Below are 57,671 nucleotides of genomic sequence, written 5' to 3'. Positions count from 1 at the left end.
GGACGGCACCGTTTCGGCATCCTCCTGGTCACGCACGATGTCGACGAGGCGATCGCGCTGGCCGACCGGGTTGTGGTGCTCGAGAACGGCGCAGTCTCGGACACCGTCACCGTCGATCTGCCCCGCCCCCGCGATCGCGGAACGCCGGGCTTTTCCCGCCTTCGCACCCATCTGCTCGGAGCTCTCGGAGTTCACTGACCGTCCAATTCGGCACCTGACAAGGATCTTTCACGCATGTCGTCACACGCTCGTCCTCGTTCTCTGCGCGCACTCGGTGTGCTCGCTGCCCTGTCCTTGACGGTCGTCGGACTCACCGGCTGCGTCTCGCGTGGTAGCGATACCACCAACACCCAAGCCCCGGAACTGGTCTCGAACGACCAACTCGCCACAGTCACCCTCGATGTCGGCGACCAGAAGGGTGGCACCGAAGCCTTACTGCGCGCATCGGGTGAGCTGGACTCCGCTCCCTACGATGTTGCGTTCTCCACCTTCACTTCCGGCCCGCCTCAGGTGGAGGCGGCAACGGCCGGCCAGATCGACTTCGCGGTCACCGGCAACACGCCCCCCGTCTTCGGGGTTGCAGCCAATGCACGCATCAAGGTCGTCTCCGCCTACACCAACGATGCGAGCGGGGATCAGATTCTCGTGCCACCGGATTCGACTCTGGCGTCGTTCGCCGACCTGCGCGGTAAGAAGATCGCGGTGGGCAAGGGAAGTTCGGCGCACGGACACGTGCTGCTGCAGTTGCAGAAGGCCGGCTTGACCACCGACGACGTTCAGCTGGTGTTCCTTCAGCCTGCCGATGCGCTGACGGCATTCACCTCAGGCGAGGTCGATGCCTGGGCGATCTGGGATCCGTTCACCGCCATCGCGCAGGTGCAGAACGGCTCGAAGGCGCTGACCACTGCCGAGGGTGTGGCCAACGGTTATGGCTTCGGTATCGCGTCTCAGCAGGCTCTGGACGATCCCGCGAAGAACACTGCGCTGCAGGACTTCGTGGTTCGTCTGGCCAAGGCGTCCGCATGGGCGGACGCACACCCGGCAGAGTGGGCGTCGGCGTACTCGACGGCCGTCGGCATCGACCCGGCCGCGGGTGGATTGGCGCAGGGGCGAAGTCAGCGACCCGCAATTGCTCTGGACGACAACGTGATCGAATCCGAGCAGACGCTCTCCGATGTATTCGTCGAGAGCGGAAGCATCCCTGGCGGCAACACGTTCGCAGACTTCGTCGACACGCGTTACAACAACGCCATCGCCGCCGCGACCACCTCCACCAACTGATCACCCACCACGTCGTAGGAGTTCACTCGTGACCGCACGCATTTTCTGGTTCCTCCCCACCGCTGGCGACGGCCGCTCCATCGTCGGTGCATCTCACGCGTCGGCCAACATCGTCGAACCTGCCGGGTTCCGTCGTCCGTCGCTGCGGTACCTCACGGAGGTGGCTCAGGCCGCGGACCGCCTCGGCTACGAGGGAGTGTTGACTCCGACCGGGACCTGGTGCGAGGACGCCTGGTTGACCACCGCCGCGCTACTGCAGAGCACCCGACGGTTGAAGTTCCTTGTCGCCTTCCGTCCCGGCCTCACGCCGCCCACGTTGGCGGCGCAACAGGCAGCGACGCTGCAGCGGTTCTCGGAAGGTCGGGTGCTGTTCAACATCGTCACCGGCGGTGACGACGTCGAGCAGCGTCGTTTCGGGGATTGGATCGACCACGATCGGCGATACGCCCGCACCGACGAATTCCTCGGACTGGTGCATCGGATCTGGACGGAGACGTCGGTCGATCACGAAAGCGAATTCTTCAAGGTGGCCGATGCGCGTGTTTCGGAGGCACCGGACCCGTTGCCCGAGTTCTGGTTCGGCGGCTCGTCGGATCCCGCACTCGCCGTCGCGGCCAAGCATGTCCAGACGTATCTGACGTGGGGTGAGCCTCCTGCCGACGCCCGCGCCAAGATCGAGAAGGTGCAGGCGCTCGCGGACGCCGAGGGCCGCAAGCTCACCTATGGCATTCGCCTGCACACCATCAGCCGCGACACCTCCGAAGAGGCCTGGGCCGTCGCACAAAAGCTGCTCGACGAGCTTCCCGAGGAACAGGTGTCGGCGGCGCACGCGCTGCACTCGTCGTCGCAGTCCGAGGGACAGCGCCGGATGGCCGCATTGCACGGGGGCAGCAAGGATTCGCTCGAGATCTACCCGAACCTCTGGGCCGGAGTCGGTCTCGTTCGAGGCGGTGCCGGCACCGCGCTGGTTGGTTCGCACGAGGAAGTTGCCAACCTGATCGGGGAGTACCACGACGCCGGATTCGACGAGTTCATTCTGTCCGGCTACCCGCACCTCGAGGAGTCCTACCACTTCGCCGAAGGTGTTCGACCCATCCTCGACGCGCGAGGAATCACGGTCCCCGCACGCTAGGGCACGTGGGATCGAACCACCGGGTTTGCCGGTTATGGGAAATCTGTCCAGTAGAGCTTGTGAAAAATGGATGATAGAAGGCTACGATGGCCTCGATCGCTCGGCCGTTCACCAACCCTGAGCCACGCTGTGAGGCAACAAGTGCCCCATTTGTGAGCGCTTGGTCTCGAGGTAATGGATGTTGGCCTGCGCGGCACCCACGACGATCGGCAACCGTGCACTGACGTCGACGCCGTGGGCTTCCAGGCCACGAATCTTGTCGGGGTTGTTGGTCAACAAGCGAACCGTGGTCAGACCCAGGTCCCGCAAAATAGCAGCGGCACCACCGTACTCACGTCCGTCGGCCGGTTCGTCGAGTTCGAGGTTGGCCTGCACGGTGTCGAAGCCCTCGTCCTGCAGGCGATAGGCGGCGAGCTTCTTCAGCAAACCGATTCCGCGGCCCTCGTGACCACGCATGTACACGAGTACACCGCCGTCGGCCGCGATCCTTTCGAGTGCGGTATTCAGCTGTGGGCCGCATTCGCACCGCTGCGACAGAAACGATTCACCGGTCAGGCACTCCGAGTGCACGCGAACCATGGCGTTGTCTCGGACGTCACCCGACACCAGCGCAACGTGTTCGGCTCCGGTCTTGTGATCGAGGTAGCCGAACATCGCGAAATCGCCGTGCGGGGTCGCGAGGACTGTCTCCACCATTCGCTCGACCCGAGCGGGACCGGCCACCGGTGCCGGATCGCGAAGCTGCCGATACGCGATGAGTTCCTCGATGGTGAGCACCGGAAGCTGCATCCGCGCACCGAGATTCTCGATCTCGTGGAACTGCATCATCGAACCGTCGTCGGCAACCAGCTCGGCGATGACGCCGACAGCGGGAAGTCCGGCGAGGGCACACAGGTCGACGGCTGCTTCGGTATGACCCGGCCGCTCCAGGACGCCGCCGGGTCGCGCACGTAGGGGAAGCACGTGGCCGGGACGGATGATGTCGGTGGCGACGGAACCGGGATCGGCGAGTACCTGCAGTGTCCGGGCGCGATCCGCAGCGCTGATACCGGTGGTGATACCCACAGCTGCATCGACGGTGACGGTGTACGCGGTCCTCTTCGGATCCTGATTGTTCGACACCATCGGCGGTAGTTCGAGAGCGTCCGCCCTGGCGTCGCTCATCGGAGCGCACAGCAGCCCCGAGGTGTTGCGGACCGTCCATGCCGTCCATGCGGGAGTGATCCGGTCGGCCGCCATGATGACGTCGCCCTCGTTCTCCCGATCGGCGGAATCGGTGACGAACACCGGCTTTCCGGCGCGGAGCGCTTCGAGCGCATTTTCGACGGCGCTCATCAGAGATCAACCGCCAACCGACGAAACTTACTGCCATGAAACACGATCGGGGCAACACCGTCCTTGACCTCGAGTTCGTTGATGCGCAGCAGGACGATGTCGTGATCACCGGCCGTGACCTGTTCGGTGACACTGGCATCCAGCCACATGCTCGCACCGTCGATGAAGAGCGCTCCGTCGTCGGTGGTGGTGGTCGTCAATCCTTCGAATCGGTTGCCCGTCTTCGCGGCGAGTGTGCGAGCCGCGACGTCGTGCAGTTCGCCGAGCACACTGATGCCGATTCGTGAGGCTGCAGCGAATTTCGGCCACGTGGTCGAGGTGTCCTGAACGCAGAAGGCGACGAGGGGCGGGTCGATCGACACTGCAACGAAACTGCTTGCGGCCATTCCGATCTTGACTCCGTCGATCTCGGCGCAGACGGCGACGACCCCACTGGGGAACTGTCCGAACGCGTTTCGCAGCACGGACTGGTCGAGGCTGGTGGTGCTCAGGGTCATGATGCATCCGTTCGTGTTCGAGCCGCGGCGAGTATGGTCTCGCCCCAGCGGGTGACGTAGTCGGCGATCCGAGTATCGGTGGTGTACGTCGACTCGATGAGGTACAGGCCAGGGGCCGGGGCGACCGCCCCGAGTTCGACGAGAACGTGCTTGAGAAACAGATCCGGTGCCATTGCGTGCGCCGGACCACCGCCGAGCATGAGCGGTACGGCGACGACATTCTTCAGTCCGGTATCGCCGGCGAATTGATCGAGGAACAACTTCAAGACGCCGGTGTAGGTGGCCTTGAACGTCGGGCTTGCGAAGACGACGAAATCGGACGACGCAACGGTCTCGACTGCGGCCTGCACGGCCGAGTCGCCCCAGCCGAGCAGTCCGGCACCGAGCGTGATCACGTCGATCGTCTCACCGGGCTCACCGGTCAGTGCGGTGGCGAGGACTCGCGCGGCGTCGAGTGTCCGCGACTCCGGCTTCGGATTGCCCGCTACAACAGTAATTTTCATTCGTTGGCGCTTTCTACGAGGCGATGGCACCAGCCAACACGAGGAGCGTGACGGCCGTGAGACTCGAACGTTGCGCGGCCATTGCGCTGGTTCCGGCGGATGCGTCAGGGGTTCTGAACTGGGGCACTATCGAATTTCTGGTGATACAACGCCGGTTCAGAAGGCGGCGAGGTTCTCGCGGAACGTGGTTCGGGAGTAGCCGTCGCGAATTGCTCCACGCCGACGCAGCGCGGGTGCGAGTCCGTCGGCGATCTCGGAGATCACTTTGCGGGTGACGGGGGAGGCGATGAGGAACCCGTCGCCGCCGACGAACTCCATTGCCTCGTCCATCTTCTGCGCGACGGTCTCGGTCGTTCCGACGAGTTCCATCGACTCGACCGTCGGATAGTTGGCGATGATCTCGCGCAGCGTCTTACCCGATTTGGCCATGTCCTCGAGGGTGCTCTTGTGGCCGTTGTATCTGGTCAGGTCGGGAACCGGGGCGTCGATGTCGAATTGCGAGAAGTCGGTGCTGCTGAGATACGACATTGCGGCCAGGACACCGTCGATGTTGTTCTTCTGCACCTCACGCATCCGGTCGCGCTTGACGATGGCTTCCTCGTCGGTGTCGGCCATGATGGGACTGACGAGGAAGAGCACCTTCACGTCGTCGGGCTTGCGGCCGTAGTCGACCAGCCGCCGGCTGATGTCCTCGCGGTATTCCTTCATCGCGTCCAGTCCGCGAACATTGGCGATGATGGTGTCTGCGTGTTTGGCCCCGAACGCGCGCCCGGCGGGGGAGCCGCCGGCCTGACAGATGACCGGCCGACCCTGGGGACCGCGGGGAATGTTCAACGGTCCACGGGACGCGTAGTACTTGCCCTCGAAGTCGATCTTGTGGATCTTCTCGTGATCCGCGAAAACACCTGACGCCGGGTCTAGAACCAGCGCGTCCTCGTCCCACGAATCCCACAGTTGCGATACGACGTCGACCCATTCGTCGGCCATCTCGTAGCGAAGGTCGTGTTCGATCTGTTTGGGCAGTCCGTAGTTCTGTGCGGCACCGTCGGCGCTTGCGGTGACGAGGTTGATTCCGACCCGGCCCTCGGTGACGTGATCGAGCGTGGACATCAGGCGGGCAGCAAGGAACGGCGGATAGAAAGTGGTTGCGACAGTGGCGATTATGCCGATTCGCTCGGTGGCGTCGGCCATCAGTGGAACGAGTGGCATGGGATCGAAACGCACGGTGGTTCCGCGACGAACCGAGCTCTCGAACGTTCCGCGATACACGTCGGACAGCACCGAGGAATCCTCGAGCATGATGTAGTCGAATCCGGCGCGCTCCAGGCTTTTTGCCGCGTCGACGAACAGATCGGGGCGGCCGATGTCCGACGCGACGTTTCCGGACCACGGTTGGTTCCAGCCGTAGACACCGAATCCTGTGGTGAAGAACCAGCCGAGATGCATCATACTGCAACGCCTTTCGTCGGCGATGACGTCGAATGCCGATGTGGCCGAGGTACGTCGGTGCGAGCGCGTTCGTACATGTCACTCCTGTCGTGATGGTGGGCAATGCAGCGATTGCAGATAGGTGAAGCCTGCTGCAACTGCATTACCGAACATGGCGCAGGAGTAAATGAGCTATTACGCCGCAGACAAGGCCTGCTGGAGCGCCTGTAGAGCCGGATAACGCCGCCCACGTCGGCAGCGGTAGCTGATCGAGACCTACGTCACTGTGGCGTTTAGCCCCATTCCATGCCCTTTGAGCTGCATGTTTGCTCGGCGTAATACTTCAGTTACGCCGAGGGTCGCTTTCAGTAACGCGTCGCGAGAAAGCTGTGCAGTCAAGCAGCAGATCTGCTGGAGACAACCGCCTGGAGGATCTTGATGAGTGGCAATTCGCGCACAGCGTACGCCGAGATCGACGTCGAACAGCTGGGCAAGACTTTCGTTCGCTCGGGATCCGGCACACCGGCTGTCGACGACATCAGCATGAAAATCACGTCGAGCTCGGCCGTCGGCATCGTCGGTGAGTCCGGCTCCGGGAAATCGACGTTGGTACGGATGATGTGCGGCCTGTTGTCGCCGACTACAGGTTCGGTGTCGTACAACGGCACCGAACTGAACGGGGTGTTGTCCTCACGGGCAGGGCGACGCGATTTCAGATCCAAGGTGCAATACGTCGCGCAGGACACGACGTCGTCGTTCGATCCGCGTCGAACGTTGCGTGACGCCGTGCGGTTGCCCGCCATGCGTCTGCTGGGGATGAATGCCAAGACCGCCGATGCCCGCGTGGACGAGACGCTCGCGTCGCTCGAGCTGGACCCGGCGATGGCCGATCGGTTCCCCACCGAGGTGTCGGGCGGACAACGGCAACGCTTCTCGATCGCACGAGCTCTCGTCGTCGAACCTCGCATTCTGTTGTGCGACGAAGTGGTGTCCGCCTTGGACGTCTCCGTTCAAGGAGCAATTCTGAACATGCTGCGGCAGTACTGCATCGACTCGGACTGCGGCCTGGTGTTCGTTTCCCACGGGTTGCCGGCCACCGCATTTATCGCGAGTGAACTCGTTGTCATGAGAAACGGTGTGATCGTGGAACAGGGCACAACAGACGATGTGGTCGAACGGCCCCAGGATCCCTATACCGTCGAACTGCTCGACGCGTATCGCGGGGACGAACAGGTCGAGCAACTCGCCGTGGCGGCTGCGCGATGACGGGCTTTCTCGGACGTAACCGGTGGTGGATAGGCCGGATCGCCGTCCTGCCAGTGCACCTGCTGGTGTTCGCTGTTGCGGCCTTCTTCCTGGTGCGAGCCATCCCGGGCGATCCTGCACGTGAGGTTGTCGGTCCCGAGGCCACCGAGGCGGACTATCTGGCGACGAAAGCGGAACTCGGTCTGGACGGAAGTTTGTGGTCGCAGTTGATGACCTATCTGGGAAATCTTCTCCACTTCGATCTGGGCAACGCGATCATGACCGGCAGACCGGTCACGACCGACATCGCAGACCGGCTGCCCGGCACGGTGGAACTGGCGGGAATTGCCTTCACCGTTCTCATCACCGTGACGCTCGCCCTGTCAGCGGTGGTGGTCGCCAAGCCCCGGTCGGTCGCGGCGCGAGTGGTGCGTTGGTACGGCCAAGCTGCCGGTGCGGTCCCCGAATTCGTCGTCGGTGTGGTCGGGATCTTCCTGTTCTACGCCACCCTGCAGGTGGTGCCGGCACCCTCGGGCCGGATCAGGGCAGGGCTCACCGAACCCGAGCCGATCACGTCCTTCCCTCTGCTCGACGCCCTTCTTCGCGGTGACTCCGTCGTCGTGTCCTCGATGTTCTCGCATCTGCTTCTTCCCATCGGAGTACTCGTCGTGTCGGTGACGCCGATTCTGCTCAAGCAGCTGCTGACTGCACTCGATTCCAGCCTGACCGCGCAGCCGACACTGTTCAAGGTCGCCACCGGATCGGCACGAAAGTACATCTACGCCAGCGCATATCGCCGCGCGCTGCCTCCCACCGTCGCATTGTTCGGCCTGGTGTTCGGGTCGCTGCTCGGCGGCGCGGTCATCCTCGAGACCCTCTTCGGCCTCGGCGGAATGGGGCGGTACGCAGTGGAGGCAGTGGCTGCGACGGATCTCATTGCGCTGCAGGGCTTTCTGCTCGTGGTCGCGGCGATCTCACTGCTCGTCTTCCTGTGCGTCGACCTGATCAACATGTTGCTCGATCCCCGGCGCAAGCCGGGTCGAGCAGGAGGTGGTTCCTGATGGTTGCCCTGATACCGAAGAAAGCCGGCACAGACTCGGCGACGCCGTCGAAGCGGCGACGCCCGGCCGCGATCGGCACGGTTGCGCTGGCGGTGCCGTTGGCGTTAATTCTGCTCGTCACGTTGATCGGCCCGTGGATCGTGCCGTTCGATCCGACCAAAGTTGTGGGCGCGCCGTCGCTCTCGCCGGATTCACAGTTCTTACTGGGAACCGATTCCAACGGTCTCGATGTCTTCTCGCGGACCATTGCCGGCGCACGAATCGACGTCACCATCGCTCTCGCAGTGACCATTGCTGCCACGATGGGAGGCATCCTGATCGGGTTGATCATCGGGATGAACGAGGCGGGCCGCGGTCTCGGCGGCTTCCTGGCCCGCGCCGCCGCTCGTTTCCTGGACCTGCTCGAAGCCGTCCCGACGGTGATTGTCGCCCTGGTGGTGGTCTCGTTCTTCGGGACGTCGTCGATCACGATGATCTTCACGTTGTCGATCATTCTCGCGCCGATTCAAGCCCGGCTCGTCCGCACCGAGGTGCTCCGAGTGCGCGGCGACGCATACCTCGACGCGGCTCGTCAGGCGGGACTGTCCGAGACACAACTGGTGTTCCGTCACGTCCTGCCCAACTCGTCGGTTCCAGCGCTGCAGAACGCATCGGTGGTGTTCGGCATGACGATCATCCTCACTGCTGCACTCGGCTTCCTCGGTGTCGGACTGCCGCCGCCCACCCCGGAATGGGGCTCGATGATCACCCGCGGCGCAGGCGACGCCGCGATCGGCAAGTTGTGGTCGGCGGGCGCACCTGCCCTCGCCCTGTGCCTGACAGTGGCCTCCGTTGCCGTCGTCGGCCGCCGACTGACCAAGGGCACTCGCCGCTCTCACTGACAGCCGTAACGGACAGCGACGTCCGCATATCTCTCTCGTCCACGACCTCCCGCGATCGAAGCCGTCGGCTCGACCGGTGATGACACCTGCATTCGTGCACTCAGCAAGGAGAACGAACCCACGTGAAAATCTCTCATCGATTGTCGGTCGGAATCCGATGGACAGTGCCGTTGCTCGTCGGCGCGCTCGCGCTCAGCGCGTGCTCGGACGGTGGCGGCAGCCAGGCCTCGGCATCGACCTCGGGCGAGATCGTCGTCGTCACCCCAGATCAGGCGTCGAATGTGGTGCGCGACTACGGCTACACCGCCGGCACCGACAATCAGGACGTCACCAACAACATGCACGCCCAGTTGATCCGTAAGCCGTACGTGGAGGAAGACGGCTCGGATGCGCTCGTGCAGGATTACTACAATTTCGAGCCGTACCTCGCGGACAGTTACGAGGTGAGCCCGGATCAGCTCGTCTACACGTTCCATCTGCGTCAGGGAGTGATGAGCGAGCACGGAAACGAGCTCGATGCCGACGACGTTCTGTGGTCTTTCGAGCGTAAGTTCGCGACCCCGGGCGGCGGTATGGCCGGCTACTTCAAGCCGATGTTGGTCGACCCGGCGACCCAGTTGAAGAAGATCGATCCGTATACGGTCAGCTTTACGGTCGAGAAGGCCGGTTACGGTCTGACCCTGCTGGCCAACCTTGCCGAGAACATCGGATCGATCTACGACAGCAACTATCTGATCGAGAATTCCACTCCCGAGGATCCGTACGCGGTCGCGTGGGGTGCGGCAGACATGATGCGCGGCAACTTCGGTTACGGCGCATACATGTTGGAGTCGGTGACGCCGGGTCAGGAAATCGTCATGCGAGCGAACCCCAACTTCGTTCTGGGTGAACCCGAGATCAAGCGCATGATTCGGCGTGTGGTGGCCGACCCGGCGACCAGAGCCAACATGGTCACGCGCGGTGACGCGGATGTGGCACTGGCGCTGCGCTCTTCGGATCAGGCGACCCTGGAGAGCAACGACGCCGTGACCGTCCCGACGACGACGTCCAATCAATACCTGCTGTTCTCGATGAATACCACCACTGCTCCGTTCGCCGATGCGCGTGTGCGTCAGGCGATGGCCTACGCGATCCCGTACGACCAGATCATGTCCGACGTGTTCTTCGGCCGGGCGTACAAGTACAACCACGTTCTCGACGACAAGGCACCGAACTGGGACGGCAGCGACCTTCCGAAGTTCGACAGCGACCCGGAACGTGCGAAGTCGCTGTTGGCCGAGGCTGGACTACCAGACGGCCTTGCCTTCACCCTCAGTGTCAACAATCAGCTCCCGGCCGCTCAGGACACCGCGATCCAGATTCAGTCGTTCGCTGCCGAAGCCGGCATCGATGTGACCATTGCGGAACTACCTGCAGCGCAACTCAATGCCGACACGCTCGACGGTAAGGTGCAGGCCAGCTTGAGTATCGGCGCATCGGTCACGATGACTCCGCCGTACTCACTCCAGTTGCTCACTCAGCCCGGTGGCGGTTCCAATGTCGCTCTCTGGAACGACCCCGAGTTCCTCGGAATGGTGCAGCAGGGTCTCGACGCAGGCGACGCCCTGAGCCCCGAGGCCGGCGTGTTCTGGAACGAGGCAGAGCTCCGCATGACCGAGCAGGCCCCGTACATCTTCATCGCCCGAGTGCGGCCGTCGGTGGCGCTGAAGGCGGGCATCGACGGCTTCGTGCAGCGCACCGACTTCCGAATCGACTACTCGAATCTGACCCTCGGCACCTAGAAATCGTTGCACCGTAGGTAGTTCGGTCGGTGGTCATATCCCGATCACCGGCCGAGCTACCGGGGCCGATGCAGCGAAACGGCGGCGAAATCAGACGGCTACCGAGAACGCGGTTCGTCGAAACATGAACACGGTGTAGTCGACCACGACGCATCGCGGACGAATTATCAGCGAGGACTTTCACATGACAGACAACAGATTTCATCTCGGTTGGTTCGGCAGCTTCGTGCCGACGACCTGGAACACCGCATTCGAGGGCAGCGACAGCGGAGACTGGCTCAACGGAGACTTCTACGTCGACTTCGCCAAGACACTCGAGCGCGCGTGCTTCGACTTCCTGCTGTTGGAAGACTCGTCGATGGTCTCGGATACCTACGGCGGAAGTTCGGAAGCGACCTTGAAGACCGGCGGTTGGGCGCCCAAGGGGGATCCGATTGCTCTGGCTCCCTTGCTCACTCGCGCGACGAGCCGATTGGGCGTCGCGCTGACGGCGTCCACGTCGTTCTACCCGCCCTACATGCTCGCTCGGTCCATTTCGTCACTCGATCACCTGTCTTCGGGGCGTATCGGCTGGAACGTGGTGACCTCGAGCGAGGATCGAGCCGCGCAGAACTTCGGAATGGACGCACTCCCGCCGCACGACGAGCGGTATGCGCGAGCAGACGAGTACGTGCAGTTGGTCGAGCAGCTCTGGGATTCGTGGGACGCGGACGCGGTGGTGATGGATCGCGAGACGTCGACGTACGTGGACCACACCAAGGTCCACACCATCGACTTCCAGGGCAAGTACTACTCCTCGCGTGGTCCGCTCAACACCATGCCGTCACCGCAGGGCCGGCCGGTCATCACGCAAGCCGGGGGCTCACCCGCAGGCCGCGACTTCGCGGCCAAACACGCCGACATGATCATGGCCCTTCCCAAAGGCGTTGCCGCGATGAAGGAGTACCGGGCCGACATCAGGCGTCGCATGGAGCTGCACGGGCGGGACCCCGACTCGGCGAAGGTGATGTACGTGGTCTCACCCATTCTCGGTGAGACACACGAGGATGCGCTGGCCCGCCAGGAGCGCAAAGCCGATGCGGTGCGCGCCAACCCGGCGGGTGTCCTCATCGGTTGGTCGGCGAGCATGGAGATCGACTTCTCGACGTTCGACCTGGACAAGCCGATGCCCGACGACGTACACACCAACGGCCACCAGTCCACGCTGGAGAACTTCCGCAACTGGGCCGATGGCCGAACACTGCGCGAGGCATGTGTCGCGTACCGAACCGAGTCGATGGAACTGGTCGGGACCCCGGATGCCGTTGCCGCGCAGATGGGTGACGCCATGGCCGAGGTCGGCGGCGACGGGTTCCTGATCTGGAGCCAGCCGCACAACCGGCGCTACATCGGCGAGATCGCCGACGGCCTCGTTCCGGCCCTGCAACGACGCGGGCTGATGCGCACCGAGTACACCGGCGAACATCTGCGCGATCACCTGCTCGAGTTCTGAGCACCCACAGCTCCCACGACTGGAGAAACGTCATGACTGCCAACAAATTTCACCTGGGATGGTTTCTCGGGGCCGGTTTCGGTGTCCAGTCCTGGAACCAACCATGGTCCGGTACCGGCGCCACCGACTGGATGATGCCCGATCAGTACGTCGACCTGGCCTCCTCGCTCGAGCGGGCCTGCTTCGACTTCCTCATCATGGAGGATTCGGTTCAGGTCTCCGATACCTACAAGGGCTCCATGGAGTACTACCTGGCGACGGCTACCGCTGCGCCCAAACATGATCCAGCGGTTCTGGCGGGCATCCTGTCCTACACCACCAAGCACCTCGGTATCGTGCCGACGCTCACCACGACGTTCTACCACCCGTACACGGTCGCCCGGTTGATGTCGACACTCGACCACATCGCTGCCGGGCGAATCGGCTGGAACATCGTCACCGGCAGCAACACTCGTGCCGCGCAGAATTACGGCTTCGACATGCCCGAGCACGATCTTCGGTACGACATGGCCGACGAGTTCGTCGAGCTCGCCTGCAAGCTCTGGGACTCCTGGGAAGACGCTGCGGTGCATGCGGACACCTCGGCAGGCGGCATCTACGCAGACCACGAGAAGGTCAATCGTATCGACTTCGAGGGCAAGTTCTTCAAGTCCCGTGGTCCGCTGAACACCATTCCGAGCCCGCAGCGTCGGCCGGTGTTCCTCCAGGCCGGGGGATCGGACAAGGGTAAGGAGTTCGCAGCCAAACACGCGGACGCGATCATCTCCAATCCTCATGGCACCGAGAAGATGCGGCGCTACCGCGAGGACATTCGCCAGGGAGCGATCGAGGCGGGTCGAAATCCCGACGACGTCAAGGTCATGTACCTCATTTCCCCGATCCTGGGGGAGACGACGGCGGAGGCCAAGGCCAAGCAGCAACGTCGGGCAGATGCGGCATCGAAGAACATCGACGGCCTGCTCGCCGGACGCTCACACCTGTCCGGCATCGATCTGAGCCAGTTCGATCTCGACGCGCCGCTGCCGGCCGATCTCGAGAGCAACGGACATCGCAGCAGTTTCGCCGAGTTCAGGGGAGACGGCACCCAGACTCTGCGGGACCGCATCACCGCCCACAGTGCTATCGACACACTGGAATTCGTCGGAACCCCCGACGACGTCGCAGACATGATGGACGGCGTCATGCAGGAGGTCGGCGGCGACGGCTTCCTGATCGCGGGCGCACCCATGAATCGCCGTTACGTCGCGGAGATCACCGACGGACTCGTACCTGCGCTCAAGCGTCGCGGACTGACCCGAACGTCGTACGAGCACACACACTTCCGCGAGAACCTTCGCGCCTTCTAGTCACACTTCGGATCTGGAAAGAGGAAGCTATGTTCCACCTTGGTTGGTTCTTGAGCTGGCAGGTCCAGTCGTGGAACCAGATGTGGTCGGGTGAGGGCGGCACCGAATGGAACCACCCCGAGCTGTACATCGACATGACGCGGTCACTCGAACGCGCCGGATTCGACTACATCATGTTCGAGGACGGCGCGTTCGTCCCCGACTCGTTCGGTGGATCCTCGAAGTGGTGGCTCGCCAACGCCCGGTCGGTACCCAAGCAGGACCCGAATTCGCTGCTGCCCATTCTGAGTCAGCACACCGAGCGTCTGGGCTTGATCGCCACGATGACCACGTCGTTCCATCCGCCATACATGGCGGCACGAACCTCGGCCACTCTGGACCATCTCAGTAACGGCCGGGCAGGCGTCAATCTGGTCACCTCGCACAATGTTCGGACGGCACAGAACTTCGGCTACGAGGAGATGTTCGAGCACGATCACCGCTACGAGATGGCCGACGAATGGATCGAACTCGTCAAGCAGTTGTGGTCGTCGTGGGAACCGGACTCGGTTCGGCTCGACCGCGAGGCGGGTGTCTTCGCCGACTTCACGAAGGTGCACAACATCGACTTCGAGGGCAAGTATCACTCCTCCCGCGGTCCACTGAACACCACACCGACTCCCCAAGGCCGACCGGTGATCTGCCAGGCCGGTGGGTCGCCTGCGGGCCGCGGGTTCGCGGCGAAACATGCCGAGACGATTCTCGCTCAGGTCGAGAGTGTCGAGGCCATGAAGGCGTACCGAGACGACGTCCGCGCTCGGATGGTCATCGAGGGGCGGGACCCCGATTCGTGCAAGATCATGTTCATCGTCAACCCGGTCCTGGGTGAAACCGACCGCGAAGCGCAGGACAAGCACGAGCGAACACTGGCCGGCTTTCGGAACGATATCGATGTCAACCTCGCGTCGATGTCGTACGCGAGTGGTATCGACTTCTCGAAGTTCGATCTCGACGCCCCGATTCCTGCAGTCGAAACCAACGCCGGTAGGGCCACGATGGCATTGATCGGTGCCAACACGGCCGGGATGACGCTTCGAGAGGCGGCCAGCTCGGACATCAGGAAGTCTGTTCCCCTGATCGGTACCGCCGACGCAGTCGCCGAACAGATGGGCGACATCGCCGCGGAGGTCGGCGGCGACGGATTCCTCATCGCCGGCAACGTGCATCGCCGCTACATCAGCGAGATCACCGACGGTCTTGCGCCCGAGCTACGCAAGCGCGGTCTGATTCGAGACGGATACGCACACACGCTGTTCCGCGACAACCTGATGGACTTCTGATCGTCACTGCAGCGACAGACGCGTCACCGGAGATACGATCGAACTCCTACCCGTGGCGCGTGCTGTCGGTCACCGGACTGGGCATGAGTATCACGTTCGTGTCGGTCTCGATGCTCCCCGTGGCGCTGCCGGACATGAGCGAGGGGTTGGGAGCTACTGCAGCGCAGACAGATTGGTTCATGCTCGCCTATCTGCTCACCACGGCAGTGTTCATTCTGGTCCTCGGCAAGGTTGCCGACCTCGTCGGAAGGCGTCCCGTCTATCTGCTGGGGCTGGCCTGCCTGACGGTCAGTGCCGCCGCCATCGCGGTCGCAGGCGACCCGACCCTGGTCATCGTCCTCCGCGTCCTGCAGGGCGTGGGCGCTGCAGCGGTGATCACCAACACCACCGCCCTGCTCGTCGAGGCGTTCGAGCCGCGAATGCTCTCGATCGGCATCGGCTGGAACATCACCATCATGTCGCTGGCGATATCTGTCGGCCCACTGCTGGGCGGTGTGCTGACCGAAACAGTCGGCTGGCGCGGAGTATTCGGTGTGGTAGTTCCCCTCGGAGTGGCCGGAACCGTGTGGGCTGCGATCACGCTGCGCCGAACGGCGCGTCCGGCACGCGGGGTGCCCTTCGATTACGCGGGCGCGGCCGGCTCGATGGTGATTCTCGGTGGACTCGTCTACGGGGTGAATCGCGGTGGCAGCGTCGGATTCGGCGACTGGGCGTCCGTGATCCCGTTGGTCGGTGTTGTTCTCGCCCTTCCTGTGTTCTGGTGGTGGGAGAAGCGCGCTGCCGATCCGATCGTGGATCCAGCGTTGCTGATCGATCGCTTTCGGGGCAGCGCATACACGGCGTCGTTCCTGGTCACCATGGCCGAAGGTGCCGTCGCAGTGACGATGTCGCTGTACCTGCAGAGCGTCGAGGGCCAGAGCCCCATCCGTGCGGGCCTGCAGATCACGGTCCTCGCGGTGGGGACCACGGTGATGTCGCCGATAGCGGGGATGCTGGCGATCCGGGTGTCGACGCGAGTGCTGACGACGGTCTCGACGCTTGGCACCGCTCTGGTTCTGACGGTGCTCGCGGTGCACATCGCCGGCCCGGCGCGCGGCGTACCCCTCGTGGTGATCCTGTTCCTCTTGGGGATCAGTGGCGGACTCTTCAAGACCGCGAACGCGTCGGCCATCAACGTGGGTGTGGCCGAGAACCGCTCGGGGATGGCCAACGGTCTTCGAGTGTCTCTCGACAACACCGCCGTCACGCTCAGTACCGCGCTGGCCCTCGTGCTGGTGGTCTCCGCACTGCCGCCTGCCTGGCGCGAGCTGGTGTATTCCGGCGGCGGACAGAGTGTGTCGCCCAGCGAGTCCGATTCCTTGGCAATGGGATTCACGGTGGCCGTGGCTGCGATGGCGGTGGCTGCTCTGGTCGCCAGCGTGCCGTCGGGGTGGCGCGGCGTGCACCCGAACGAACCTGCCGAGCTTTCTCGGCCGCACAGAAGTACCCGATCCGTATCGAGAACAAGGAGCACGGCATGACCAAATTTCATCTGGGGTGGTTCACCAACTTCTCCAACCCGCCGTGGAATTCGGCCTGGGCGGGCGACGAAGGACGCACCTGGGCCAACGGAGAATTGCACGTGGATTTCGCACGGTCACTCGAACGTGCCTGCTTCGACTACATCATGCTCGAGGATTCCTCGATGGTGTCCGACGCCTACGAGCAGTCCTCGAGGGTGGACCTCAAGTACGGCCTGTACGCACCCAAGCACGACCCGGTCACCCTCGTGCCGATGCTGACGGCCGCGACGAAGCACATCGGCGTCATCGCTACCTGCTCCACGTCCTTCTACCCACCCTGGCTGCTGGCTCGACGATTCTCGACGCTCGATCATCTGAGCAGAGGCCGCGTCGGCTGGAACGTGGTGACCTCCAGTGAGGATCGCGCGGCCCAGAACTACGGGATGGACAAACTCGCCGAGCACGACCAACGGTACGAGCGGGCAGACGAATTCGTCGACGTGGTCAAGCAGTTGTGGGCGTCGTGGGAGGACGACGCCATGGTGCTCGATCGGGACAACGGCACTTACGTCGACCACACCAAGGTGCACGTGACGGACTTTCGCGGTAAGTACCACGCGTCGCGTGGGCCGCTGAACGTTCCGCGGTCGCCGCAGGGCGAGCCGGTGATCTGTCAGGCCGGTGGATCGCCGCGTGGACGTGAGTTCGCGGCGCGCAACGCCGAGACGATTCTCAGCGCCGCGAAGGACCCGGCCGCGATGAAGGCATTCCGCGACGACATCAGGATGCGGATGGAGAAGGCCGGTCGGGATCCGGACAGCTGCAAGATCATGTTCATCACGCAGCCGGTGTTGGCCGATACCGAATCCGATGCCCGCGCCAAGGTGGAGCGGATGTCCGCCGACGTCGATTCGCGCATCGAGTCTGCGCTGGGCCACATCTCGGCGTTGACCGAGATAGATCTGTCGACGTACGAGCTGGACGAGGAGTTCCCCGAACTGTCCACCAACGGGCACCGGACGACCCTCGGCGACTTCCTGTCCTACGGAAATACGCCGCGCACAGCGGCATTGGGTTGGACCATGAAGAACGTCCACTACGTCGGCACTCCCGATTCGGTCGCGGAACAGATGGGCGAGACGATGGACTTCGTCGGTGGGGACGGGTTCCTCATCACCGGCAACATCGGTCGCCGCTACGTCGGTGAGATCACCGAAGGCCTCGTCCCTGCACTGCAACGACGTGGCCTGGTCCGCACCGAATACGAGCACGACATGTTTCGTGAGAATCTCATGTCCTTCTGATGCGGTTGCTGCGCAGAGATTCGGTGGTGCCGGGGCCGGTGTATGCGTTGGCGTTCGTCAACGTGTGCATCGGTCTCGGGTACGGCGTTGTGGCACCGGTCATTCCGGTGTTCGCCAGAGATTTCGGAGTAACGGATCTCGCTGCCTCGTCGGTGGTGAGTATCTATGCTTTCACCCGCGTGCTGGCGTCGTTCGGAGCATCTCGACTGCTGCTGCGGTTCGACGAACGGACGATTCTCACCGCCGGCCTGTTGATGGCGGCGACGTCCTCCCTTGCGGCGGCCTTCGCTCCGACGTTTCTCTCGCTTCTACTGCTCCGAGCAGTCGGGGGTGTCGGGACCGCAATGTTCACCGTTGCCGGCCAGCAACTGCTCTTTCGCTACAGCACTCCGGACACCGGAGGCAGAACTGCGTCGGTCTTCCAGTCCGGCTTCCTCATCGGGGGAGTGCTGGGACCGGTCATCGGCGGCGCGGTTGCCCTCGTCTCGTTGCGGGCCCCGTTCCTCACCCACGCCGTGACGCTCGTCGTCGGGGTTGCCGTGGTCTGGTTCGCGTTCCGGTCCAGCGACAGGACGGACGTCGCGAACGGGGTCGTGCACGATACGAGTACCCGGCCGGAACAGATGACGCTGCGAGCCGCGCTCGGTGAACGGGGATTTCGGGCCTCGATCGCGTCGAACTTCGCCAACGGTTGGGTGGGCAACGGGGTGCGGTTCACCCTCGTTCCGTTGTTCGTCGCAACGGTGATCGGCGGCAGCCCGTTCGTCTCGGGTCTCGTACTCGTGGTCGGGGCCGTCGTCCAGATCGTGGTCGTCAAACCTGCGGGACGGCTCGTCGACAGCTGGGGCCGACGACCGATGCTGGCGTTCGGGTCCGGTCTGATCCTGCTCGGGCTCGTCGTGCTCGCGATCGTTCCCACACTGCCGATCCTCGTGCTGACCATGGTCTTGTGGGGCGTGGGCGGCACCTGCGCGATGGTCGCCAGCGCCGCGACCGTCGGTGACGTGCTGGCCGGCCGCGGCGGCAGCCCCATCGCGGTGTACCAGGTCACCTTCGACGTGGGCACCATGCTCGGCCCACTCGTCGCCGGAGCCGTCGCCGCCCAGGCGTCCTACTCGCTCGCCTTCACCGCCAGCATTCCCGTTGCGGCACTGGCAGTTCTACTCGCACTTCGACCCTGGCGGACCGTGGCGATGTCGTCACCCGAATCCAAGGTGGTCGTCACCGAGGAATCCGCCGTACCCACACCGACCATTCATGACCACCATTATGGAAAAGAGGACCGATGTCACAACCGTTCACCCTCGGCTGGTTCACCAACTACCTCGTGCCCGACTGGACCGGACCCTTCGCCGGAACAGGCGGAACCGACTGGGCCGACGGCACTTTCGCTGTCGACACCGTCCGGGCGTTCGAGCGAGCAGGAATAGACTTCGTGATGCTCGAAGATTCGACGGCACTGACCGACATCTTCGGGGGCACGTTCGAGTCCGAGCTCAAGTGGACACCGCGAGCGCCCAAACACGACCCGATGGCATTGGCTTCGCGTCTGGCGTTCGAGACCGACAGAATCGGCATTGTCGTCACCGCGTCCACCAGCTTCTATCCGCCCTTCCTGCTCACCCGTTTGCTGTCGACCCTCGACCATCTCAGTCGTGGCCGCATGGGGTGGAACATCGTGACCTCCACGGGCGATCGCGCCGCACAGAACTTCGGCCGAGACACGTTGCCGACGCACGATGCCCGATACGAGATCGCCGAGGAATTCGTCGACGTCGCAAACCAATTGTGGGCATCCTGGGACGCCGATGCCGCGTCACCGATCGTTCCCGGTCTCGAGTCCTACGTCGACCACACCAAGGTCAGAACTATCGACCATGTGGGAGAACATTTCTCGGTGCGTGGTCCGCTCAATACGCTCCCGAGCCCACAGGGCAAGCCAGTGTTGTGCCAGGCGGGTGCATCGAAGTCCGGTATCGATCTCGCTGCTCGCGTAGCCGATCTGGTGGTCGCTGCGCCCAAGGGCCGGGATGCGATGCGCGAGTACCGCAAGACCGTGCGGGCGCGCGCGGAAGAATTCGGGCGCAACCCCGACGACATCAAGGTCCTCTACATGGTGACGCCCATTCTGGGGGAGACCGAGGACGACGCCAAGCGCAAGGCTGAGCGCTACTACGAGCCGACCGACGCGGCGATCGCTCGCCGCCTGATCATGTTGTCCGGAGACATCGACTTCTCGACTCTCGATGTGGATCAGCCGATTCCGGACGATCTGAAGACCGAGGGGAGCACCAGTATCTTGGACAATCTTCGTAAGTGGGCAGCCGGACGCAGCATTCGGGAAACCGTCGCCACTGAACGGACCGAATCGTTGCGGTTGGTCGGCACTCCTGCCAGCGTGGCGGACGAGATGGAGAGCGTGATCGACGAGGTCGGCGGCGACGGCTTCCTGTTCTTCGGTGGTGGCGGCGGGGTACTGAACCGCCGGTACGTCGACGACGTGTGCGATGGGCTGATGCCCGAGCTCTCGCGCCGTGGTGTCGCCGGCACCGGGTACCGGGGTCGCAACCTCCGTGAGCACCTGGCAGGTGCACGATGAGCACACCACGCATGCATCTGGGGTGGTTCACCAGCTTCCGCCCGCCGGTGTGGAGTTCGCACTGGACGGGGTCGGATTCCGATACGTGGGCCGACGGGCGGTTCCACGTCGATATGGCCAGGGCGCTCGAACGCGCGGGATTCGACTATCTGATGCTCGAGGACTCCTCGATGGTCTCGGATATCTACGGCGGCACGACCGAATTCGACTTGGCCAAGGCGCAATACGCACCCAAGCACGATCCCGTTGCCCTGGTGCCGATGTTGGCCGCCGCCACGTCTCGACTCGGGATCATCACGACGATGTCGACCAGCTTCTATCCGCCGTACCTGCTGGCGCGGGTGGTCTCGACCCTCGATCACATGTCTCACGGACGGGTCGGATGGAACGTGGTGACCTCGAGCGAGGACCGCGCCGCACAGAACTTCGGCATGGATGCTCTACCGCCCCACGACGAACGGTACGAGCGGGCAGAGGAGTTCGTCGAGGCCGTGGATGCGCTGTGGAACTCGTGGGAACCGGACGCTCTGGTGATGGATGCCGCGTCGAACACCTACGTCGATCACACGAAGGTGCACGACGCCAACTATGTGGGTAAGTTCCATCGCACCCGCGGCCCGCTCAACACGTTCCCGATGCCGCAGGGCAGGCCGGTCATCTGCCAGGCCGGCGGATCGCCGCGCGGACGCGCCTTCGCCGCCCGCAATGCCGACACCATCATCTGTCAGGCTCAGGGGCTCGAAGCGATGAAGGCCTATCGCGACAACGTTCGAGCCATGGCCTCGGACGCAGGCCGCGACCCGGATTCGATCAAGATTCTCTACATCGTGTCCCCGGTTCTCGGTGAGACCGACACCGAAGCGCACGAACTCGACGCACGGTCACGTGAAGCAACCGATGCGCGGGTGCATGCTGCACTGGCGCACATCTCTGCGGTGACGGGTAACGACCTGTCGACCATGGACATCGATGCCCCGCCGCCTGAGCTCACCACCAATGGTCACCGTACGACCCTCGCGGACTTCCTCGCCGGGTCCGGTAGCAGCAAGACCAACGACGACGGCACTCCGAAGACGCTGCGACAGTTGGCTGCTACGTGGTCGATCACGTCGGTCCCGTTGGTGGGGACACCCGATACCGTCGCCGAGCAGATGGAGGATGTCATCGATGCGGTCGGTGGAGATGGCTTTCTGATGACCGGGAAGCTCGGACGCCGCTACTACACCGAGGTCACCGACGGGCTGATACCGGCGCTGCGTCGGCGTGGCCTGGTTCGCAGCGGCTATGCGCACGAACAGTTGCGAGACAACCTGCTGGACTTCTGAACTCCCACCGTCGCGGCGGTCACCTCAGCCCAGGGCCGAGGTGGCCGCCGTTTCGGTCGATCCGATGATGGCGACACGGTCTGCCCGAAAGTGCGTGAAGCTCAGTTCGGACGGGCGGCCATCGGTGTCGCGAGTGATCAACTCGCGCAGCAATACCGGCGCACCCACCTGCATATCCAGCAGTTCGGCCGCCCGTTCCTGACAGGAGATCGCTTCGACGACCGAGCTGCTCCCGCCGTAGGTGGTGCCGAAGATTCGTCGATGAGCGACGGCGATGGGCGGATACTCCGAGTGGTTGCTCTCGATGCGTTCGGTGAATTCGTCGATCTCGAAATCCGTGATGCAGTAGCCGACACGCAGATACAGAGGCTTTCCACCCATGCGGCCGATCTGCTCGAGGAGAATCACCGAATCGACCTCGGTGCCGATGAATTCTTGAATGACGGTGGGCGCGGCAATACGTCTGCACTCCAACGTTTCGACCGTCAAGCGGCCCTCGTCCGGCATTCCGGCCCAGGCCCTCGGCCCCACCTCGCCTTCTCGCACCGCCACGATGTCGTGGGCGATCGACGTACCGGCACGGCGCGCGCGGAGCACGACACCATCGTCTGCGAGCATCTGAAGTGCTTTTCGCACAGCGTTTCTCGTTGCGCCGAGCGACTGGATGAGATGCTGCTCGGACAGAATCTCGTCGTGGGGCATCGTGCCTCGGCGGATCCCCGACCTGATCAGCTCGTACACACGGCGGGGTGAGGTGACGAACTTCTCGGAGCGGTTCGTCTGGGCGCGGAGATACCGTGCTCGTTGTTCGTCGGCCTGTCTGCGTAGATGAGCTGCGACAGAACCGGATTCGTCATCGAAGAAGGGGCGGGTCATCTGTCATCGCCTTTCGGGGATGCGCATGGGAGAGCCGAGGTGGCCGCGACGTCGAGATCACCAGTGATGACTGCGAGCATATCGGACATCGGTGCTGGTTTCGCTGCCTGCGCTGCGGCCTTAACCAAGAAACTTATGAAGAAATCCCTGCTCAGGCCGCTGTGTGGGCGGCGCATGGGCTGCGTAATGTGCTGTTTACCGTCGACGAGGCTGTGGGAAACACCGAACCGCGACCATGGACACCGTCCTCGAATCGACAGCGTATCGGCAGGAGTTATCTATGACGACAACCGCAGAGCCAGAATCGCTTTCGGTCACCCATCGCGATCATGACACCGATGACTACTCGCCGGTAACCGGCCGACCGGTCCTCGATGTCCAAGACCTCACCGTGACGTACGGAACCGGTGACTCGGCTGTGGTCGCGGTGGACAAGGCATCGTTCGAGATCGCACCCGGTGAGAGGGTGGCGCTGGTGGGCGAGTCGGGTTCGGGTAAGTCGACGCTGGCCATGACAATCGCGGGTTTGATCGATGTATCCGCGGGTGCCACCATCGAATCGACGCTCCTCGAATTCGAGGGAAAGCCGGCGCAGCCGTCGACCGGCCGCAGTGTGCCGCGCAGAACCGACGGCATCGCGATGGTGTTCCAGGATGCGATGACTGCGCTGGATCCCGTGTGGACCATCGGGGGACAGTTCAAGCACGTCCTCGCCGGAGTGGGCGTCACCCGGAAACGCGAACGAGTGGACCTGACCGAGCACTGGCTGAACAAAGTCGGGCTTTCCGATACCCGTCGCGTGATGCGCAGTCGGCCCTACGAGCTGTCCGGCGGTATGCGCCAGCGAGTGATGACGGCCCTGGCGCTGTGCGGATCACCCCGACTGCTCATTGCCGACGAACCGACCAGTGCACTCGACGCGTCGCTGGCCCGCGGAACGATGGAATTGCTGCAGAACCTGACCCAGGAGCAGGGGACTGCACTGCTCATCGTCAGTCACGACATCAAGCTGTGTCTCGAATTCTCCGACACCATGCTGGTGATGTACCGCGGTGAGCTGGTGGAGCAGAAGGCGTCCGCCGACATAGCAACGACAGCGACGCATCCGTACACCAAGGGACTGCTGGGTTGTGTGCCCACACTCGCGAATCGCTCGGCGACGAGGCTTCCCGTGCTCCGGGATTTCATTCCTGCCTGAGCCCCGTGGGGATCAGTTCCACATCGCCCGCTGCTCGACAGCACAAATCCGTGTGCAGTGTCGGTTCAACAGGAGATGTCTCCCCACGGAGCGGCGGGCGCCGCCCGGGTTGGCGTGGTCTCTAATGCTCCGGCGCGAGAATGATGTCGAATTCGACCCTCGACCAGGTGTTTTCGCCCAGTTCTCGGCCGTCGGGGGTGGGGGTTCCCGCAGGCTGCTCCACGAAGTCCTTGATGAGCGAATCCTTGACGCCGAACACCGAATCGCGATCGAGCAGTTCGTCGCCGCGCACGAAGATGTGGGTGATCAGTGTCCGTTTACCCTCGGCGGTGACCATGAAGTGCAGGTGCGATGCCCGCATCGGCGAGCGTCCGGCGGCGTCGAGCATCCGTCCGACGGGGCCGTCGAAGGGAATCGGGTAGGGAGTCGGAGTGAGGCCCCAGAACGCGAACTTCCCGTTGTCGTCCGAGAACAGGTGACCGCGAGCGGCAACCCGTCCGTCGGAGTACTGGACGTCGTAGAAACCGTCGTCGTCGGCTTCCCACACCTCGATCCGGGCATTCGCAACGGGTTCACCTGATATATCGGTGACCGTCCCCTCGACCCAGCATGCCTGGCCCGGTGCGCCGTGGGAGATGTCTCCGCCCGACTCGATTGCGGGGGCGTCGTCGACGAAGAACGGACCGAACACCGTCGACTCCGTTTCACCGGCGATCGCTTCGTTGTTGACGGTCACGGTCTGCATCGAGGCACCGAAAACATCGGACAGCAGGATGAATTCCTGACGCCGGTCATCGGTGATGTGACCGACTTCGGTGAGGAACTCGATGGCCTTGGCCCACTCGTCCTCGGTCAGTCGGACTTCTCGAATGAACGCATGGAGATGCTCGGTCAACCCGGTGAGGAGTTCTCGCAGTCGCGGATCGGGGGTGTCGGCGAAGCTGGCGACGACCTTGTCGGTCAGCGCACGCTCTCGGCCACTCTGCTCGGATGAGACGTCGGTGCGGTTGCCGATACCCATGTCAGCGGTCCTCGTTCTCGGAAGTCGTTCCTGCCCAAGCATTACGGAGCAATACCATGAGCGATTCGGCAGTGACCGGCCGCGGATTGGACGCGGGAGCTGCCTCGAGAACGAGAGCAACGGCCTCGTCGAGATCGGACTCCTTCAGGCCGTAGTCACGCAGCGCGGTCGGTGCCTCGAGTTCGGTGCGGAGCGACCACAGTCCCTCCACCGCAGTGGCGGTCCCGAAAGCCGCCGCGATGCGTTGCTCGGCCGCGGGTGCGTACGGAGCGTTGTGCTCGAGTACGTGTGGCAGCACGATCGCATGGGTCTGCGCATGCGGCATGTTGTACGTGCCTCCGAGCACATGGCAGATCTTGTGATGCAATCCGGATCCCGCGGACGCGAAGGCGACCGCAGAAAGGTAAGCGCCGTAAAGGGTTTGCTCATGGCCGGATTGGCTGGAGGAATCTCGCTTGATGTCTCGAAGTCCGCTGGAGAGAGCCGTGATGGCCTCCACTGCGAGAGTGGAATTGATCGGATCCGCCCGAGGAGCCCACATCGAGTCGACGGAATGCGCCAGGGCGTTGAGTCCGGACGCCACACTCAATTCCACCGGAAGGGTCAGCAGCGAGAGCACGTCGTAGATCACCGTGGTGGGGAGCACTCGCGCGTCGACACCGGTGGTCTTACGTGACGCCTCGGTCAGTCCCCACACGTTCGTGGCCTCCGAGCCCGCGTACGTGGTGGGAATGGCGACGATGGGAATGCCGCTGGTGAGGGCGACCGCTTTCGCCAGACCGGTGGTCGAACCTCCGCCGATGGAGACCAGCAGATCCACCTCGTGTTCGATGGCCGCGGCGCGCGCCTTCTCCGCAGTCTCGATCGGAACATGCTGCACCACTTCGGAATACATCAACCGTGGCTCGATCTCGCGGCACAGCGATGTCGCCAGCTCGGTTTCGGCGGGGCCTGCGATGACCATGACCGACGTTGCGCCGAGTCGAGTGGCCTCGGCAGCGAGGTTGGATGCGGCCTTGCCCGCTCCGAACAGAACGCGTTGAGCGAGTGAGTCGTGCTCGAATTCGAGCATCCGTACCTCCGGTGTGTCGGTGAGTCGAGTGTGTATCAGTGCGAGGGACGCGGAGTCGGCTGGTAGGCGAGCAGCAGCCACTGGTCGTTCTCCTTGACCCACACCGCAATCGAGTTGTTCACCAGTTCTTTCTCTTTGCCGTTGGCGGTGATGCTCGCGTTCATTTCGCCGACGACGATCGCGGTGTCGCCCGAGACGAGAATGTCCTCGGTCGGGTGGTCGATGCGGTGGTAGACGTAGAAGCCGGAGGTGACCTTGTTCAGGTACGAGTCGACCGTGTCGCGGCTGCCGTCGGAGTGGGTGTAGACGAGGTTCGGGTGGCAGCAGCTCGCGAAGGCATCGAGGTCGCCGTCGACGATTGCCGTGTAGCGCTTGTTCTCGAGCTCGGAGATCGTGGCCTTGATGGCGTCGATATCGAGTTCCTGTGCCTGTGTCATGGGGATTCTCCTGAAAAGTCGAGCGGCCGCAGATGTGCCGGTAGGTGACGACGGTAGGCAGCCGAAGAGCAAGTGTCAACTGTCACAGAACACCTTTGATGCGCGTGTTCGACGGCTCGTCGAGCAGAGCCGTACCGGACGAATCGGCGTCTTACGTGGCATCAATGCAGGTGAACGATGATCGAAGCGTGCGCGGAGTGGTGCACGGCATTACCTGCTTGACAAAGTGACCCACTGCACAGTTCAATCAGGACAGGACATTCATGCAGCAATGGTGGACATTCTGACGCGATGTGCCGCGTGCGACGCGCACAGCTGACTTGCTCGCTACAGAACCTGCCGCCGGCTCCACCACCCTCATCGCCCGATCAACGGAGAACTCTCGTGACATCACATGGTCAATCGGTTGGAGAACCGGCTCCCTCGGCGGGCGTCGAGCCCACTCCAGGAAACGAACGATCGTCGGCAGGCGTAGTGGGGACGGCCCTCAGCGGACGAGCTCGAGGCGCTGTCGCCATCGGAATTGCCACCGTAGTTCTGTTCCTGATCAGCGCCCTGCTCGCGCCGCAGAGCGTCAGCAGTGGCGCGATATCGGCGATGTTGCCGTTCGCGGCGATCCTCGCGGTCGTCGCGATCGGACAGACCCTGGTCGTGCAGCAGGGCGGTATCGATCTTTCGGTACCGGGCGTGTTCTCACTGTCGGTCGTTGTGGTCACCAAGCTCGCCAGTAGCGGTACGACCGGTGCCATCGTCATGGCCGTGATCGCAGCACTGCTCATCTCCGCAGTGGCCGGAGCGGTTTCGGGCTTCGTCGTCGCGCGATTGAGTGTTGCTCCGATCGTCGCGACTCTGGGTATGAATGCACTGCTCATCGGCGCGACCTGGGCGGTCTCCGAGGGTGCCGCACGTCGTACCCCGACCGGACTGTCCGATGTCATCGGATCGACGGTGCTCGGAGTCCCGGTGACCGTCGTCGTCGCGGTCGTCCTGACGATCATCGTCGGGGTCGTCGTTCGCCTCACCCCGACCGGACGCATCTTCGAGGCCGTCGGTGCCAATCCGCGGGTGGCCGTCGCGGCAGGCATCGCACCGCTGCGCTACACGTTGAGCGCGTATTCCGTGGCCGCCGTGCTCTACGCCGTCGCCGGCGTGTTGCTGACCGGCATCGTCAACACTCCTGGAATCAGCGAGGGCAACACCTACCTTCTGCCGTCGGTGGCCGCAGTGGTTCTCGGTGGCACATCGCTGCTCGGCGGTAAGGGCAGTGTGCTCGCCTCGTTGATCGCCGCAGTCTTCTTCACCCAGGTCGACCGTTTGGCGTCGACTCTGGGACTCGCGTACGGCTGGCAGATCCTCATCCAGGCTCTCGCGCTCGGCCTCGGTGTGGCCTTCCACAGCGGTTTCCGGCCCGGACGCACCCGTCGCACGGCTGCCGTCGAGGAACCCAGGAAGCCGGTCGAGGTGTCATGACCGCCGGCACACGGGACCTGCCCCGCTACGACATTCGTTCTTCCCCCTTGACTCGAGGACACCATCGATGAAGCTCAAGACCTACACCCTGCGGATGATGACGCTGTTGCCTGTCGCCGCCCTGATCGCGGGCTGCTCGGTGGGCGGCTTCGAGACCGTGTCCAGCAGCGAGCCACGGCCGGACTGGTGCGGCCCCAACTCTGCCGTCATCGGATTCGCTGACGGCAGCGGTGGAAACAGTTGGAAGCGAACCAACTTCGCCGAACTGCAGGACGAACTCGCCAAGTGCTCGTCCGTCACGGACTTCATCACCACCGATGCCCAGGGTGACACGCAGAAGGCGATCGCCGACATCAAGAGCCTCGGCGCTCAGGGCGTCGACGGAATGCTCGTGTTCCCCGACTCGGGCAAGGCCGTTCTTCCGGCGCTGCGCTACGAGTACAAGGCCGGCGTCGCCGTCGTTCCGTACCGAATTTCTCCCGGTGGCTCCGAGGGGTCGGAGTACACCACCTTCGTGGCCGCGGACTTCGGCGCGATCGGCCGCCTGTATGCCGAGTGGCTGGTGAAGTCGCTGCCCAACGGTGAGGGCAACGTTCTGTTCCTCGGCGGACCGCCCGCGAACTCTCAGGATCTCGCGGAATACGAAGGCATGCAGGAAGTCCTGGCCGATCATCCGGGTATCAAGTTGATCGGCGACCAGCCGTTCACCGTCACCAACTGGACGCCCGCGGAAACCCAGCAGGCCACCTCGACGATGCTGTCGCGCTTCCCGCAGATCGATGCGGTCATGACGGACTTCGCCGCGACCAGCATCATGACGGCATTTCAGCAGGCCGGCCGTCCGCTTCCGCTGATCGCGTCGGCCGATTCCAACGGATTGTCGTGCCAGTACGAGCAATTGAAGGACGCCAATCCCGGGTTCGAGCTGTTCACGGTCACCTCGCAGACCTACATGGTCCGGTTGGCCGTCCAGCACGTCGTGGCCGAGGCCACCGGAGGCGTCGCACCCGAGTCGAAAGTCGATGTGCCGGTTGCCTTCGAGGACTCGATCAGTGGCGCACCGAGCGCACCGATCTGTGAGCCGAATCTGCCCGAGGACGCGCTCCTGTCGAGCACGCTCGATCCGCAGCGCATCGGAGAGGTACTGCAATGACACGTCCGATCACACCGCAGCCAGTGCTGTCAGGAGCTTCGATGAACGAGAGATCCACGTCCACAGTCACTCTCGCCGAGCCGTACCTTCAGGTCCGCGGAATCGGCATGACGTTCGGCCCGGTGACCGCACTGGCCGGTGTCGACATCGACATCAGGCCGGGGCAGGTGCACGCGCTCTTGGGTGAGAACGGCGCAGGCAAGTCCACTCTGATGTCGATCATCTCCGGAACGCTGACCCCGACGTCGGGATCGGTGGTCGTCGCGGGCAACGAGCGGACCGACCTGACTCCTGCCGACGCACTCGCCCTCGGCATCTCCATCGTCCATCAGACTCCCGCGTTGCTGCCGGACCTGACGGTCGCCGAGAATCTCGTTCTCGCCATTCCCCGCCATCTGCGCCCCTCGGTCTTCGAGATGGGGCCGTGGGTCACCGAGAAGCTGGCGGTGGTGGGATGCACGGTCCACCCGGACACCAAGTGCGCCGACCTCCCCATTGCCGAGCGTCAACTGATCGAGATCGCCAAGGCACTCGCGATCGACACCAAGGTGCTCATTCTGGACGAGCCGACGGCACCACTGGTGCAGGACAAGGTGGATCTGCTCTTCGAGCAGGTTCGTCGGTTCGCCGCAGCCGGGGTTGCGGTCGTCTACATCACCCACCGCATTCCCGAGGTCCGGGAACTGGCGGACACGATGACCATTCTTCGCGACGGCCGGGTGCGCGGCTCCTACGATCCACAGTCCCTCACCGACGACGAGATCATCACGCTCATCGCAGGACGCGACGTCGACGCAGTGTTCCCGCCGAAGGGCACCGGCCCGAGTGCGGAGGGCCTCGTCGTCGAGAATCTGTCGAGCCCCGATTTCGAGGACATCTCGTTCACGGTCGGTGCGGGCGAGATCGTCGGTCTCGCCGGTGTCGCGGGCAACGGTCAGGTGGCGTTGCTCCGTGCCCTGGCCGGTCTCTCCGAATCCACCGGCACCGTTCGGTTGGGCGGTGATCGGTTGACGCTGAAGTCGTCCGCCGACGCGCACCGCGCCGGAATCGCGTTCATGCCTGCCGATCGCGCGGGAGAAGGTGTGTTGCCGGAGTTCTCGATCCGGGAGAATTCCGCCCTCGGCGCGTTCGGGCGATTCGTGTCCAACGGCATCATCGACAAGGGCCGCGAGAGTCGACTCACGACGGCGATGGCCAAGGCCCTGACCGTCAAGGCCCCGAGCGTCGAGACCTCGGTAGGGAACCTCTCCGGAGGCAACCAGCAGAAGGTGGTCCTGGCCCGAGCGTTGCTGTCCGAGCCCACGCTCGTTCTGGCCGAGGAGCCGACGCAGGGCGTCGACGCCGGGGCCCGCGCCGAGATCTATTCGCAGTTACGAGCGGCCGCGGACGACGGTATGGCAATAGTCGTGCTGTCCTCCGACGCCGTCGAACTCGAGGGATTGTGCGACCGGGTTCTGGTCGTCTCCCGCGGTGCCGTCGTCGAGTCCCTCAGCGGTGACGCGGTGACCGAGCACAACATGATGCAAGCCATGGTGTCGGCCACCGGACACCGAAGTGCTGCGGCGGCAACGGGAGTCGGGGCGGTGGACAAGCCTCCGAGCAAAATCGCTCGATCACTGCCCGCGTACACATTGCTCGGGGCCATCGTGCTGCTGTCCCTGATCGCCACGACGCAGAACGCACGGTTCCTCGGTGAAGCCAACCTCGTATCGGTACTGCTCACCACCACGGCGCTCGGTTTCATCGCGCTCGGCCAGATGCTGGTGGTGATGACCGGCGGCATCGATCTGTCGGTGGGTCCTCTCACCGGGCTGGTGCTGGTGATCATGTCGTTCTTCTGGTTCGACGGGGCGTCGGTGGGAAGTCTGGTGGCCGGTGTTGCGGTCGCCGTCGCCGCCGCGATCATCGTCGGCGCAATCAACGGCGGATTGATCCGCGGCCTCGGCTTCACCGCTGTGGCAGCGACACTGGTGACCTACATCGGTATTCAGGGAATCTCGCTGCTGCTCCGACCGGAGATCGACGGATACGTCGACTTCGCCATTCTCGATGTCATCAACTACAGCGTCGGCCCGGTTCCCGTGGCCTTCGTGGTCGCTGTACTCGCAGCCGTGGCGCTCGGTGCCGTTCTGCGCTTCGCTCGGCCCGGAATAGCGCTTCGCGCTTCGGGATCGGACAGCGTCATCGCCGAAAAGATGGGCGTCCGCACCGGCCTCACCGTCACCGCGGCCTACATCGGCTGCTCGTTGATGACGATGCTGGGCGGCATCATGCTGGTCGGTCAGGTCGGCGTCGGTGACCCGAACCAGGGAATCGGTTTCACCCTGTCGGCCATCACCGCAGTCGTCGTGGCCGGAACGCTGCTGCGCGGCGGTAGCGGTTCGCCGATCGCAGTACTGCTCGGAGCGCTTCTGCTGCAGGTGATTCTGGCCCTCGCCAACTTCCTGCGCCTCGATACGGCCTGGCAGTACTGGCTGCAGGGCGCCATCGTCATCGTGGCCGCCGTCCTGTACATCGCTCTGCAGCAGCGCAATTCGGCCCGCACGCACTGACCTTCCGCACAAGAACGTCACACAGAGGAGACAGCAGTGAAAGCACTCAGATTCGTCGCAGAGAACAAGGCCGAGGTTGCCGACCTCGATATCCCGGCGATAGCGGCAGACGAGGTTCTGATCGCCGCACGGTCGGTCGGCGTCTGCCATTCCGATATCGAACTGCTCGAGGGCCGCTACATCATCCCGTTCGAGTACCCGATCATTCCCGGCCACGAGTGGTCCGGTGAGGTGGCGACGGTGGGTGCCGACGTCGACGGCTTCCAGGTGGGCGACCGTGTCGTCGGCGAATGTGTCATCGGCGAGGACCACTTCGGGTTCTCCATCAGCGGCGCAGCGGCGGAGTTCTTCGTCGTCAAACCTGCGTGGCTGCACAAGCTTCCCGACGAGGTCTCGTTCACCAGCGGCGCGCTGGTCGAACCGTTCAGCTGCGGCTACTACGGGTTGATGCGCGCCGGAAACGTCAACGCGAGCGACGTACTCGTCGTGCTCGGAGCCGGACCGATCGGGCTCGGGGTGGTTGCCGGTGGCGCCGCGCTCGGGGCGACGACCATCGTGGTCGAACCTTCCGAGGGCCGCCGGCAGGCGGCGCTGAAACTCGGTGCTGCACATGCGGTGACCCCGGACGAGGTGGACGAACTGCTCGGCAAGGTGAGCAACGGACGAGGTGCCGATGTCGTCGTCGAGGCAACGGGCCGTCCCGAGGTGATGGCCAGTGCACTCGAACTCGCCGGGCATCGCGCCCGAGTGGTGTACATCGGTATCGACGTCGGACGATCGGCACCGGCGAAACTGGGGCTCATCCAGTCCAAGGAACTCGACATCCGCGGCGCGATCGGCTCGCCGGGCGTGTGGCCGGCGACGCTGCGTTTCATCGCCAGGAGCGGGCTCGATCTCGGTGGACTGGTGACCCGTGAAATCGCGGCCGACGATGCCGTGACCGCTCTCGACGAGGCACAGAAGCCGGCCGAGAACATCAAGGTGCACATCACCTTCGACGCAACTCTCTGAAATCCCGAAACCCATACGACACCGAGGACCTTTCATGTCTCGTCTGACCGACAAAGTCGCCATCGTCACCGGATCCGGCAAGGGGATGGGGCGTGCCATGGCAACGCTGTTCGCTGCGCACGGAGCTGCCGTCGCCGTCACCGACGTCTCCGAGAGGGACGGAGTGGAGACCGTCCGCCTGATCGACGAACAGGGCGGTCGGGCGGCGTTCTGGCGATTGGACGTCAGCGACGAGGCCGAGGTGTCCTCGGTGTTCGAGCAGGTGTCCGAGGAGTTCGGGAAGCTCGACATCCTCGTCAACAACGCAGGTATCTCGGGTGTCGACAAGCCCACCCACGAGGTCACCGAGGCAGAGTGGGACGCAGTCTTCGCGGTCGATGTGAAGGGTGTCTTCTTCTGCACCAAGCACGCGATCGGGCACCTACGGGCCAACGGCGGCGGCAGCATCGTCAACATCTCGTCGATCTACGGACTCGTCGGATCGCACGAGATGGCCCCGTATCACGCCGCCAAAGGCGCGGTCACAATCATGACCAAGAAGGACGCGGTGACGTACGGACGCGACGGCATCAGGGTGAACTCCGTCCACCCCGGCACCATCCTGACTCCGTTCGTGCGTGAACTGGCCGAACGCAGCGAAGGCGGGCTGCGCGGCTACCTCGACATCATGGAGCCCAAGCATCCGATCGGTCACGTCGGTGAGCCGGAGGACGTCGCCAACGCGGTGCTGTTCCTGGCCAGTGACGAGGCCCGCTTCGTGCACGGTGCCGCGCTGGTGGTCGACGGCGGTTACACGGCGGTGTGAGACCGCATCATTTCTGCCGACCGACCACGAACCAGATTGCGACACAGGTCTCGTCGTGCGGGTTGCTCAGCCGGTGCGGAATGGACGAGTCGAAGTGGAGACTGTCACCCGGTCCGAGCACCTGGCGGGCAAAAGCGACCTGAATCTCCAATCGTCCGGACAGGATGTGGATGTACTCCTTGCCGCCGTGGTTCATCAGGTTGTCTGCGGGGCAGGATTCGGTCCCGGCCGGGTAGGTGACTCGGAGGAACTCCACCTCCGGGTCGTCGTCCGGTGTCAGTCGTTCCCAGCGGACACCACCGAGGTACAACTCGGGTCGTTCGTCGGCCCGCTGCAGGCCGGGAAGCGCTCCCACCTCTGGGAGCGGCTGAACCGAGGACGCTCGCGCACTGCCGTTCGCGTGGGCTACCTCGGTTCGGTCCGCGAGCTTCGGCCGAGTCGACGGTGTAGGCCGCGGAGATTCGAGGTCATGCGGTGCTACGTCTTCGGCCATCAGAGAGTCGAGCGAGAGACCCAACTCGGTGACCATGGCGTACAGCGTGCCCACCGAGGGTGCCGTCCGTCCGAGCTCGACCTGAGAGATGAAGCTGGGGGACAGATGAACTCGACGTGCCATCTCCCGCAACGACATGTTCGCCTTCTCGCGCGCTCCACGCAGTCGCAAGCCCATTTGCGCGTTCATCTGAACGGCTGTCTCGGCCGATTCGACCTCGACGCTCTCTTCGGTCATTCTTCCGTCGCCTCCCACCTCTGCATTCAACGTCGCCCCCTGATGCCGGGTGTACGCACCCACTGGACGGACCGTAGTGCATCGATTGTCTCATTGCTCGGTCATTCCGCTGTTCCAGCTTCTCGCACAGGTTTTCGTGCCGTAACCGCTTGGAACTGAACATGTGCAGTGTTACTCTACACTTAAGAAGTTGCGTGCATCACATTCGAAATTCGTCCAGGAGGAATTGTGCCCGACACCATGCAGGCGGCCGTGTACTACGGCGCGCGCGACATCCGCGTCGAGGAGGTTCCGGTTCCGCGACGCGCGTCGGGTGAAGCGCTCGTCCGTGTTCTGCGCTCGGGTATCTGCGGCACCGACGCCTCGGAATGGGTGGCCGGACCCAAGACCTTCCCGGTACTGCGGCGGCACCCCAACAGTGGACATCAGGGCCCGTTGATCCTCGGCCACGAATTCGTCGGCGAGGTGGTCGAAGCAGACCCCGACTCCGAGAACAAGATCGGAGATCTGGTGGCTACCGGGGCCGGAATCTGGTGTGGCACATGCCGACGCTGCAAAGAAGGCCGCACCAATCAGTGCGCGACCTACAAGACCCTCGGACTCAACGTCGACGGCGGCATGGCGGAGTTCGCGAGCGTCCCGTCGAAGACACTGCGAGCGTTGCCCGAAGGACTGTCCGTCGACTATGCCGGACTCGCTCAGCCATTGGCCGTCGGCATTCACGCTGCGCGGCGCTCGGGTGCCCGTGACGGTGACAACGTCGTCGTCATCGGTGCCGGTGCCATCGGTTCGTTCGTCCTCGCCGGCCTGAAGCACCTGGTGGAAGCCGATGTCACCGTCGTCGACTTCCCGGGGAAGCGGCTCGATCGTGCGACGCGCCTCGGAGCGCATCGCACGCTGACTCCGTCCGAGGACCTCGTCGCGCAGATCATCGAGGCACTGGGCGGAAAGAAGCCGGACGTCGTCATCGAAGCAAGTGGAGCGCCCGGCCAATTGGTCTCGGCGTTGACCATGGTGGCCGATGGCGGCCGCGTACTCGCAGTAGGAATTCCCAAAGAGAAACCGGAGCTGGACGTGCATTCGCTCGTTTTCCGAGAGATCACTCTCGAGACCACCTTGGCCCACGTATGCGACACCGATCTACCTGCCGCACTGGACATTCTGAACACCGGACCGCTCGGCCAGGAGCTGGCCGAGGCGCCCGTGGGGCTGGCAGATCTGCCCGCGGCGCTGGAGCGGCTCTCGACCGGCAAGGTCGAAGGCAAGGTCCTCATCGATCCGGCGCTCCGATGAGCGCGCCCAGCAAGGCGGCGCTCGTCATCGGTGCCACCGGGATTGCCGGCCAGACGATCTCGCGTCAGCTCGTCGACACAGGGTGGACCACCTACGGTCTGGCCCGCGGCACGACCAATCCGGTCGAGGGCGTGGTGCCGGTCTCGGCGAATCTGCTCGATCCGGAGTCGTTGGCTGCAGCACTCGACGGCGTCGACCCGGAGATCGTGTTCATCACGGCCTGGATGAAGCAGGACTCGGAGGCCGAGAACATCGAGGTCAACGGCAGCATCATCCGAAACGTCCTCGGCGCGATGAAGGGCAAGTCCGCGCTGCGTCACGTCGCGCTGATGACCGGCCTGAAGCACTATCTCGGCCCGTTCGACGATTACGCGACCGGTGTCATGGCCGAAACCCCGTTCCACGAGAGCGAACCCAGGCTGCCGAACCCGAACTTCTACTACACCCAAGAGGACGAACTGTTCTCGGCGTCGGAAGAGCAGGGGTTCACCTGGAGTGTGCACCGAGCGCACACCGTCTTCGGTTACGCGGTGGGGAACGCGATGAACATGGCGCTCACGCTGGGCGTGTATGCCGAGATCTGCCGCGAGACCGGTGCGCCGTTCGTGTTCCCCGGGTCGGATACCCAGTGGAACGGCTTGACCGACATCACCGATGCAGACCTTCTCGCCGAGCAGATGATCTGGGCGGCAACACATGTCGAGGGCGAGAACGAAGCCTTCAACATCGCGAACGGTGACGTGTTCCGGTGGCGCTGGATGTGGCCCCAGATCGCGGAGGCGTTCGGCGTCGAACCCGTCGGTTTCGCCGATGCCCCCAAGCCGCTCGACGAACGCATGGGTGACGCCGCGAAGGTATGGACCGAGATCGCGGCGAAGCACGATCTGGTCGAAGCAGATGTCGATCGTCTGGCGTCCTGGTGGCATACCGACGGCGACCTGGGCCGCGACATCGAATGCCTGACCGATATGACCAAGAGCCGCGAGGCCGGTTTCCTCGGGTTCCGATCCACGTTCGAGAGTTTCTTGGACAAGACCGAGAGCTACCGCGCGGCCGGAATTCTCCCGAGGAGTCACCGATGAACGAACAGTCACAGTTCACGAACAAGGGTGCAATCGTCACCGGTGCCGGCAGCGGTATCGGCCGGGCAGTGGCGCATCGGCTGGCGTCGTTGGGTGCCCGGGTGCTCGCCGTCGACATGAACATGGCGGCCGCAGAGCGAACGGCAGCGGAGTCGGAGGGCGAGATCCATCCGTTCGCCGCCGACGTGTCCGTTCACGATCAGGTGAAGGCGTATGCGGATGCTGCGACCTCGCTGATCGGCGAACCGCGACTGTTCTTCAACAACGCCGGTGTCGAGGGCGTGCACAAGTCCATCGTCGATACCACCGAGAACGAATGGCGATCGGTCGTCGACGTCAACCTCAACGGCATGTTCTTCGGGCTCAAGAACGTGCTTCCGCTGCTGCAGCGGTCCGGCGGCGGAGCGGTGGTCAACACCGGTTCGATTCTCAGCCTCAAGGGCGCTCCTGATCGCTCCGACTACGTGGTGACCAAGCACGCCGTTCTGGGGCTGACCCGCAGTGCTGCAGCAGAATCCGCGGCCCACGGCATTCGGGTGAACTGCATCTGCCCCGGACCGGTCGACACTCCGTTGATGTCGAGGTCCGAAAGCCTGGTCAATCCGGACGATCCGAACTTCGAGCGCGACCGGTTCATCGAAGACACACCGCTGCGGCGGTACGGATCTCCCGAGGAGATCGCCGAGCTGGTGGTCTTCCTGCTGCGCGAGGACGTCGGCTATCAGACCGGTTCCGCAGTCACCATCGACGGCGGAATCACCGCGGTCTGACGCAGGATCTCGTCCCTTCACACAGATTTTCGACTTCAGGAGAAAGCTAATGCGCGCTGCGGTATTTCACGACCGACACGATGTACGGGTAGAAGACGTTCCGGCCCCGAAGGTGGGCCCGGGCGAGGTTCTGCTTCGACCGTTCTTCTGCGGCATCTGCGGAACGGACCTGCACGAGTACGCCTTCGGTCCGATCGTCATTCCGACCGAACCCCACGCACTCACCGGTGCGAAAGCGCCGCAGGTGTTCGGACACGAATTCTCGGCGCGCGTAGTCGAGATCGGCTCCGACGTCGAGTCGGTCGCAGTGGGCGATCGCGTGTCGGTCATGCCGCTCGTCACCTGCGGTAAGTGCTACTACTGCCGGCGCGGACTGAACCATCTGTGTGTGATCATGGCCTGCACCGGTCTGAGCTGGGGCGGCGGAGGAATCTCCGAACTGGTTGCGGTGCAGGAACAACAGGTATCGGTGCTGCCGGACAGCGTCAGTGATGTCCAGGGCGCGCTGATCGAGCCGGCAGCGGTGGCCGCCTACGGCGTCGATTGCACCGGGATGCGCGCTGGGGACACCATTCTCATCACCGGAGCGGGACCGATCGGTGCCCTGTCCGCTCTGTATGCACATGCGTCGGGCGCGGCAAAGATCATCGTGTCGGAGCCGAATGCCAAGCGCCGCGCGCTGATCGAGGCATTCGGTATCGCAGAGGTACTGGATCCGACGGTGCAGGACGTGCCCGCCGCCGTTCGCGCGCTGACCGGCGGTATCGGAGTAGACGCCGCAGCGGAATGCTCGGGTCACCAGCACGGATTGACGGCCGCACTCGACAGCGTCCGCTCCGGAGGAACCGTCGCGCAGGTCGGTCTGCACGTCAAGCCGGCGACGATCGATCCCATGGCCATGTCCAACAAGGACCTGACTCTGGTGGGTACCTGGTGCTACCCGGTGTACGACTGGCCGCGCATCATCGCGCTGGTCGCGTCGGGACGCTACCCGGTGGAGAAGGTCGTCAGCGAAATCATCGACGTCGAGAACATCGTCGCCGACGGATTCGAGCGGCTGCTCGACCCGAACGGTGACGCCCAGAAGCTTCTGGTGCGAGTCGGCGACGCACCGACGTCCTGATCGACACCCAAGCACACACTTTGTGGCCCGCCCCACGCTAGGAGAGACAATGCACATCGGATTCGCCGGAGTCGGCCGCATGGGTACCCACATGGTGCGCCGCTTCCTCGAGGCGGGCCACACGGTCACCGCCTACGACCTGTACTTGACGGCGGATACCGCGCCGGCCGAACTGGTCGATCTGGGAATGACGATCACCACGACGCCCGCCGATCTGGCGCGAGCCGAGATTTCATTCAGCATGTTGCCCGACGCGGCAGCGACCGAGGAGGTGCTGTTCGGTGCGGACGGAATCGCGACAGCCGGTGCGGCGGAACACCTTCATGTGGTGATGGGAACGGTAGGACCGACTGCAGTGCGCGAGTTCGCCGAGCGCGCAGCAGGATCGGGCACCGCGGTGGTCGACGCCCCGGTATCGGGCAGTGTGAGCCTGGCCGAGACCGGGCAGATCACAACGATGGTCGGGTGCGACGACGAACAGTTCACCTACCTGAAGCCGGTGTTGGAGGCAGTGACGCGCGCGCAGTTCCACACCGGTGCGGCCGGCACTGCCTCGGTGGCGAAACTCGCCGTCAATTCGGTTCTCGCAGCACTGAACCAGGCCGTTGCCGAAGCACTGATTCTCGGTGAGTCGGCTGGTTTGGCACCGGCCGCCCTGTACGAGGTGTTGGGCTCGAGTGCGGTGGCTGCGCCGTACGTGGGCTACAAGAAGGAACACTTTCTCGATCCGGCCGCGGCTGGTGTGGCGTTCCCGTTGTCGCTCTTGCACAAGGACGTAGGCCTCGGACTCGCGCTCGCCCGCGACCACGGGCTCGAGCTTCCCCAGGCCACCACCGTCGGGAACGTTCTCGACGGAGCGTTGGACTCCGGACTCGGGGCCAAGGACATGGCCGCGGTGCTCGAGTTCTTGCAGTCGTCCGAGCGCTGACCGTCAGACCATCGCCTCGTACACCGCCCGGACGTACTGCTCCGCGCGGTCCGAGCCGATGATTCCGGGCCCCATTCGGTTCATCACGTAGGAGATGGTCAGCTTCGAATCTGGGTGCAGAACGGTCAGTGATCCGCCCCAGCCTCCCCAGAAGCAGATCTTGCCGTCGGGGATGTAGGGAATCGATTCGTGTTGTGGGAGGGCAAAACCCAGGCCGAAGCGCAACGGAATGCCCAGTGCCAGATCGACTCCGTTCGATTGCTCCTCGAAGATCGTGTCGATGGTCTCCGGGCTCAGCAGTCGTATGTCGTCCACAGTTCCGCCTCGGGAGATGACCGACAGGATTCTCGCGACCGATCGTGCGTTGCCGTGCCCGTTGAGTGCACCCATGTCCGCGGCACGCCATGCCGCGGTGTTCGCGGACGAGGCCTGGACCAACGGTCCGAGAAAGGTCTTGCGACGCACCATCGTCGGATCGGGCACGGCATCATCGGTCGGCGGGGGCGGCGGAACCACATCGGCGATCCGGGCCCAGTCGCTATCGGCGGCACCGATCTGGAAGTCGGCTCCGAGAGGACCGGCAATCTCGTCGGCGACGAACTGCCGCAACGATTTTCCGGTGACGCGGCGGACGACCTCTCCGATCAGGTGGCCCTGGCTGGCCGCGTGATACCCCGATGTGGTGCGCGAATCCCACCATGGGGCCTGCTCAGCCAGACGCGAGGTCGACAGTTCCCAGTCGTAGAGGTCCTCTTCGCTGAACGGCCTGTCCCATCCCGAGACTCCGGAGGTGTGCGACAGCAGGTTCCGGACCGCGATGTTTTGTTTGCCTGCGGCTGCGAACTCGGGCCAGTAGGTCGCGACCGGCGCATCGGGATCGAGCACTCCACGGTCGATGAGCATCAACGCCGCCAGGCACGTCACCATCTTCGTCGTCGACCACACGTTGGTGATCGTGTCCGACTCCCACGGCAGTGTGCGCTCGGTATCGCGATAGCCGCCCCAGAGGTCGACGGCGGTGTGGCCGTCGATGTCGACCACGATGGACGCGCCGAGTTCCTCTCCGCTGTCGAGGTTGGCCGCCAACTTCTCGCGCACGCCCGAGAAGCGTGGGTCGCAGTGACCGTCAATTGCCATGTGATGCCCCCAGAATGCGGTGAACGGCCAATTCGACGTAGTTGTCGGCGACGTCGTCGATGCTGAGTTCGCCGCCGTCGTGGAACCAGTTGCTGATGCCGTTGAGCATGTCGGTCAGAGCGAACGACGCCAGACGTGCATCCGGGACAGTGAATTCACCGCTACGCATTCCGGCCGTGATCACGTCGCGGACGCGTCGTTGGTACTGGCGGCGGTAATCCTCGATGACAGTGCGGTGCTCGGGGGTGAGTGAGGCCAACTCGTGCAGCCCGACGATGTACTCCACCCGTCGACGGTTCAGATGTACCAGGTGCGCACGCACCAGAGACGACAGGCGTTCGGTAGGGGTCCCGGCCGCGTCGAGCAGCGGCAGGTTCTCCTCGGCCGGCTCCTGCGTGACCGTCAGGCAGATCGCGAAGAGGATGTCTTCCTTGGACGGGAAGTGGTGGTAGAGGCTGGCACCCTTGATGCCGACAGCGTCGGCGATGTCGCGCATACCCACGTTCGAGTAGCCCTCACGCGCAAAGATATTCGCGGCGTTGGCCACGATGTCGTCTCGCCGTTGGCGAGTGCGCACCTGACGGGGCAGGGGACTGACCTCGGCGGGCTGCGTCATACGGTCTCCTCGACCGCCGCCAGCAGCCGCAGTTCACGCTTGAGGATCTTGCCCTGCGGGTCGACGGGCAGTTCGGCCACGATGTGCACCGACTTCGGGGCCTTGTACGACGCCAACTCGGTGCGGCAGTACTCGATGATCGCGGCCGGGTCGGCGGTCACCCCGTCGCGTGCGATGACGAAGGCCGTCACGGCCTCGGACCAGTACGGGTCGGGCACTCCGACGACGGCGGCGCGCAGCACATCCGGGTGCGTGTGGATGGTGCGTTCCACTTCCTGCGACGACACGTTCATCCCTCCCGACTTGATCATGTCCTTCATCCGATCGTAGAAGAACAGGTTGCCGTCGGTGTCGATGCGCACCATGTCGCCGGTGTGTACCCAGCCGTCCCGGAACACCTCGGCGGTGCGTTCGGGGTCCTTGAAGTAGCCGAGCATCACCGATGGAGTGCGACAGAGCAATTCACCGATCTCGCTCTCGTTGCCCGCGGGGTCGACCACCTTGATCTCGAGGTGGGTGACGGGCTTGCCGATCCACGACGCGTCGCCGTCGGGAATGTCGTCGAGGGTCGTGAACCAGCCGACCGAGCCGAGCTGCGAGAGTTCCGACTGTCCCCAGTAGGTGCCCCAGATGGCCTCGGGTGCGGCGGCGGCCCAGGCGCTGATCGTGTGCGGCGACACCTGGCCACCGTAGGTGAGGCAGCGCCGGACCTGGCTGACGGTCTCGGGTCCGAACTGCTCGTCACGGGCCAGGGCCAGATAGAACGTCGGCGTCTGCGCGATGACGGAGATCTTCTCGGCGGCGATGATGCGCAGCGATTGAGCCGGATCGACCGTTGCGGGCAGTACGAGGGTGGCCCCCATCAGCGTCAGGGTTGTCATCGAGCCGAGTCCGGCGATGGTGTGGAAGGGCATGACGAACAGCCAGGTGTCTTCCGGTCCGGTGCGCAGGCCCCAGCTCCACGCGGGCGCGGTGGAGATGAGGAAGTTGCGGTGCGGGATCATCACGCCCTTGGGTGCCGCTTCGGTTCCGGAGGTGTAGATGACCATCGCGACGTCGTTCTCGTCCATGTCGACGTCCGGCTCGGTGGACGGGGTGTTCGCGGTCAGTGCGGCGTATTCGGTACCGAAGGTCACCAGGGTGGTGGTGTCCGGCTTCACCGACGAGATGATCTCGGCGTAGGCCGGATCGGCTACTACCACAGTCGGTTCCGCGTGTTCGAGTTGGTGCTTCACCTCGGCCGCGCGATACATCACGTTGATGCCGGTGAAGGCCGCACCCGCTTTGAGCGTGCCGTAGTACGCCACGACCACGTCGACGCTGTTACGAGCCATCGATGCGACGCGGTCGCCCGAGGTCACTCCGAGATCGACCAGCAGGTTGGCGAACTGGTTTGCGCGAGAATCGAGTTCGCCGTACGTGGTGACTTCACGGGTGCCGTCCGCCGCGTAGCTGATGAACGCGACCTTGTTCGGCTGAGTCCGCGCATGGCGACGCAGTTGATCGCCGATGGTGGCGCGGCCGATGGGGGAGCGGTGGTGGATGGCGGTACCGGGCACGGCGGACTCCTCGAGATGCGAGCTGTTAAAGGGCAGGGGAGAGGGCAGCGGAGTCGAACATCGGCTGCGAGAACGTCTCTGCCGCAACGATTTGCTCAACCGGGTCACGAGTAAGCCTGCGCGGGAACGACTTCTCGGGATACCCGACCGCGATGTGCGCGGCGGTGATGTAGTCGTCCGGGATCCCGAGCAGTTCGCGAATAGCGGGCTCCTCGTGGCACAGCAACGTCGTCACCGCGGTCGCGACGCCCTGATCGCGCAGGCTCAGGCACAGGTTCTGCACGGTGGGGTAGATGGATGCGCCGCCGACGACGGAGAGTCGGCCGAGTTCGTGGTCGGTGGGGTGCAGTCCGTCCAACGCGGCGCAGACCACCACGATGGCGGGTACCTCGTGGAGGTGGCGGGCGAAGTAGTCGGCGTCCTGCACGGTCTTGGGCAATGCGCCGACGGCGACGGTTCCGCCGGTGATGCCGGCGAAGTAGGCGTCCCACATCGGGAGGTAGAGATCGGCGAGGGCCTGCTTGCGGGCGGCGTCGCGTACGACGATCCATCGCACGGGCTGACGGTTGCCGCCCTGCGGGCCGAAGCGGGCGACGTCGAACGCGGCCTTGAACACCTCGTCGGGAACAGGATCGCTGAGGTACCGCCTGCAGGTGCCGGTGGTGCGCATCGCCTCGGTGAGTTCCATGGGTGTGTCCCTTCGCCTGTCCGCTGTTAGGTAGTGCCATGAAGCATCGTGTGGCGTGGGCCACATTGTCAAGGGTCAAGATGCTGTGAATCTGAGGATCTCGAAACCCTTGCGCAGATTTACCTAACCGTGGTTAGTTGAGCTGTCGGAGTCGGATGGAGCAGCGCGCAACAGGAGGTACCGGTGTCCACAGACGCAGCAACGGCAGCGGAGACCGTGGGTGGAGTCGATCGGGACCGACTCTCGCGGGCTCTCACCGCAGCCAACCTGCCCACGCTGGTGGCGGTGCTCTATCAGTTGACCGGCGATCCCAGGTGGCTCGCCGATCCGTACCGCCCCACGCGTAGTCGAGGCATGGACAACAACGACACGGGCGGATTCGACGACGCAGTTGCCGACCGCATCCGCGCCGCAGCGCTCGACGCGATCTGCGCGTTCCACGAGGGTGAGCCCATGGCGGTGCCCTCGCCCGATTCGGAGCACCTCGTCGAGATGATCAGCGTGGCCGTCGGTGAGCAGGTTCCTCCCGAGTTCGGCGTCATGGTCGCCGAGGACATGGGCTTCACCGCCTCGGACACTCCGGTGGCCGCGCCGAACGATCTGTCGGTCATCGTGATCGGTGCCGGTGTCTCCGGAATGCTCGCCGCCATCAAGCTGCACGAGGCGGGCATCAACCACGTTGTGCTGGAGAAGAACTCCGATGTGGGCGGCGGCTGGTTCGAGAACATCTACCCCGGTGCGGGTGTCGACACCCCCAGTCACCTGTACTCCTACTCCTTCGCCCCGAGGGCCTGGAGCACCCACTTCGGCAAGCGCGACGAGGTGTGGCAGTACCTCAGCGATGTGGCCACCGAACACGATCTGCGGCAACGCATTCGCTTCGACACCGAGGTGGCGACCGCCGAGTACGACGCGCAGCGGCAGGGCTGGACCGTCCGTACCGTCGATGGCGAAACCCTGACCGCCGACGTGGTGATCACCGCGACCGGTCAGCTCAATCGACCGAAGGTGCCTCACATTCCCGGGCTCGAGTCGTTCGACGGGCCGATCTTCCACACGGCGAACTGGCCGGCCGATCTGGATCTGACCGGCAAGCGCGTCGCCATCGTCGGAACCGGGGCCAGTGCCATGCAGGTGCTGCCGGCCATCGCGTCGACGGTGGGGCATGCGACGGTCTTTCAGCGCTCGCCGCAATGGGTCTCGTCGAGCGATGTGTACTTCACCGAGATGGGCGACGACGCCAACTACCTGATGGATGTCGTTCCGCTGTATAGGCTTTGGTACCGGACAAGGCTGGCCTGGAACTTCAACGATCGGGTGCACAGCTCGCTGCAGGTCGATCCCGAGTGGGAGCATCCGCAGCGCTCGATCAACCCGATGAACGACGCCCATCGACGCGTGTTCACTCGCTACATCGAAGCGGAGCTCGAGGGTCGCCCCGACCTGATCGAGAAGTCGCTTCCCGATTACCCGCCCTTCGGGAAGCGGATGCTTCTCGACAACGGCTGGTACGCCGCGCTCAAGCGCGACAACGTCACGCTCATCGCCGACGCCGTCGCGTCTATAACCTCGAATTCAGTTGTTGCGCGGGATGGTTCGGAGACCGAGGTCGATGTGGTTATCCTCGCGACGGGGTTCGAGACCCACAAGCTGCTGACGCCGATCGACGTACGCGGACGATCGGGGGAGTCCATCCGCGATATCTGGGGCCCGGAAGATGCGCACGCCTATCTCGGCATCACCGTCCCGGACTTCCCGAACTTCTTCATCACCTGCGGTCCCGGAACGGTACTGGGCCACGGGGGCAGTTACATCACCATCGCCGAATGTCAGGTGCGCTACATCGTCGATGTGTTGATCGACATGGTGGACAAGCGAATCGGAGCCATCGAGTGCAAAGCCGACGTGGAGGCTGAGTACGTCCGCAAGCACGACGAGGCGCACGCGAAGATGATCTGGTCGCACGGCGGCATGGGCAACTGGTATCGCAACGACGCCGGACGTGTGGTCTCGACGTTGCCGTGGCGCATCGTCGACTACTGGGAGATGACGAGGCGAGCCGATCTCGACGACTTCGTCCTGGAGCCTCGGCTGGACGAGGCTCGCTGATCGGTTGGATGTCGCCTGAACGCCGTTAGTACCCGAGACCGTGTGGGCCCATAACGCCGACGATGACCGAATTCCGTGCAAGGCTCGACGGTGCACACACACCCGAACGATCGAATGGAGCGCGCGTCGATGGAACGAACGGCAGTCAATCCGGTGCGATGGTCGGTGGACATGGGATTCAACCAGGGGGAGGTCGTCTCGGGGCAGGCTCGGACGCTCTACCTCTCCGGCCAGACGTCGACGGGCGATGACGGCTCACCTCAGCACCCCGAAAACATGGGTGCGCAGTTGTCCCTGTGCCTCGACAACATGGAAGCCGTTCTGGCCGAGGCGAATATGTCCCTGGCAAATCTCGTTCGGCTCAACGTCTACACCACCGATGTCGACGCGTTGCTGCCGCACTACGGCGACTTGGCAGCGCGACTGGGCGCGGCGGGCGTCAAGCCGACCAGCACCCTGCTCGGGGTGACCCGGCTCGCGATCCCCAGTCTGCTGGTCGAACTCGAGGGCACCGCGGTCGGGTAGATCGACTACCGGGCTATGGCGAGGCGGGCCGCGACCCCGTCATGGAGGCCCCGTCTGGACGGGGCTCGCTGATCAGTTGGATGTCGCCTGCTGCATCGAGAGCACGAATCCGTGTCCACCTCCCGCGTCGCAGATCATCGCTTCGACGCGGGAGAAGCACGTGAAACCGTTGGAGGTGATGGATGTGTTGTACTCCAACACTTTCTGCCCCTCGGCACCGAACACCCCCTGGTTGAAACACGTGGGCGTGACGTGCCCCGGGTCGAGATAGAAGCCCTTCGACAGCATGCCGACGGTGAACGTGGTGTTCGGTGCGCAATCAGCTTCGGCACCTGCAGGCACCGGAGCATCGGCGGCCTGACAGCCGGAGGAGAATGGGCCCGACCCGATCTTGCAATACACGTTGCCGGACGGGGACTTCCACGCAACCTGATTGTCGGGCACCGAGTAGGTGGCCGGGTCCACTGGCGTGATGGGTGCGGTGTTGTTCGCCGGATCGGCAGCCGTCGGCTTCGATTCGGTTGCCTGAGGCGCTTGTGTCGCAGTACCGGCATCGTCACTGTCGGAGTCCGTCGGTGCCGCGATGGTCACCTGCGGAGGTGCCGGCATCTGCACGGCCGCACTGGTGGATGGGGCCGGGTCAGCAGCGGGTGTTTCCTGACTGCTGCACGCCGTCAGTGCAGCTGTGGTGAGCACTGCGGTCAGCGTGAGTTTCCAGAACTCCCTCATCAGAATGCGATATTGACGTCGCGGGAGATCATGAAGCCTCCGTCGCCGTCGTAGCAGGTGATGCCGGCTTCGTCGGAGCGGCAGAAGGTGCCGGTGACGCCGATGATCTGGCCGTATTCCAAGACTCGAGGGCGTTCAGGTCCGCCGACGAAGATCCCCTGGTTTGTGCAGATCTGTTCGACGGTGCCGTCCTGGTTGATCTTCGCCCCGTAGGTGTTGTTCTCGGTGTTGAGGCACTCGCGGCCGGTGTTGCCCGGCACCGAGTAGCGGACCTGGCAGCCCACAATGGTCCCAGGCGCATTGGAGGAGTTGAATCCGCAGAACACGTTCCCGCTGGGGGACTGGAAGGAGTATTGGCTGCCGGCCTGCTCGAAGTCACGTGCATCGACGTTGGCGTCGTCACGGTTGGGCGCGGGCGCTACGGCTGGTGGGCCCTCGCCGGTGGGGATTGCTTGTACTGGGGTGACTACGTCGGGAGCCTGCCCGAATCCGCCTGAGCCGCTGCCACCGTCGGAGTCGGAGTACGCGTTGGCCGACGGAGCCGCCGCGCTGGTGACGGGCGCTGCTTCGGTGCTCAGCTGCTCCTCGGAGCCGCAGGCGGTGACTGCAAATGCGGTCGCTGCGATCACTGCGCATGTGGCCACGAATCTGCGGGTTCGACTCATTGGTTCGTCCTCACCGGTGGCTGCGGAGTGCGTCACCTCTGATCAATGAATCGAACGGGCCAAGTGGTCTGTTAACGTCTTTCGTGTCACGACCCCGTCACGAATCGGTATACGAGTGGTCCTTTTGTCGCATTTGCTGCGAGGGTGGGTCGACGAAAGAGTCAAGAACCACTTGATGTTTCAGCTTCAACCTGGGGTTCTTGGTTCGGTGATACGTGCGATCCGGTATTTCGTGGTGCGACATGAGCGAAAGGTATGCAGTATGCCAAAGTCATTGCGGCGAGCGGTAGTAGCGACGGCACTCACTGTTCCCTTGGTGTTCGGCATCGGAGCGGTGACGGCCGTGGCAGCGCCACAGACCACGTTGCTCCAGATTCCGGTCGTCACCGGTTTTCAGATCGCTCCGGGCGCAGTGCCGGGTGGGCTGTTCCAGACCATTCCGATGAAGGCCACGGTCGGTACCGAGCCGGGTGTTCTGCTGTTGTCCGCGGCGAATATCGCGCCGTATGCAGACCAGTATCCGTACCGAAGTCTCGGCGTGAACTGGCGAAACTGGGACATCGGGTTTCGTGGAAGCGCGGGACTGCGGCATTGGCAGGACAACCCCAACCCGGGCCCGCCCAACGACCTGCCGCCGCTACACAGTGAGCAGTACCCGCGCGAAGTAGCTCTGCCCACCGGAAGTGGCTGGGTCGAGATCACCGTGACCCACTACCGCGATTACTACGACGGCGAGCCCTACGCCGACACCCTGATCCCGGGCAAGGGTCTCATCTACGTCCCCTGATCCGAACGCGTATCGAAAGGCAAACAATGCGAACATCTTTACGACGCGGAGTAGTAGCCCTAGCGCTCTCGGTACCACTGGTCCTGGGGGTGGGCGTCGGTACGGCCACGGCCGCGCCCACTACGTCCGAGCTACTGGTACCAGTCGTCACCGGTCCCGAATTCGGCCCGGCAGGGGTCCCAGGAGGACTTGTCCAGACGATCCCGATCAAGGCAACGGTGGGTGAGAAGCCGGGTGAGGTGCGCTTCGCTGCCGCCGACATCCGGCCGTACTACTACCAGTTCAATTACCGCTTCCTGACGGTGAACTGGCGCAATCTCGACACCGGAGCCGTCGGAGCGGTCGATGTGCGGCACTGGGAAGCCCTCGAGAACCCATCACTACCGATCAACGCGGAGCCGAGATATCCGGTCAATCTGCCTCTCGAAGTGACCGCGCAGACCGGGGCGGGCCCGGTGGTCGTGACGGTCACCCACAATCGGGAGCAGTGGCAAGCCCCGCCGGCATCGAACGCCCTCATCCCCGGTTTGGGTCTGTTGTTCGTGCCCTGACCCGCGGTTTCGTAGGCGGTCAGGTGCCCAGATCGCCAGCGATATCCGCGGCAGCGAGCATCGAACCCAGTAGTGGTACAACTCGTTTGGCAGCGATTCGATAGCCTCCGCGGCCGTGCTGCTCCACGATGTTCGCCGAACTGAGGGTCTTGAGATGGTGATAGATCTGGCCGGAGGAGCCGACTCCGACCGCTGCGTGTAGATCTGTCGCGTTCGCCGGGCCTCGCAACAGCGTTCGCACGATCTGAGGTGGTCGCGAATACCGGACCGGGTCCTGTCGTGGTGACGGTGATGCACACCAAGGGCTACTCGAACGGCGGCCAATGGGGCTCTCCGTATCTCGACACCCTTCTCCCCGGCGCTGGACTCGTGCTCGTTCCCTGATCCGACAACACACGAAAGGCACGTAATGCAGCGCTCGATTCGAAATGTCGCAGTAGCCCTAGCGCTCTCGGTACCACTGGTCCTGGGGGTGGGCGTCGGTACGGCAACGGCCGCGCCCACTACGTCCGAGCTACTGGTACCAGTCGTCACCGGTCCGGAATTCGTCCCGGCAGGGGTCCCAGGCGGACTTATCCAGACAATCCCGATCGAGGCAACGGTGGGTGAGAAGCCGGGTGAGGTGCGCTTCGCTGCCGCCGACATCCGGCCGTACTACTACCAGTTCGCGTACCGGCACCTGACGGTCAACTGGCGCAACCTGTCTACCGGTGAAGTGGGCTCCGCCGGCTTGCGACACTGGAACGATGAGATCGATCGGACTCAACCTGCCAATCAGGGTGGTTCGCAGGCCTATCGCCTGCCGACCGAGGTGACGGCTCGAACGGGTGCGGGTCCGGTGTTCGTAACGGTGACCCACGACCGCGAGAATCCTGATGCGTCGAATGCCCTCATCCCCGGCGTGGGAGTGGTGCTCGTTCCCTGATTCGTATCGATACTCAGCCGGCATACTGATACAGACGTTGGCCGCCCAAATTGGCTGTGAGGCAACCAAATTGGACCGGTCTGGTGCGCGACATGATGTTGGTTAAGCCGTCGCCAGTTGCGCCCTTGGATAGTTTCGACGCTGTTGTTGTCCATCAACAACGCTCGACGAGTTGGTGCTGAAGTCTCAGTGGCCGAAGAACTCTTCCTTGAGTCGGGCGTGTAGGTCAGCCACGGTGACGGAGTACGTGGCTGATGCGTGGTGCAAGGTCTCCACCGCGGCGCGGTAGGGGTCGGAGTCCTGCGCGCTGTAGAGCGCCGGTATCGCCATGTGCCGCGGGCTTGTCGGATAGTCGTAGGGGTTCCCCGGCGTTGTCGACAGAGAGGGTCGTCCGACGAAACTGGCAGAGCTGGAGACGATTTCGTCGCCGGCTTCCTGGTCGGCCGAATCCAGCTGGGCGAACGCCAGACCGATATTGGCTATCTCGTCGAACGGCGCGGGCATCGCGCGGCCTTCGCGAAGTGCGGCAAGAGCGGGACTCACCCACGATGCGGTAGACAGACGAGCGTGGTCGGTGGCTGCTTCGGCGCACCACACGGCAATGGAGCGCGCGGTGGTCTCCGATGCTTCGAGAATATCGACGATCAGATCCCTGTCGAGCCGAACCAGGCCCTGGCCACCGTTGTAGGTCGAGACCTGGGGGATCGGGTCACCACCCCACTCGGCTGCGCGGCGTTCTGCGGCGCGGGCGTCGAGTTCGCTGCGCTCGATCAACCGACCGGGCTCACTGTCACTGGCGAATTGCCAGATGAATGCGGGACGGTCGTCGTCCGGTTCGGGTTCCGGGGGAGGTTCGGTGTCAGGGGGGACTCCGTAACCGGGCATGTCCCAGCGAACGGCGGGGCGTGGTTCCACGCCGTCGTCTGGCCACAAGCGGACGCGCCACTCGTCACCGGGCGTCGTACTGCCCGGCCAGCCGTAGTTCACGAAATTGCGACCTGCGATCTGCACCACGTAACGGCCGGGTGGGACGGAACACTCGACGGAACTCATCGGAGTCGAGTCGATCTGCAATATGCCATCAGGTCCGATTTCGAGCCGTTCCTCGCAGACCTGCTGCCAGCTGCTCTCGTCGCTGTGTGGGCGGGTGCCGAACACTTCGATGTCGATGGGCATCTCGAAGTTGTTCTGGTGTGGACTGAGCACCACTACCGTCGACCCGTTACTTGCACTGGGTTGAATGGCCATTGCTCGCTCCAGAAGCGCCATTTCACTCGGATCGGCCTCGCCGCCACGGAGATAGAACTGACCGTGATCCATGGCCAGCACCACATGCTGGGTATGGGCTGGCTTGTCGGGAGCATCCACCCCTGCACAGTGCCATAGGCCGAACCCACCGTGAACGGTTTTGTCCGACGAGCCGTGTGTCGGCCTGTCTTCACGTAGCCGACGACCGAGGTCGTCTCACTGTGCAGAGAGACTCGCGCACCTACGTTGGGAAGAAGATTGTTCCGGTCGAGGGTCATCGATCCGAGCTCGGTCGTTCAGAACAATGTGGGCGCGGTGTAGCGACCGTGTCGTGCTTCGTTCAGTCGGGCGCTCCAGCGCTGCACGAGCCACATTTCGACGAGCTCGGGGCTCGTGCCGATGTCGGTGGCCCATGCGGTGATGAGTTCGACGTAGCGGTCGTAACGGCGTCGAGTGAAGCCGGTGACGGACGGGTCTTCGAGCCATCCTTCGTGGATGAGGGTCGAGACTCCGTATTGGTCGATCAGCTGCGCCGGGCCGCCGTAGACCGACGCCTTCACAGCCCACAGGAACGTGGCCATCAGGGACATCCCGACGCCCGGTGCATCGGGCCATCCGGACCAGGTCGAGTTCGGATGGTCGGGCACTGCGCGGTTGCGTACGCAGCTGTCGAGCACGGCAAGCGTTTTCGCGACGGGGTTCTCGTCGGGACGGCTGAGATGCGGGTTCATGACGTCGGGGAATCGTCGCATCGCTCTTCGGTGCCGATGGCTGCCCTGCCACGCCGCGCAGAGAAACAACAAGCCGAGCGAATCATGTTCGCCTACAGCCAGATCGGTTCCGATACGAAGATCGTTGCGCTGCAACGTGGCACCACCGTATTCGACGATCTCTCCGTCGAGGTTGCGGCCGCGCAGCCGGAGGTCGTGACCTGCGCGGTCGAGGTGGCCGTTCCACCAATCGAGGTCCACCTCCACACCGTCGTCGAGGACATGCAGGTCGTAGCTGCGGTGCTGACACCACTGCACACAGGCCGTGGGCGGCGGGAACCCCTCGTCGAGTCGTGACATACCGCCATCGAAGCATCGGGTACCGACAGACTCCGTGGAGTTCTCGATGTCCCTCACGTTCAACTTTGCGCATCGCTATCAGCTTTGTGCGTACCTGATGAGACAGACGGGCGCGGACCTGATCGCGTCGTCGGCGGAGGGAGTTTTGCTTTTCCCGACGGCCGAATCGACGAACACTTCACCGTTCAGAATCACTTCGTACGAGTAGTCAGCGTTGATTGGCGGCGGAACACAGCTGAGATTCGGAAGCCGTTGATCCGAATTGTTGAGAAGGCACCGTGCCGAGTCTTCGACGGCGGAGGAAATTCTGGGATATCGAGCCGCATACGACAACACAGCACCGCAGGTATTAGCTAGGCTTTGAATATGTCAGTCGCTGGAGATGTGCCAATACATTCGGGTCAACTTGTTCTGCTTAGTTCCGTTGGACGTAGCGAGCACTGGTTGCAAGACTGGCTGGCCGCTGACCTGTCGAGACTAGGTCTAGGACCGCTTACGATCGTCGAGCAGGAACAGACTCAGACCGGTGGCGGGAGCCTGGATTTACTCGCTGCATCCGACGACACTTACTACAGTATCGAAGTGCAGCTAGGCGAGGTGGATGCCAACCATGGTTTTCGGGTGTTTGACTACTGGGCGAGGAACCGTCGGCGATTCTCGGACAAGAAGCACGTCGCAGTTTTGGTGGCTGAAAGTGCATCGGGCCGCTTTCGAACTGCTCTCGAGGAATTAGCTGACCTAGTTCCGTTGCTCGTCGTGGAGTTGCGATCGTGGAGAGGGGCCAATGAGGTAGTAATGATTTCGGATCTAGTCGTCCAGAATCCAAATCTCGACCTCAGCGGCACACCGCTGGCTGTCACTGGTGGTGCGACCCGAACTGAGGAGGATTGGCGTGAAGGCATGACCACTTTGGCGTGGGAATTTCACGGTCTGTTTCGCGATTGGGCGACCCAAAACGTCGGTAAGATTTTCGTCGATTATTCACCCAAGTCCTACGTTGGCATTCGCGTGGGCCGCAGAGTCTGGGCACCGCTGTGGCCAAGGCAGGACGGCGCATACGTCTACTTGCCCGATCCCGATGGATCCCGCGACGCGGAGTCACCCGCGTACAACTATTTCCGTGAACTTCTGGAAGACTCTGGGGTCTCTCTCAGCTGGAACCCCAGCTACAACGCGGGCGCTAATCCGATCTCACTTCGCTTACGCGCGCCGGACCTGGAGAGCCAGTCGGTTCAGCGGCTCCTGCTCGCTTCGCACGCCTCGATTGCCCCCGGCGCGGTCCCCTGGTCTGTTGCAAATCAACCGACAATTCCGACTGCAGTCGCCGCGGATCCCGATAGAGACGTCTGACCAGGCAACTGCTGCGCTCTCGGACTCTCTCGCTTCGACGCGTGCTTGGAATTGGAAACAACCGACAGCTATCCGGGACACATCACGCGAAGCACGTGTAGATGGCGACTCTGGCAATCAGGTGGTCCCATCACCCTGGCAAGCGACACGAGGCTCGGTACGGCAGTCCCTCCCGACATGCTCGACGTGGTCTTACGGTGCATAGCAGCGGTCGATGTGCGGGAGGCGATGGTGCTGATCAAGAGCCAGGGGTCGACGGAGTCCAACCACGATCGTTTGCGCAGATTGCGCGGGACGCGGGTGAAGCGAACGGTCGTCAATCAGTTGTAGAAACGGGGACTGAGGTCGTTGGAGAGGGAGGCTGGGAGGCTTGTGAACGCGCTACTTCCGGGAGCGTGAATCAGTCGCTCGTACTGCTCACGCCGGTTGTACGAGAAGTCCCTGCGAACTGTCGGTCCCGTATGGAACTGTGGGGTCTGGTTAGCCATCAGAACGAACAGGGGAGTGCCGGTGCCGGTTGCCGACAATGCAGTCGACAGGCCACTCGTCGACGTGGTGATCGACGCCATCGACGCGGACAATGACCTGTCCGACGAGGCCAAGTACTTCGTTCTCGCGGCCCTGGAAGGGCCGACGTCACTGCAGGAGCTTCTCGACGGCATCTCGACCCCGCACGTTCCGGAGCCGTCGGGGAGTCAGCTCGTCGAAGAGCCGGTCGGTGCGTTTCTGACCTCGATCACTGTCGCGGGATTCCGCGGTATCGGGCCCAAGGCAGCGCTGGAGCTACACCCCGCGCCGGGCATCACGATCGTCAGTGGCCGCAACGGATCGGGAAAGTCGAGCTTTGCCGAGGCCCTCGAATTCGCGATCACCGGTTCGAGTTACCGCTGGGAGAACAAGGCCAAGCTGTGGGCCGACACCTGGCGCAATCTGCATCAGGGAGATCCGTGTGAGGTGCGGGTAGGGCTCACGATCGAAGGGTCCGAACCGACGGTAGTCGGTGTCGACTGGACCTCCGATGCCGCGCTGAAGGGATGCTCCACCTGGACTCAGGTGGGAAAGCAGAAGCGCAGCACGGGTACCCATGCACTTGGGTGGAAGTCTGCCGTCGAATTACATCGCCCGATCCTGTCTTACGACGAAATCGGCGGACTGTTCGACGCGACGCCGTCCACCCTGCACGACGCCCTGGCCAAACTCCTCGGACTCGACGAGATCACCGATGCCGAGAAGCGACTGGCAGCGGTACTCAAGGAGATCAAGGGGCCCCGGCAACGAGCAGCAGAGAGCCTGCGCCAGCTCAAGACCTCGTTGTCGGATGCATCGGATGATCGTGCGAAAACTGCTGCAGCCCTGGTCAAGAAGCGGGTTGCGGATCTCGACGCGGTGCTGGCGCTCGCCACCGGAGCCGACGCATCGGCATCGCCCGCGCTCATCGGTTTGAAGCGGCTCGCAGCGCTGAGCGCCCCGACGCAGCAGCGTGTCGACGAGGTAGTGGCCGAGCTCCGGGCAGCTGCGGCCGATACCGCGGATTCGGCTGAAGAGGCACTGTCGGCGGTGGAGCAGCGCAACGATCTGCTCGATGCGGCACTGCGACTGCACAGTGAGACGGGCACTATCGAGTGCCCGGTCTGCGCGACGGGGACGCTCGACGATGCGTGGGCCGAGCACTCGCGCGCGCAGCTTGTCGAGCAGAGCCAGAAACTGGCCGCCTACAAGAACAGCCGCCGCCGACTCGACCAAGCGCAACGCGCCGCAGTCGAACTGGGGAACGAAATCGCCGACGCCACCGCGGTGGAGGGCGTCGACCTGCCTTCCTTGTCCGAGTATCGAAAGTCCGTCGCCGTGGCGCGAGAGCAACCGTCGAGTTCCTCCGGTATGGCGGATCACTTGGCGACGACAATGCCCGCGGTCATCGAGTCTGCTGAGGCGCTGCGCACCGAGGCCAAGGAAGCGGCTGATCAGCGTGAGGACACGTGGGCACCGATTGCTGGACGTCTGGCCGCGTGGGCAACTCTCGAATCCACGGCGCGAGAGGCGGATGAGGTCGTCAAGAACGTCGACGCCGCCAAGAAGTGGATTGCCTCGCATGCCAAGCAATTGAGGGATCAGCGGCTTGCTCCGATTGCCGAGCAGGCACGCGACATTTGGGCGGAGTTGCGTCAGGAAAGCAATGTCGACATCGGTGCCATCAACTTGGTGGGCCACAACACCAGCAGGCGAGTGGTGATGACCGGCTCGGTCGACGGCGTGGAGTCCGAGGCACTGTCGGTGATGAGTCAGGGCGAGCTGCATGCGTTGGCATTGGCGCTGTTCATACCGAGAGCGACTACGCCGAACAGTCCCTTCCGATTCATCGTGCTGGACGACCCGATCCAGGCGATGGATCCAGCGAAGATCGACGGCTTCATCAAGGTGCTGTCGACGCTCGCGAAGACCAGGCAGGTCATCGTGTTCTCGCACGACGACCGATTGGCCACTGCGATCAGGCAACTCGCAGTCGATGCGCGGCTCGTCGAAGTGATGCGCGAACCAGGTTCCAACATCAGTGTTTCCGAGACACAGAATCAAGCAACCCGGTATTTCAACGATGTGCGAGCATTGGTGTTGGACGAGTATGTGCCCGAGGACGTCAAGCGGCGAGTTGCACCCGGCTTGTTCCGATTGGCTCTGGAATCGGCCGCGCAGCAGGTGTTCTACGCAAAGCAACACCGTGCGGGGGCGTCGCGGATGGTGACCGAGGAGCGGTGGTCGTCAGTGCACAAGACGCGCAACAAGATTGCGCTGGCCGTGCACCAGGATTCCGAACGCGATCTATCGCAGTGGCTGGGCTTCCGCACCGAACGCTTCCCGACGCTCCACATCGCCAATGCCGGTACCCATAACGGTGCCGATCGACCGATCACCTGGGAAGTGGTCAACGATCTGAAGAAGATGGTCGACGGGATCCTCGCCGAATGACTACTTTAACGTCGCCGGCAGTAGCGCTGAGGAACGCGGAATTGCTGCTCGACGGAAGTCATGGTGCTGCAGGCGGGTCTGCACGCTTGGCCGCGTTCCTCGCTCGCCAGGCGTTGGAGGAATTGGTCATCGAGCGTTGCGTGGCTCTAGGCGTGGATATCGAACGGCCGAGCATGCGATCGCGGTTGGTGATCTTGAGGTCGTTGGACACCACGGAACGCGCGGACGCCGCGTCGGTGGCGTGGAACAGGCTGAGCAATGCTTGCCACCACCATGCGTATGAGTTGGCACCGACGGTTGCTGAAGTCAGGCACCTGTGTGGGGTGGTGGCAACGCTGCTCGAAAACCGATGATCCACGAAGTAGGAGACCGAGTTGGCCAGGGACGATCCACACATGCCCGATCTCATCACGCAACGGGACTCGAGAACCGCAATTCGATTGTGGAAGCAGTACTTTGCGCTCGATTCTCAAGGAAGGCCGAGCTTCAGCGGCTCGCAGTTCGAGAGGTTTCGGGGCGGCGGCGATACGGCGACCCGGGACGTGTTCACCTCCGATGACCTGGTGGCGGTCTCGCTACTGAGCGTCAATGTTCCCGCGCAGTCAGCGTTGCGTATTCTTGGCCCGGACGCCGACCGCTGCAGTGCACTACTCGAAGCGATCCCCACAGGACTCACCCTCGCGGATTCGCAAGAGTCCACTATTGGCACGGGGTCGTCTGCGGCGCAGCTATGGCGCTTGTTGCGTCAGTCCTCGACTCCGAAGCGGGGCGCACATGACGGAATCGGCAAGACGACGACCAGCAAACTTATCGCCCGGAAAAGACCTGAACTGATTCCAGTGTGGGACAGCGTTGTGACCAGCCTGACTGGTCAGGACAGCAAGGGCAGCTGGGCATGGCTGAGATCGGAGCTACGCAGCTCCGATTCATCACTCGACACATGGATCAGAGACACCGCGCCGAGCGAACTGATCGACATCTCCACCATTCGGCTGTTGGACATACTTCTATGGATGGTGGGTTCAGGTCGAAGCTGAGCGTGGGACAAGTGCGCGAGTGGCCTTCACTGGCGCGATCGGCGACACCGGCTACGGGTCGACGATGATAGTGCCCCATGGGGTGGTGTAATTCGGATCGGTGAACCATCCGGTTCATGATCAACGAGTTGTGTTGTATGTTAGGCGCTTTCGAGCTGAGGT

General features: G+C 63.6%; 54 protein-coding genes (1 of these 54 running past the window's edge). 36 read left to right on the top strand and 18 right to left on the bottom strand.

All coding sequences use genetic code 11. The features are described 5' to 3' along the window. The 3 genes in view from CH268_RS12805 to CH268_RS12795 are tightly spaced (at most 36 nt apart) and all read left to right on the top strand, a layout consistent with a single transcriptional unit that may run on beyond the window. Positions 1 to 198, top strand: the 3' end of a protein-coding gene (locus CH268_RS12805; protein ID WP_094664443.1) for an ABC transporter ATP-binding protein. 519 nt of this gene lie to the left of the window's left edge; the window shows 198 of its 717 coding nt (coding positions 520–717); its start codon lies off the left edge, out of view; it ends in the stop codon at positions 196 to 198. A 36-nt stretch (positions 199 to 234) separates the two neighbouring features. Continuing rightward, entirely contained in the window at positions 235 to 1,281 is a 1,047-nt protein-coding gene (locus CH268_RS12800) for an ABC transporter substrate-binding protein (protein WP_094664441.1), read from the top strand. A 28-nt stretch (positions 1,282 to 1,309) separates the two neighbouring features. Beyond that, positions 1,310 to 2,413: an LLM class flavin-dependent oxidoreductase gene (locus tag CH268_RS12795; RefSeq protein WP_255182380.1), complete on the top strand. Its 1,104-nt coding sequence runs from the start codon at positions 1,310 to 1,312 to the stop codon at positions 2,411 to 2,413. 108 nt (positions 2,414 to 2,521) lie between these two features. Here CH268_RS12795 and ribA read toward each other — a convergent pair whose 3' ends face one another. The 4 genes from ribA to CH268_RS12775 all read right to left on the bottom strand — a co-directional run bounded on the left by ribA (position 2,522) and on the right by CH268_RS12775 (position 6,197). After that, the gene (gene ribA / locus CH268_RS12790) at positions 2,522 to 3,748 is read right to left on the bottom strand and encodes a GTP cyclohydrolase II (RefSeq protein ID WP_094664437.1); all 1,227 of its coding nucleotides are present in this window, start codon (positions 3,746 to 3,748) and stop codon (positions 2,522 to 2,524) included. Then, the gene (locus tag CH268_RS12785) at positions 3,748 to 4,245 is read right to left on the bottom strand and encodes a flavin reductase family protein (RefSeq protein ID WP_094664435.1); all 498 of its coding nucleotides are present in this window, start codon (positions 4,243 to 4,245) and stop codon (positions 3,748 to 3,750) included. The genes ribA and CH268_RS12785 overlap by 1 nt, the downstream gene beginning before the upstream one ends. Continuing rightward, positions 4,242 to 4,748 carry an NADPH-dependent FMN reductase gene (locus CH268_RS12780; protein ID WP_094664433.1) on the bottom strand — a complete coding sequence of 169 codons (507 nt, stop codon included), beginning with the start codon at positions 4,746 to 4,748 and terminating at the stop codon, positions 4,242 to 4,244. The genes CH268_RS12785 and CH268_RS12780 overlap by 4 nt, the downstream gene beginning before the upstream one ends. A 156-nt stretch (positions 4,749 to 4,904) precedes the next feature. Continuing rightward, the gene (locus CH268_RS12775) at positions 4,905 to 6,197 is read right to left on the bottom strand and encodes an NtaA/DmoA family FMN-dependent monooxygenase (RefSeq protein WP_094664431.1); all 1,293 of its coding nucleotides are present in this window, start codon (positions 6,195 to 6,197) and stop codon (positions 4,905 to 4,907) included. Positions 6,198 to 6,614: 417 nt separating this feature from the next. Here CH268_RS12775 and CH268_RS12770 point away from each other — a divergent pair, with 417 nt between their 5' ends. The 12 genes from CH268_RS12770 (at position 6,615) to CH268_RS12715 (ending at position 22,031) form a co-directional block, all read left to right on the top strand. Continuing rightward, positions 6,615 to 7,442, top strand: coding sequence for an ABC transporter ATP-binding protein (locus tag CH268_RS12770; RefSeq protein WP_032384811.1), 828 nt, complete (start codon positions 6,615 to 6,617; stop codon positions 7,440 to 7,442). Further along, a complete protein-coding gene (locus tag CH268_RS12765; RefSeq protein WP_032384812.1) occupies positions 7,439 to 8,482 on the top strand; it encodes an ABC transporter permease in 1,044 nt (347 codons plus the stop codon). Before CH268_RS12770 ends, CH268_RS12765 begins: the two co-directional genes overlap by 4 nt. Next, positions 8,482 to 9,363: an ABC transporter permease gene (locus CH268_RS12760; protein WP_032388509.1), complete on the top strand. Its 882-nt coding sequence runs from the start codon at positions 8,482 to 8,484 to the stop codon at positions 9,361 to 9,363. The genes CH268_RS12765 and CH268_RS12760 overlap by 1 nt, the downstream gene beginning before the upstream one ends. Positions 9,364 to 9,485: 122 nt before the next feature. Further along, complete coding sequence (locus CH268_RS12755) at positions 9,486 to 11,144, top strand: ABC transporter substrate-binding protein (protein WP_057474792.1); 1,659 nt, start codon at positions 9,486 to 9,488, stop codon at positions 11,142 to 11,144. Between the two features lie 184 nt (positions 11,145 to 11,328). Next, the gene (locus CH268_RS12750) at positions 11,329 to 12,636 is read left to right on the top strand and encodes an NtaA/DmoA family FMN-dependent monooxygenase (protein WP_032384814.1); all 1,308 of its coding nucleotides are present in this window, start codon (positions 11,329 to 11,331) and stop codon (positions 12,634 to 12,636) included. A gap of 32 nt (positions 12,637 to 12,668) precedes the next feature. Then, entirely contained in the window at positions 12,669 to 13,982 is a 1,314-nt protein-coding gene (locus CH268_RS12745; protein ID WP_094664429.1) for an NtaA/DmoA family FMN-dependent monooxygenase, read from the top strand. 29 nt (positions 13,983 to 14,011) lie between these two features. Further along, complete coding sequence (locus CH268_RS12740) at positions 14,012 to 15,301, top strand: NtaA/DmoA family FMN-dependent monooxygenase (RefSeq protein ID WP_032388512.1); 1,290 nt, start codon at positions 14,012 to 14,014, stop codon at positions 15,299 to 15,301. Between the two features lie 83 nt (positions 15,302 to 15,384). Beyond that, on the top strand, positions 15,385 to 16,821 hold the full coding sequence (locus CH268_RS12735) for an MFS transporter (protein ID WP_141215144.1): 1,437 nt from the start codon (positions 15,385 to 15,387) through the stop codon (positions 16,819 to 16,821). Further along, a complete protein-coding gene (locus tag CH268_RS12730) occupies positions 16,818 to 18,107 on the top strand; it encodes an NtaA/DmoA family FMN-dependent monooxygenase (RefSeq protein ID WP_032388513.1) in 1,290 nt (429 codons plus the stop codon). Before CH268_RS12735 ends, CH268_RS12730 begins: the two co-directional genes overlap by 4 nt. After that, positions 18,107 to 19,537, top strand: coding sequence for an MFS transporter (locus CH268_RS28225; RefSeq protein WP_094664425.1), 1,431 nt, complete (start codon positions 18,107 to 18,109; stop codon positions 19,535 to 19,537). The genes CH268_RS12730 and CH268_RS28225 overlap by 1 nt, the downstream gene beginning before the upstream one ends. Next, positions 19,435 to 20,706 carry an NtaA/DmoA family FMN-dependent monooxygenase gene (locus tag CH268_RS12720; protein ID WP_236254231.1) on the top strand — a complete coding sequence of 424 codons (1,272 nt, stop codon included), beginning with the start codon at positions 19,435 to 19,437 and terminating at the stop codon, positions 20,704 to 20,706. Before CH268_RS28225 ends, CH268_RS12720 begins: the two co-directional genes overlap by 103 nt. Beyond that, positions 20,703 to 22,031, top strand: a complete 1,329-nt coding sequence (locus CH268_RS12715) for an NtaA/DmoA family FMN-dependent monooxygenase (protein ID WP_094664423.1) — start codon at positions 20,703 to 20,705, stop codon at positions 22,029 to 22,031. Before CH268_RS12720 ends, CH268_RS12715 begins: the two co-directional genes overlap by 4 nt. Before the next feature lie 24 nt (positions 22,032 to 22,055). On the opposite strand, the gene CH268_RS12710 is transcribed toward CH268_RS12715, so the two are convergent. After that, entirely contained in the window at positions 22,056 to 22,907 is an 852-nt protein-coding gene (locus CH268_RS12710) for a GntR family transcriptional regulator (protein WP_032384821.1), read from the bottom strand. A 280-nt stretch (positions 22,908 to 23,187) separates the two neighbouring features. Here CH268_RS12710 and CH268_RS12705 point away from each other — a divergent pair, with 280 nt between their 5' ends. Then, positions 23,188 to 24,105, top strand: coding sequence for an ABC transporter ATP-binding protein (locus CH268_RS12705; RefSeq protein ID WP_094664421.1), 918 nt, complete (start codon positions 23,188 to 23,190; stop codon positions 24,103 to 24,105). A gap of 121 nt (positions 24,106 to 24,226) precedes the next feature. On the opposite strand, the gene CH268_RS12700 is transcribed toward CH268_RS12705, so the two are convergent. From CH268_RS12700 to CH268_RS12690, 3 genes are read right to left on the bottom strand one after another with little or no spacing between them, the layout of a single operon-like run. After that, complete coding sequence (locus tag CH268_RS12700) at positions 24,227 to 25,126, bottom strand: dioxygenase family protein (protein ID WP_094664419.1); 900 nt, start codon at positions 25,124 to 25,126, stop codon at positions 24,227 to 24,229. Position 25,127: 1 nt separating this feature from the next. Then, complete coding sequence (locus CH268_RS12695) at positions 25,128 to 26,198, bottom strand: maleylacetate reductase (protein ID WP_094664536.1); 1,071 nt, start codon at positions 26,196 to 26,198, stop codon at positions 25,128 to 25,130. Between the two features lie 35 nt (positions 26,199 to 26,233). Further along, positions 26,234 to 26,635, bottom strand: a complete 402-nt coding sequence (locus CH268_RS12690) for a nuclear transport factor 2 family protein (protein ID WP_094664417.1) — start codon at positions 26,633 to 26,635, stop codon at positions 26,234 to 26,236. Positions 26,636 to 27,019: 384 nt separating this feature from the next. On the opposite strand from CH268_RS12690, the gene CH268_RS12685 reads away from it, so the two are divergent. The 5 genes from CH268_RS12685 to CH268_RS12665 all read left to right on the top strand — a co-directional run bounded on the left by CH268_RS12685 (position 27,020) and on the right by CH268_RS12665 (position 33,626). Further along, positions 27,020 to 28,105: an ABC transporter permease gene (locus tag CH268_RS12685; RefSeq protein ID WP_094664415.1), complete on the top strand. Its 1,086-nt coding sequence runs from the start codon at positions 27,020 to 27,022 to the stop codon at positions 28,103 to 28,105. Positions 28,106 to 28,172: 67 nt separating this feature from the next. Beyond that, positions 28,173 to 29,258 (top strand): ABC transporter substrate-binding protein, encoded by a 1,086-nt coding sequence (locus CH268_RS12680; protein ID WP_094664413.1) that lies wholly within the window; start codon positions 28,173 to 28,175, stop codon positions 29,256 to 29,258. Positions 29,259 to 29,299: 41 nt separating this feature from the next. After that, entirely contained in the window at positions 29,300 to 31,810 is a 2,511-nt protein-coding gene (locus CH268_RS12675) for an ATP-binding cassette domain-containing protein (RefSeq protein WP_094664534.1), read from the top strand. Positions 31,811 to 31,846: 36 nt separating this feature from the next. Then, a complete protein-coding gene (locus CH268_RS12670) occupies positions 31,847 to 32,821 on the top strand; it encodes a zinc-dependent alcohol dehydrogenase (protein ID WP_094664411.1) in 975 nt (324 codons plus the stop codon). 34 nt (positions 32,822 to 32,855) lie between these two features. Continuing rightward, entirely contained in the window at positions 32,856 to 33,626 is a 771-nt protein-coding gene (locus CH268_RS12665) for an SDR family NAD(P)-dependent oxidoreductase (RefSeq protein WP_094664409.1), read from the top strand. A gap of 7 nt (positions 33,627 to 33,633) precedes the next feature. Here CH268_RS12665 and CH268_RS12660 read toward each other — a convergent pair whose 3' ends face one another. Continuing rightward, positions 33,634 to 34,356 (bottom strand): helix-turn-helix domain-containing protein, encoded by a 723-nt coding sequence (locus CH268_RS12660; protein WP_094664532.1) that lies wholly within the window; start codon positions 34,354 to 34,356, stop codon positions 33,634 to 33,636. Positions 34,357 to 34,584: 228 nt separating this feature from the next. Between CH268_RS12660 and CH268_RS12655 the strand changes: the two genes are divergently transcribed. Genes CH268_RS12655 through CH268_RS12635 form a run of 5 tightly spaced genes read left to right on the top strand, consistent with a single transcriptional unit; the run spans position 34,585 to position 39,552 of the window. Next, entirely contained in the window at positions 34,585 to 35,649 is a 1,065-nt protein-coding gene (locus tag CH268_RS12655) for a zinc-dependent alcohol dehydrogenase (RefSeq protein WP_094664407.1), read from the top strand. Beyond that, entirely contained in the window at positions 35,646 to 36,731 is a 1,086-nt protein-coding gene (locus CH268_RS12650) for an SDR family oxidoreductase (RefSeq protein ID WP_094664405.1), read from the top strand. Before CH268_RS12655 ends, CH268_RS12650 begins: the two co-directional genes overlap by 4 nt. After that, a complete protein-coding gene (locus tag CH268_RS12645) occupies positions 36,728 to 37,501 on the top strand; it encodes an SDR family NAD(P)-dependent oxidoreductase (RefSeq protein ID WP_094664403.1) in 774 nt (257 codons plus the stop codon). The genes CH268_RS12650 and CH268_RS12645 overlap by 4 nt, the downstream gene beginning before the upstream one ends. 49 nt (positions 37,502 to 37,550) lie before the next feature. Then, a complete protein-coding gene (locus CH268_RS12640) occupies positions 37,551 to 38,624 on the top strand; it encodes a 2,3-butanediol dehydrogenase (RefSeq protein ID WP_094664401.1) in 1,074 nt (357 codons plus the stop codon). 49 nt (positions 38,625 to 38,673) lie between these two features. After that, complete coding sequence (locus CH268_RS12635) at positions 38,674 to 39,552, top strand: NAD(P)-dependent oxidoreductase (protein WP_094664530.1); 879 nt, start codon at positions 38,674 to 38,676, stop codon at positions 39,550 to 39,552. A gap of 3 nt (positions 39,553 to 39,555) precedes the next feature. Here the strand turns inward: CH268_RS12635 and CH268_RS12630 are convergent, their stop codons facing one another. From CH268_RS12630 to CH268_RS12615, 4 genes are read right to left on the bottom strand one after another with little or no spacing between them, the layout of a single operon-like run. Continuing rightward, on the bottom strand, positions 39,556 to 40,689 hold the full coding sequence (locus CH268_RS12630; protein ID WP_094664399.1) for a serine hydrolase domain-containing protein: 1,134 nt from the start codon (positions 40,687 to 40,689) through the stop codon (positions 39,556 to 39,558). Continuing rightward, a complete protein-coding gene (locus tag CH268_RS12625; protein WP_094664397.1) occupies positions 40,679 to 41,305 on the bottom strand; it encodes a TetR/AcrR family transcriptional regulator in 627 nt (208 codons plus the stop codon). Before CH268_RS12625 ends, CH268_RS12630 begins: the two co-directional genes overlap by 11 nt. Then, positions 41,302 to 42,864 carry a class I adenylate-forming enzyme family protein gene (locus CH268_RS12620; protein WP_094664395.1) on the bottom strand — a complete coding sequence of 521 codons (1,563 nt, stop codon included), beginning with the start codon at positions 42,862 to 42,864 and terminating at the stop codon, positions 41,302 to 41,304. Before CH268_RS12620 ends, CH268_RS12625 begins: the two co-directional genes overlap by 4 nt. Before the next feature lie 25 nt (positions 42,865 to 42,889). After that, positions 42,890 to 43,552: a nitroreductase family protein gene (locus tag CH268_RS12615; RefSeq protein WP_094664393.1), complete on the bottom strand. Its 663-nt coding sequence runs from the start codon at positions 43,550 to 43,552 to the stop codon at positions 42,890 to 42,892. Between the two features lie 183 nt (positions 43,553 to 43,735). On the opposite strand from CH268_RS12615, the gene CH268_RS12610 reads away from it, so the two are divergent. Together CH268_RS12610 and CH268_RS12605 are read left to right on the top strand one after the other, a co-directional pair. Next, positions 43,736 to 45,661, top strand: coding sequence for a flavin-containing monooxygenase (locus tag CH268_RS12610; RefSeq protein WP_255182379.1), 1,926 nt, complete (start codon positions 43,736 to 43,738; stop codon positions 45,659 to 45,661). 129 nt (positions 45,662 to 45,790) lie between these two features. After that, positions 45,791 to 46,186: a RidA family protein gene (locus CH268_RS12605; protein ID WP_094664391.1), complete on the top strand. Its 396-nt coding sequence runs from the start codon at positions 45,791 to 45,793 to the stop codon at positions 46,184 to 46,186. Between the two features lie 72 nt (positions 46,187 to 46,258). Here CH268_RS12605 and CH268_RS12600 read toward each other — a convergent pair whose 3' ends face one another. Together CH268_RS12600 and CH268_RS12595 are read right to left on the bottom strand one after the other, a co-directional pair. Next, on the bottom strand, positions 46,259 to 46,915 hold the full coding sequence (locus CH268_RS12600) for a hypothetical protein (RefSeq protein WP_094664389.1): 657 nt from the start codon (positions 46,913 to 46,915) through the stop codon (positions 46,259 to 46,261). Next, positions 46,915 to 47,580 (bottom strand): hypothetical protein, encoded by a 666-nt coding sequence (locus CH268_RS12595; protein WP_094664525.1) that lies wholly within the window; start codon positions 47,578 to 47,580, stop codon positions 46,915 to 46,917. The genes CH268_RS12600 and CH268_RS12595 overlap by 1 nt, the downstream gene beginning before the upstream one ends. A gap of 262 nt (positions 47,581 to 47,842) precedes the next feature. Here CH268_RS12595 and CH268_RS12590 point away from each other — a divergent pair, with 262 nt between their 5' ends. After that, on the top strand, positions 47,843 to 48,367 hold the full coding sequence (locus CH268_RS12590; RefSeq protein ID WP_094664387.1) for a hypothetical protein: 525 nt from the start codon (positions 47,843 to 47,845) through the stop codon (positions 48,365 to 48,367). 26 nt (positions 48,368 to 48,393) lie between these two features. After that, complete coding sequence (locus CH268_RS12585; RefSeq protein ID WP_094664385.1) at positions 48,394 to 48,918, top strand: hypothetical protein; 525 nt, start codon at positions 48,394 to 48,396, stop codon at positions 48,916 to 48,918. 19 nt (positions 48,919 to 48,937) lie between these two features. Here the strand turns inward: CH268_RS12585 and CH268_RS28220 are convergent, their stop codons facing one another. Continuing rightward, positions 48,938 to 49,159, bottom strand: a complete 222-nt coding sequence (locus CH268_RS28220) for a helix-turn-helix domain-containing protein (RefSeq protein WP_255182378.1) — start codon at positions 49,157 to 49,159, stop codon at positions 48,938 to 48,940. Positions 49,160 to 49,167: 8 nt separating this feature from the next. Here CH268_RS28220 and CH268_RS28215 point away from each other — a divergent pair, with 8 nt between their 5' ends. Then, positions 49,168 to 49,302, top strand: a complete 135-nt coding sequence (locus CH268_RS28215; protein ID WP_255182377.1) for a hypothetical protein — start codon at positions 49,168 to 49,170, stop codon at positions 49,300 to 49,302. Positions 49,303 to 49,327: 25 nt separating this feature from the next. After that, entirely contained in the window at positions 49,328 to 49,843 is a 516-nt protein-coding gene (locus tag CH268_RS12575; protein ID WP_094664383.1) for a hypothetical protein, read from the top strand. Positions 49,844 to 50,029: 186 nt separating this feature from the next. On the opposite strand, the gene CH268_RS27905 is transcribed toward CH268_RS12575, so the two are convergent. Next, positions 50,030 to 51,211, bottom strand: coding sequence for a hypothetical protein (locus CH268_RS27905; RefSeq protein WP_176457934.1), 1,182 nt, complete (start codon positions 51,209 to 51,211; stop codon positions 50,030 to 50,032). A 176-nt stretch (positions 51,212 to 51,387) separates the two neighbouring features. Next, positions 51,388 to 52,161 (bottom strand): 8-oxoguanine DNA glycosylase OGG fold protein, encoded by a 774-nt coding sequence (locus CH268_RS12565; protein ID WP_094664381.1) that lies wholly within the window; start codon positions 52,159 to 52,161, stop codon positions 51,388 to 51,390. 444 nt (positions 52,162 to 52,605) lie between these two features. Between CH268_RS12565 and CH268_RS12560 the strand changes: the two genes are divergently transcribed. The 4 genes from CH268_RS12560 (at position 52,606) to CH268_RS12545 (ending at position 57,509) form a co-directional block, all read left to right on the top strand. Continuing rightward, the gene (locus CH268_RS12560; RefSeq protein ID WP_094664379.1) at positions 52,606 to 53,511 is read left to right on the top strand and encodes a hypothetical protein; all 906 of its coding nucleotides are present in this window, start codon (positions 52,606 to 52,608) and stop codon (positions 53,509 to 53,511) included. 510 nt (positions 53,512 to 54,021) lie between these two features. Continuing rightward, complete coding sequence (locus tag CH268_RS12555; protein WP_255182376.1) at positions 54,022 to 56,472, top strand: AAA family ATPase; 2,451 nt, start codon at positions 54,022 to 54,024, stop codon at positions 56,470 to 56,472. Beyond that, entirely contained in the window at positions 56,469 to 56,825 is a 357-nt protein-coding gene (locus CH268_RS12550) for a hypothetical protein (RefSeq protein ID WP_094664375.1), read from the top strand. The genes CH268_RS12555 and CH268_RS12550 overlap by 4 nt, the downstream gene beginning before the upstream one ends. Before the next feature lie 42 nt (positions 56,826 to 56,867). Beyond that, positions 56,868 to 57,509: a DUF6308 family protein gene (locus tag CH268_RS12545; RefSeq protein ID WP_255182375.1), complete on the top strand. Its 642-nt coding sequence runs from the start codon at positions 56,868 to 56,870 to the stop codon at positions 57,507 to 57,509. Positions 57,510 to 57,671 lie beyond the last annotated feature (162 nt).

Origin of the sequence: Rhodococcus sp. 06-1460-1B (assembly GCF_002258475.1) — a bacterium.
Classification (GTDB): Bacteria; Actinomycetota; Actinomycetes; order Mycobacteriales; family Mycobacteriaceae; genus Rhodococcoides; species Rhodococcoides fascians.
Note: the sequence above shows the minus strand (reverse complement) of the source record. Positions and strands in the feature narration are given on the sequence as shown.

Bases quoted from the DNA above. Each gene is read 5' to 3' on its own strand.
- CH268_RS12640 (WP_094664401.1), top strand. From the start codon at position 37,551: ATGCGCGCTGCGGTATTTCACGACCGACACGATGTACGGGTAGAAGAC.
- CH268_RS12690 (WP_094664417.1), bottom strand. From the start codon at position 26,635: ATGACACAGGCACAGGAACTCGATATCGACGCCATCAAGGCCACGATC.
- CH268_RS12705 (WP_094664421.1), top strand. From the start codon at position 23,188: ATGACGACAACCGCAGAGCCAGAATCGCTTTCGGTCACCCATCGCGAT.
- CH268_RS12585 (WP_094664385.1), top strand. From the start codon at position 48,394: ATGCGAACATCTTTACGACGCGGAGTAGTAGCCCTAGCGCTCTCGGTA.
- CH268_RS12625 (WP_094664397.1), bottom strand. From the start codon at position 41,305: ATGACGCAGCCCGCCGAGGTCAGTCCCCTGCCCCGTCAGGTGCGCACT.
- CH268_RS12775 (WP_094664431.1), bottom strand. From the start codon at position 6,197: ATGATGCATCTCGGCTGGTTCTTCACCACAGGATTCGGTGTCTACGGC.
- CH268_RS12605 (WP_094664391.1), top strand. From the start codon at position 45,791: ATGGAACGAACGGCAGTCAATCCGGTGCGATGGTCGGTGGACATGGGA.
- CH268_RS12545 (WP_255182375.1), top strand. From the start codon at position 56,868: ATGCCCGATCTCATCACGCAACGGGACTCGAGAACCGCAATTCGATTG.
- CH268_RS12635 (WP_094664530.1), top strand. From the start codon at position 38,674: ATGCACATCGGATTCGCCGGAGTCGGCCGCATGGGTACCCACATGGTG.
- CH268_RS12710 (WP_032384821.1), bottom strand. From the start codon at position 22,907: ATGACCCGCCCCTTCTTCGATGACGAATCCGGTTCTGTCGCAGCTCAT.
- ribA (WP_094664437.1), bottom strand. From the start codon at position 3,748: ATGAGCGCCGTCGAAAATGCGCTCGAAGCGCTCCGCGCCGGAAAGCCG.
- CH268_RS12680 (WP_094664413.1), top strand. From the start codon at position 28,173: ATGAAGCTCAAGACCTACACCCTGCGGATGATGACGCTGTTGCCTGTC.
- CH268_RS12615 (WP_094664393.1), bottom strand. From the start codon at position 43,552: ATGGAACTCACCGAGGCGATGCGCACCACCGGCACCTGCAGGCGGTAC.
- CH268_RS12715 (WP_094664423.1), top strand. From the start codon at position 20,703: ATGAGCACACCACGCATGCATCTGGGGTGGTTCACCAGCTTCCGCCCG.
- CH268_RS12675 (WP_094664534.1), top strand. From the start codon at position 29,300: ATGAACGAGAGATCCACGTCCACAGTCACTCTCGCCGAGCCGTACCTT.
- CH268_RS12650 (WP_094664405.1), top strand. From the start codon at position 35,646: ATGAGCGCGCCCAGCAAGGCGGCGCTCGTCATCGGTGCCACCGGGATT.
- CH268_RS12550 (WP_094664375.1), top strand. From the start codon at position 56,469: ATGACTACTTTAACGTCGCCGGCAGTAGCGCTGAGGAACGCGGAATTG.
- CH268_RS12630 (WP_094664399.1), bottom strand. From the start codon at position 40,689: ATGGCAATTGACGGTCACTGCGACCCACGCTTCTCGGGCGTGCGCGAG.
- CH268_RS12590 (WP_094664387.1), top strand. From the start codon at position 47,843: ATGCCAAAGTCATTGCGGCGAGCGGTAGTAGCGACGGCACTCACTGTT.
- CH268_RS12565 (WP_094664381.1), bottom strand. From the start codon at position 52,161: ATGTCACGACTCGACGAGGGGTTCCCGCCGCCCACGGCCTGTGTGCAG.
- CH268_RS12600 (WP_094664389.1), bottom strand. From the start codon at position 46,915: ATGAGGGAGTTCTGGAAACTCACGCTGACCGCAGTGCTCACCACAGCT.
- CH268_RS12660 (WP_094664532.1), bottom strand. From the start codon at position 34,356: ATGACCGAAGAGAGCGTCGAGGTCGAATCGGCCGAGACAGCCGTTCAG.
- CH268_RS12800 (WP_094664441.1), top strand. From the start codon at position 235: ATGTCGTCACACGCTCGTCCTCGTTCTCTGCGCGCACTCGGTGTGCTC.
- CH268_RS12765 (WP_032384812.1), top strand. From the start codon at position 7,439: ATGACGGGCTTTCTCGGACGTAACCGGTGGTGGATAGGCCGGATCGCC.
- CH268_RS12700 (WP_094664419.1), bottom strand. From the start codon at position 25,126: ATGGGTATCGGCAACCGCACCGACGTCTCATCCGAGCAGAGTGGCCGA.
- CH268_RS12785 (WP_094664435.1), bottom strand. From the start codon at position 4,245: ATGACCCTGAGCACCACCAGCCTCGACCAGTCCGTGCTGCGAAACGCG.
- CH268_RS12760 (WP_032388509.1), top strand. From the start codon at position 8,482: ATGGTTGCCCTGATACCGAAGAAAGCCGGCACAGACTCGGCGACGCCG.
- CH268_RS12770 (WP_032384811.1), top strand. From the start codon at position 6,615: ATGAGTGGCAATTCGCGCACAGCGTACGCCGAGATCGACGTCGAACAG.
- CH268_RS28225 (WP_094664425.1), top strand. From the start codon at position 18,107: ATGCGGTTGCTGCGCAGAGATTCGGTGGTGCCGGGGCCGGTGTATGCG.
- CH268_RS12645 (WP_094664403.1), top strand. From the start codon at position 36,728: ATGAACGAACAGTCACAGTTCACGAACAAGGGTGCAATCGTCACCGGT.
- CH268_RS12745 (WP_094664429.1), top strand. From the start codon at position 12,669: ATGACTGCCAACAAATTTCACCTGGGATGGTTTCTCGGGGCCGGTTTC.
- CH268_RS12665 (WP_094664409.1), top strand. From the start codon at position 32,856: ATGTCTCGTCTGACCGACAAAGTCGCCATCGTCACCGGATCCGGCAAG.
- CH268_RS12575 (WP_094664383.1), top strand. From the start codon at position 49,328: ATGCAGCGCTCGATTCGAAATGTCGCAGTAGCCCTAGCGCTCTCGGTA.
- CH268_RS12780 (WP_094664433.1), bottom strand. From the start codon at position 4,748: ATGAAAATTACTGTTGTAGCGGGCAATCCGAAGCCGGAGTCGCGGACA.
- CH268_RS12735 (WP_141215144.1), top strand. From the start codon at position 15,385: ATGAGTATCACGTTCGTGTCGGTCTCGATGCTCCCCGTGGCGCTGCCG.
- CH268_RS12740 (WP_032388512.1), top strand. From the start codon at position 14,012: ATGTTCCACCTTGGTTGGTTCTTGAGCTGGCAGGTCCAGTCGTGGAAC.
- CH268_RS12595 (WP_094664525.1), bottom strand. From the start codon at position 47,580: ATGAGTCGAACCCGCAGATTCGTGGCCACATGCGCAGTGATCGCAGCG.
- CH268_RS12730 (WP_032388513.1), top strand. From the start codon at position 16,818: ATGACCAAATTTCATCTGGGGTGGTTCACCAACTTCTCCAACCCGCCG.
- CH268_RS12750 (WP_032384814.1), top strand. From the start codon at position 11,329: ATGACAGACAACAGATTTCATCTCGGTTGGTTCGGCAGCTTCGTGCCG.
- CH268_RS12695 (WP_094664536.1), bottom strand. From the start codon at position 26,198: ATGCTCGAATTCGAGCACGACTCACTCGCTCAACGCGTTCTGTTCGGA.